Raw genomic sequence first — 56,577 nt, 5'->3', positions numbered from 1 at the left:
CGTTCGCGATCGAGAAGGAACGAGACGACATGGATCGCTTTGTCGCTGCGGTCAAGGGTCCGGGCATGCGTGGAGAAGGCATCCCCCTCGCGCAATTCCCCGAGGTACTGCAGGTGGTGCTCGGCGGTGAAGACGCCCATGCCGCGTTCTGCGATGTAACCGGTGGTGACAAGCGCGTCGTCGCATAGGGCGGAGGTGCTGTTTGCACCAAACTCGAGGTAATGCTTGATGTTCATGTGCCCATTCATGTCGATGTACTCGGGGGCAACTGTGCCCTTGAATATGGTGGGCAGGGCGTTGACCTGTTCAAAATCGGGAAGCTGGCGCACAGGGTGACTCCTTTGGTTAATTCGTGTTGAGACGGGTCTGATTGGTTATTGTACGGATGCGGACGGTGGCTTGCCCGGTAATGACTTTGCTGTCTCGGCAACTGGCGGTGAGCTTGAGATCGGCCAGCGATTCGTTCTCCGAAACCCGCCTGATGGCGGCGACTTCTCCTGACAGCTCCACCGTGTCGCCGATCGACAGTGGCGCGGTGAAGCGCGCCTCGATGCTTCGCAGGTTTTCAACCCCGCACCAGTCGGTCAGCCAAGCGACCAATAGTCCGGCGGTGAACTGGCCCATAGCAATGGGCGCCTTGAATCCGGCCTTGGCGGCGAATTCGACGTCGTGGTGCAGCGGATTGAAATCGCCTCCGGCCCCCGCGAATCTGACGATGTCGGTTAGAGTGACTGGGCCGATCGTCCTCGGGGCGGGACGCATGCCGATGGAAGCGGTGGCAAGGCGCCTCATGATTGGCCCCTTTCAATCAGGGTTTCTTGCTGGCGGCTCACCATGAGGCCGTTTTTGTCCCGGAACTTGGTTTCAAGGGTAATGACGCGCATGGAGCCTCCGCGCTTCCCCTCCTTGGTTTCGTCGCCGATGATGATGCGAATGCCGGTCAGGTTGTCGCCAACCAGCAATGGTCGTTCGTACTCCCATTTGACCGAACCGACCACGATGCGACTGAGCTCCAGGCCAAGGTGGGCCACTACGGCCCGCTGGTCCCGGTGGTGCCCGGCAACCACCACGTGGGTTCCGGTCGCTGGTTCGGAGGCGAAGCCGGCCTCCGCCGCGGCGTTTTGGTCCGTGTGAACCGGGTCCTGGGTGTAGGTCGCGCGCGCAAATTCGGCGACCTTGCCGCGTTCAACGGTGAACGTGATCTCGTCAACGATGGTTCCGATAAGTGTTCCCATACGATTCCTCCTCATTTGGTCTGACCTATAGTATAGTTTACAAAAAGTCTTAGTGGAGGGAGAAGTGATGGATTTCGAGGAAACAGCAGACGAATCGCGGTTCCGCGAGGAGGTTCGAGGCTGGTTGGCGGAACATCTGCCCAGTCTTCCCTGGCCGGAGCCGGCAGATCTCGAGGCTAAGGCTCCGTTCTGGAGGCAATGGCAACGGATGCTCCATGGCGGTGGCTATGCGGGCCTTGCCTGGCAGAAGGAATACGGCGGACAGGAGGCCGGTGAACGGATTCGCAATATCTTCACGGAGGAATGCGACAGGGCTGGGGCACCCGAGCGACTGAATACCATTGGTGAAGATTTTTCCGGGCCAACCATCGCATTCTTCGGAACCGAAGACCAAAAGCAACGCTACCTCCGCCCCATCCTGACCGGAGAGGAGATCTGGTGCCAGCTCTTCTCGGAACCCGAATCCGGGTCTGACCTCGCCTCGCTGCGCACCAAGGCCAGCAAAGTGGAAGGTGGATGGCGCATCCAGGGGCAAAAGATCTGGACCAGTCGCGCCCAGGTTGCGGCCCACGCCATTCTCTTGGCACGAACCGGCGGGGGCGAGCGGCACAAGGGCATCACCTATTTCCTGCTGCCCATGGACGCCCAGGGCGTGACCATTCGCCCGCTGGAGCACATGTTGGGCGAGGCGGAATTCAACGAGGTCTTCCTTGATGATGTATTCCTGCCGGATTCCGCAGTGGTGGGCGAGGTTGACGGAGGTTGGAAGGTCGCCATGGGCACCCTTGCCTTCGAACGCGTCGCCATCGCCACCGGCAGGGTCAACACCACCAAGGCAATCGAAGACATCATTGCCGAGGTGCGCACCATGGAGGATTCCGACGGTATCCCGCTGGGCGCTGATCCGCTGATCCAACACGAGATCGCGAACTTGTGGGGGCGGGTGCTCATCCACCGCGCCATTGGGCAGCGCGTTATTTCAGACGCCGTGGGCGGCGCCCCTCCCGGGCCCGTGACCTCCATTGGCAAACTGTACTTCTGCCCGCTGGTCGAGGACCTTGCCGACTTCCGGCTCTCACTGGATCCGCTGGCAGACCAGTTCGAGCTCGAAGACGATCCGGCCGAGGCCCGCAGCTGGCTGCGCCTGGCCAACCAGTCCCGCGGCACCGCCATCGCCGGCGGGTCCACCTTTATCCAACGCAACATTGTCGCCGAACGTATCCTCGGCATGCCAAGGAGCTGACCCACATGACTTACACCTGGCACCCCTCACGGGACTACCTTGAAAATTCCAATGTCGCACGCCTCATGCGCGAGTTCGGCGTGGCAACGGTCGATGAATTGCGGGCCCGTTCGGTCGCCGACATCGGTGCGTTCTGGGACGCCGTGGTCAAGGACCTGGGCATTGAATTCTCCGCCCCCTACGACTCCGTCGTGGACCTGAGCGCCGGTAACGCAGATCCGCGGTGGTTCCGCGGGGGGACCCTGAACGTCGTCGACGCATGCCTGAACCGCTGGGTGGCCCAAAGCCCCGAGACCACGGCCGTCATTCACGAAAACGAAGTCGGAGACGTCCGACACCTCAGCTACGCCCAATTGGGGGAACAGGTCGCCCGAGCCCGGGCAGGGTTGCGCGCCCAAGGAATCGGCAAGGGCGACGCGGTGGCCATCTTCCTGCCCATGACGCCTGAAGCAGTCATCTCCACCTACGCGGTGGCCAGCATCGGCGCCATGATCGTGCCACTGTTTTCCGGCTTCGCAGCCACCGCCATTGCCTCGCGGCTGCAGGACGCCTCGGCGAAGGCAGTCATCACCGCCGACGGCACTCTCCGCCGCAAAAAAGTCTCGGCCATGTTGCCGCAGCTCACCGAGGCGCTGACGCAGTGCCCCACCGTTGAGTCCGTGATCGTGGTTGAGAACCTGGGCTCCGGGGAGCCGCTGCCCGCCCGGATTGGCGAGGCCTCCGTCCTGTCCTGGGACGGGCTGCTGGAAAATACACCGGACCCGCTGGTCGAGCCGACCGCCGCCGACGATGTGCTGCTGCTGGCCTACACCTCGGGGACCACCGGCAAGCCCAAGGGTGCGGTGCACACCCATGCAGGGTTCCTGCTCAAGGTGGCCAGCGAAGTGGCCTACGGCTTTGACTTGTCCGCCGGCAAGACATTCTGCTGGATCACCGACATGGGCTGGATCATGGGCCCCCTCTCCATTCTGGGTACCCATGCCAACGGCGGCACGCTGTTGCTCTTCGAAGGCTCCCCGGATGTGCCGGATACCGACCGCCTCTGGTCGCTGGTCGAACGTCACCAGGTCGCCATGTTGGGCCTCTCTCCCACGCTGATCCGCACGCTGCGCGCCTCTGACCGTGGACTGCCCACCGCCGACCTGTCCAGTGTGCACACCCTCGGTTCCACCGGCGAGCCCTGGGACCCCGAATCCTACGAATGGTTGGCACGGGACGTCTTTGACGCAAGGGTCCCGATCATCAACTTCTCCGGTGGCACCGAGGTCGGCGGCTCCTTCCTCAGCCCCTACCCGGCAGAATCCATCAAGAGCTGCTCGCTGGGCGGACCCGCCCTGGGCATGGACGTTGACGTGGTCGATGACGACGCGGCACCCCTGCGTGGCAGTGTCGGTGAGCTGATCTGCCGCCAGCCGTGGCCCTCAATGACCCGCGGGGTGTGGCGCGACGATGCACGCTACCGCGAGGCCTACTGGTCCACCTTCCCTGGCCTTTGGCGCCACGGCGACTACGCCCTGGTGGACGAGGAGGGCAGCTGGTTCATCCTGGGGCGGTCCGATGATGTGATGAACGTTGCGGGCAAGCGGGTGGCCCCGGCGGAAATCGAGTCGGTGCTCTCAGCGGACCCCGACGTCGTCGAATGTGCGGTGGTCGGGATCCCGAACCCCACCAAGGGCGAAGCCGTCTGGGCGTTCTGGGTGGGCCGAGCAGATGAGCACGGTGACGACGAGGCTGTCTCGGCCCGGCTGCGCCAAGCGGTCGCCAGCGAAGTAGGCAAGCCGTTCGCCCCGGAGCGGGTGATTCGCGTCGAACAGCTTCCCAAGACCCGATCGGCCAAAATCCTGCGTCGCGCTGTGCGCGCAGCGGTGCTTGGCACCGACCCCGGGGATCTGTCAGGGGCGGAAAATCCCGAAGCGGTGGGCGAAATCCGCACGACGGTATCTGCCCTGGCCTAGCTGAATGGCACGCAAAGTCTTTAGCGAGCACGCACAAGCGCCTCGGAACCAGTAGTAAGGAGCAGTAGCTGTGGAATGGAAATTTTCTGAAGAACACCTTGCCTATGTCGATGCGTTGCGTGACTGGCTGGCCGATGTGGCTCCGCTGTCCGAGGTCCGGCAGTGGATGGCGGCCGGTGATACCACTGCGTTCGAGGAACAATTTGCCCGGGACTGGTCTGGGGTGGGCCTTGCCGAGGATATAGGTGGCCAGGGCGGCGGGCTCATTGAGCTTGCACTGACTGCGGAGGAGCTGGCTCGCGCCGCGGTTCCCTCATCGACGTGGTTGGCAACGGTGCTTGCGGTGCCGCTGCTCGGAGACCGCTTCGACCTTGTCGAGTCATCCCTCGGCGGAGCCACCGTGGCACTGCTGGCACCGGCTGAATGCATACCCACCCAGGCGCCGTCGCTGCACGTGGATTCCGCCGGCCGCATCAGCGGAACGGTGCCACGGGTCTTGGCGGCGGGAACCGCGACCCGTTTCGCGGTCATTGCCGGCGAGCCGGGCTTCCGCGAGGTGCGGCTGGTGGAAGCGGGTGCCGAAGGAGTGGAAATCACTCCTCGACGCCTGTTGGATCGCACCCGGGCCGTGGCTGATGTCAGGCTGGAGAATGTACCCTCGATGCCGGTGGACGTGGATACCGAAGTAGCGCTTGGCGCTGTCTCGGTGCGCGCGGCGATCCTGGTCGCAGCGGACTCATTGGGGGCCACGGACCGGATGCTGGAGCTCTGTGTTGACTACAGCAAGCAGCGCACCCAGTTTGGCGTGCAGATTGGCTCCTTCCAGGCGGTCAAGCATGCCGCGGCCACCATGATGGTCGCCGTGGAGGCAGCCCGCTCGGTGATCTACTATGCGGCGGCGGCGGTGGAGGCTGCACATCCCGAAGCGGAACTATATGCGGCTGCTGCCAAGGCCCAAGTGACCGGCGAAGCGGTCAAATCCGCCGACACCGCATTGACTGTCCATGGAGCCATTGGCTACACGTGGGAACACGACCTGCAGTTGTACTACAAACGCACCAAGCTCAATGAGCAACTTTTCGGTGCTCCCCGCGCATGGAACAGCCAGTTGGCACAGGCTTTGGAATTGATACCGGCACGCGAAAGACATTTGGTCTGACCTTTGCTATGATGGAACCAATCGATCGGAAGCGTCGCATTTCCCGCGAAGCAGGATGGCGACGTCGGGGCAACGTGCCCCTAGTTCGGTCACAACCACGTAGTGGTCCGCAGCAGGCATAAGCAGGAGGAAAACCATGAAGATAGTAGTTCTGGTCAAACAGGTGCCGGACACCGAGGAAGAGCGCAAGCTCGATCTGTCCACGGGCCTGCTGGACCGCGAAGCCAACGAAGCGGTCGCCGACGAGATCAACGAGCGCGCCCTGGAAGTTGCCCTACGCTACAAGGACGGCGACAAACGCTCCGAGATCGTGGTCCTGTCCATGGGTCCGGCAGATGCCACCAAGGCGTTGCGCAAGGCCCTGTCCATGGGTGCCGACTCGGCCATCCATATCGTGGACGATTCACTGGCCGGTGCCGACATCGCCACCACCGCCGCGGTGCTGGCCGCCGCCGCCGGCCAGACGGAGTTCGATGTGCTGGTGGCCGGCAACGAATCCACCGACGGCCGCGGGGGAGTAGTCCCCTCCATGATCGCCGAACACCTGGGTGTGCCGTTGCTTCCCTCGCTGGACAGTGTGGAAATTTCGGCCGACTCGGTCTCTGGCCAGGTTTCCGTGGAGGGTGCTTCGCTGACCCTGCGCTCGGAATACCCGGCGATCATCTCGGTGACCGAACGCGCAGCCGAGGCCCGCTTCCCCAATTTCAAGGGCATCATGACCGCCAAGCGCAAGCCGCTGGCAACGCTGTCCGTGGCGGATCTGGGGGTGGTGGTTGGTGCAGGGGCATCCTCCACCGTGCTTCAGACCGATGAACGTCCGGAACGCGCTGCCGGCAGGAAAATTGTTGACGACGGTTCTGCGGCCAGTGAGCTTGCCGAGTTCCTTGTTGCCGGCCGCTTGATCTGAGATTTGAGGAAACCGACATGGCACATGTATTGGCATTGATTGAAACCACCTCCGACGGTTCGCCGGCCGGAAGCGCCCCGGCACTGATTGCCGCCGCAGCAAAATTGGGCACCCCGATCGCCGTCGCGGTCATTGCCCCCGGCACGGGCGGGAACCTGGGCATCCAGCTGGGCGAACTCGGCGCCGCCGACGTCTACCTGGCCGAAAGCGCCGCGGTGGGACGCGACTTCGGGGCCCCGCAGCTCGCAGCGCTCACCGCCGCAGCCCAGGCCTACACACCTTCTGCGGTCATCGCCGCGAACTCGGTCGAAGGCCGTGACGCCGCCGCCCGCTTCGCCGTGCGCGCCAAGGCCGGGCTGCTGGTCGACGCCGTCGACGTCACCACCGATGACTCCGGCACCCCCGTGGCCGTGCATTCGGTCTTCGGCGGCGCCTACAACGTACGTGCCGGGGTTCGCGGCGGGCTGACCGTTATCACCCTGCGCCAAGGCGCACTCGACGAGCGGGCTGCTCCGGCTACCCCCGAGATCACCACCGTGGGCCTCGAGGTTTCAAGCACGCGGGCCGCGAGCATCACCGAGACCCGTGCCGCGGGCGGTGGATCGGGACGTCCCGCGCTGCGCGGGGCCGCCAGCGTCGTCTCCGGCGGGCGCGGGCTCGGCTCCAAGGAAAACTTCGTGCTGGTCGAACAGCTCGCCGACGCACTGGGTGCCGCCGTGGGCGCATCCCGCGCGGCGGTGGATGCCGGATACATCGAGCAGAGTTCACAGGTCGGCCAGACCGGTGTCAGCGTGTCCCCGCAGCTCTATGTCGCACTGGGTATCTCCGGGGCGATCCAGCACCGGGCGGGCATGCAGACGGCCAAGACCATTGTGGCGATCAACAAGGATGACGACGCCCCGATCTTCGACGTTGCCGACTTCGGCATCGTGGGAGACGTGTTCACCGTGGTCCCGCAGCTGATCGAGGCCCTCGAGGCCCGCTCCAACTAAACACCCATCCCGTGGGTTTGCGGGCCGTGGACCACCAGGATCCCTGCGGCCCGCAAACCCACCAGCCACCTCCGCAAAACGATCATCGCCACATTCCGGGAAAGGACGAGTGCGACATGTCGATCAGCACCCCCACGACACCAAAGACACAGAACAAGTGGGTCCGCCTGGCCGTGATCATCGGCATCGCCGTTCTGGCATTGCTCGCCGTGATCCTGCTGGCCCGATGGCTGCGAACGCTGAGCCCTGTCCAGGATTTCCTGACAACCTATCCGGGGCATGTCGAACTACCCGCACAGGCACCGACCGGGTTCCCCGCCTGGCTGGGCTGGCAGCATTTCCTGAACATGTTCTTCCTGGTGCTGATCATCCGCTCGGGTTGGCTGGTGCGCACCACCGCGCGGCCCAAGGAACACTGGACCCGGAACAACAAGGGGCTGCTCAAGACCAAGGGCAAGCCCGCCAAGATCAGCCTGAACCTCTGGTTCCACCTGAGCATGGACGCCCTGTGGGTGCTCAACGGCATTGTCTTCATGGTGCTGCTCTTTGCCAGTGGGCAGTGGATGCGCATCGTGCCCACCAGCTGGTCGGTTTTCCCCAACGCGCTTTCCTCCGCCCTGCAATACGCCTCGTTGAACTGGCCCACCGAAAATGGGTGGGTCAACTACAACTCCTTGCAGGTGCTGGCATACTTCACCATTGTTTTCATTGCAGCACCCCTGGCGCTGGCCACCGGTCTGCGGATGAGCGGGGCCTGGCCAAAGAATGCCGAGAAGCTGAACAAGGCCTATCCGATGGAGCTGGCCCGGGCCCTGCACTTCCCGGTCATGATCTTCTTTGTCGCTTTCGTTGTGGTGCATGTGGCCCTGGTGTTCACCACCGGGGCCCTGCGCAACCTCAACCACATGTATGCCACCCATGACGGGGCGGGGTGGACCGGATTCTGGATCTTCGCCGCCTCCCTGGCCGTCATCATCGCCGCCTGGCTGTTGGCCCGCCCGATCTTCCTGCGCCCCCTCGCCTCGCTGAGTGGCAAAGTCAGCAAGTAGAACCACCGAGCGCCGGCAATTGTCTCCCATCCAAGGGAGCCAGCGAACAACCGACCCGATCCACAGGCTCCGGAAGGACCGAGAATGTTTGAAACAACCGAGGACCAGCGCGCGCTGGTGGACATGGTGCGCGACTTCGCGACCACCGCACTGGAACCCAATGCCGCCAAATGGGATGAGGCCAAGCACTTCCCCATCGACGTGCTGGCCGAGGCCGGATCCCTGGGCATGGGCGGGGTCTACGCCCGCGAGGAATTCGGTGGCTCCGGACTGACCCGCAGCGACGCGGTGCTCGTCTTTGAAGAACTCGCCAAGGCCGACCCGACCATCGCCGCCTACATCTCCATCCACAACATGGTCGTGTGGATGATCGACGACTTCGGTTCGGATGAACTGCGGGCCCACTGGGTCCCAAAGCTGTCCTCCATGGAATCGCTGGGCAGTTACTGCCTGACGGAACCCGGGGTGGGCTCCGACGCCGCTGCGCTGACCACCCGCGCGGTGCGCGACGGGGAACATTACGTGCTCAACGGGGTCAAGCAATTCATTTCCGGGGCGGGTTCCTCCGACGCCTACATCGTCATGGCGCGCACCGCCGACACCGGCTCGCGCGGCATCTCGGCGATCCTGGTGCCCGCGGGCACCGAAGGCCTGTCCTTCGGGCCCAATGAAAAGAAGATGGGCTGGAACGCGCAGCCCACGCGCCAGGTCATCTTGGAAAACGTCCGGGTACCGGTGGGAAACCTGCTCGGCGCCGAAGGCGACGGTTTCGGGATCGCCATGAAGGGCCTCAACGGCGGGCGCATCAACATGGGTGCCTGCTCGCTGGGCGGTGGACAGAAGGCCTTGGACAAGTCGGTCGCCTACCTCAAGGAACGCGAAGCCTTCGGCGGTCCGCTGATCAACCAACAGGCCCTGCTCTTCCAACTTGCCGACATGGACACCGAATTGGAAGCCGCCCGCACCCTGCTACGGCGGGCCGCCGCCGCCCTGGACGCCGGGGCGCCGGACACCGTCAAGCTTTGCGCCATGGCCAAACGGCTGGCCACCGACGCCGGCTTCAACGTCGCCAACGCGTCCATCCAGCTGCACGGCGGCTACGGCTACCTGGCCGAATACGGGCTCGAAAAGATCGCCCGTGACCTGCGGGTGCACCAGATCCTCGAGGGCAGCAACGAAATCATGCGCCTGATCGTGGGCCGTTCCCTGGCGGAGGCGTAGGCAACATGGGAAACCACGCAATGGACACCAAAACCATGGAGAACCAAGCAGCGGAAAACCACGACGTACTGCTGCGCCGCGAGGGACACCTGGGGCACATCATCCTCAACCGGCCCAAGGCCCTCAACGCCCTGACCCACCCGATGGTCACCTCAATCGCTGATGCGCTCGACGCGTGGGAGCACGACGACACCGTCGCCACGGTGCTCATCACCGGGACCGGGGACCGGGGACTGTGCGCCGGCGGGGACATCGTGGCCATCCACCGCGACGCCGTCACCGGAGGCGGGGAAACAGCCGAATTCTGGGCCGACGAGTACCGACTCAACGCCCGCATCGCTTCCTACCCGAAACCCTATGTCGCGATCATGGATGGATTGGTGCTCGGCGGCGGGGTGGGAATCTCGGCCCACGGATCGGTGCGCATCGTCACCGAACGCACCAAGATCGGCATGCCGGAAACCGGAATCGGGTTCGTTCCCGATGTGGGCGGCACCCACCTGCTGTCCCGGGCACCGGGCGAGTTCGGCACCCACCTGGCACTGACCGCCGGCAGCATCTCCGGACCCGATGCCATCGCCTTGGGCCTGGCCGACCATTATGTGCACAGCCAGGAAATTCCGGAACTGATCGACGCCTTGGCCACCCTCAACGCGGAAACCGCGGTGGGTGCAGCAAGCAATGCGCTCTTTGCCCCGGCACCCCTTTTGGTCGAACGCCCCTGGGTCAGCACGGCCTACAAGCATGACACGGTGGAGGAAATCGTTGCCGCGCTGCGCGCGAACCCGTCCTCTGCGGCACAAGCCGCGGCAGATGCCATGGCGAGCAAATCACCCACCGCATTGAAGCTCACGCTCGCGTCGCTGCGTGCCGCCCGGCGCAGCCTCGGCTTGGTTGAAACTCTGCAGCGCGAATACCGGGTCTCGCTGCGCAGCCTTGCCGGACACGACCTGGCCGAGGGAATCAGGGCCCAGGTCATCGACAAGGACCGCAATCCGCAATGGTCTCCCGCAACCCTTTCCGAGGTGACGGATGCCGACATCGCCACCTACTTTGCGGGACTCGGACCGCGTGAACTGGGTTTCGCCACCGAACCGGCAGGAACCAGCCGATGAGCAACCACACCCCATCCATCACCGAACAAGGAGACCGAATCTTAATGGGCAAGAACATCGCATTCATCGGACTGGGCCACATGGGCGGCCCCATGGCGGCCAACCTCGTCAAGGCCGGGCACCACGTGGCCGGTTTCGACCTTTCACCTGAGGCACTTGATGCGGCCCGTAGTGCCGGCGTCGAGATCGCGGAATCCGCGGCCCAGGCCGCCGCCGGAGCCAACATCATCATCACCATGCTGCCTGCCGGCCGACACGTGATCGGTGCCTACGAGGGCCCGGACGGACTGCTTGCCACCGCCTCGCCAGGAACCCTGTTCCTGGAATGCTCCACCATCGCCGTCGATGATGCCCGAAAGGTCCACGAACTACTCGCGGCGGCCGGACACCGCGGACTGGATGCACCGGTCTCCGGCGGCACCGTCGGGGCCGAAAACGGCACCCTGACCTTCATGGTCGGCGGCGGCGCGACGGACTTTGCCGCCGCCGAACCCATCCTTGCGGCCATGGGCCAGCGCATTGTCCATTGTGGGGGACCCGGTGCCGGCCAGGTCGCCAAGGTCTGTAACAACATGATCCTGGGCGTGTCCATGATTGCCGTTTCCGAGGCCTTCGTACTGGGCGAGAAGCTTGGCCTGTCCAACGAGGCGCTCTTTGATGTCGCCTCGGCCGCCTCCGGACAGTGCTGGGCGCTGACCACCAACTGCCCCGTCCCAGGGCCGGTCCCGGGCAGCCCCGCCAACCGCGACTTCGCACCCGGTTTCGCCGGATCCTTGATGGCCAAGGACCTGGACCTGGCCGTCCAGGCCCTGGCCACTGCCGGGGTGGAGGCCAAGATGGGATCGGCCGCCGAGGAAATCTACCGCAATTTCGCTGCCGGCGACGGGGCGGGCCGGGACTTCTCCGGCATCATCAACGAGATCCGTGCCGCCGCGTCCGCGGAGGCGGCAGCATGAGCGACTACCAAAACATCTTGCTCAAGACCGAGGGTCGCGTCGGCATCATCACGCTGAACCGCCCCGAGGCGCTGAACGCGCTGAACGTGCAGCTGGGCACCGAGCTGCTGGCCGCTGCCCGCGCCTTCGACAACGATGAGGGGATCGGGGCGATCCTGGTCATCGGCTCCGAGCGCGCCTTTGCCGCCGGTGCCGACATCAAGGAAATGGCCTCACGCAATTATGCGCAGATGTACCTGGATGACTTCTTTTCCGGCTGGGACGACTTGGCCAGGGTTCGAACCCCCCTAGTCGCTGCAGTCTCCGGCCACGCCCTCGGCGGCGGTTGCGAGTTGGCGATGATCGCCGATGTGCTCATTGCCGCCGAGAACGCCAAGTTCGGCCAGCCGGAGATCAAGCTCGGGGTGATCCCCGGTATGGGTGGCACCCAGCGTCTGACCCGGGCCATCGGCAAGGCCAAGGCCATGGACATGGTGCTCACCGGACGCATCATGGGCGCGGCGGAAGCCGAGCGCGCCGGTCTGGTGGCCCGGGTGGTACCCGTCGCATCCCTGTTTGAGGAGGCGCTGGCCACGGCAACCGCCATTGCCTCGATGTCCAAGCCAATCGCGCTGCTCGCCAAGGAAGCTGTCAACGCGGCCTTTGAGACGACACTGGCCCAGGGCGTGCACCTGGAACGACGACTGAACCACTCCTGCTTTGCCACCGAGGACCAGAAAGAAGGGATGGGCGCCTTCATCGAAAAGCGCACCCCCGAATTCACTCACAGCTGATCCCCGGCCCAGCCGGGCCGTCCAACATCTTGAAAACGAGGAACCATGACCGAACTAAGCACCGACCCGCGGACGCACGGCCTGCTGGACGGATTTGACCAGCCGATGTGGATCGACGGGGAACAGACCGAATCCAGCACCGGGGAATGGCGCGATGTACGCAACCCGGCCATCCGCGAACAGGTCTTCGCCCGCGTTCCCTCCGCCGGGATTTCCGATGTGGACCGGTCCGTCGCCGCCGCTCGGCGCGCGCTGCCCGCATGGCGCTCGGTGCACTTCACCGAGCGTGCCCGCGCCCTTGCCAGGATTGCCGACGATATTGAGGCGCGCGCCGAGGACTTTGCAAAGCTCACCGCACTGGACACCGGCAACGCGCTGCGCACCCAGGCCCGCCCGGAGGTCACCACCCTGGTGGCGCTCTTCCGCTACTTCTCCGGCATCGCCGGCGAGGTCAAGGGCACCACGCTGCCCGCGGGGGACAACCAGCTGCAATACACCCGGCTCGAACCCCTCGGTGTCGTGGCTTGCATCCTGCCCTGGAACTCACCTTTGATGATTGCCGGGTTCAAGGTCCCCGCGGCCCTGGCGGCCGGAAACACCGTGATCCTCAAGGCCGCGGATGATGCGCCGCTGACCATCCTGCTGCTGGCCGAGATCTGCAACAGGCACCTGCCGGCCGGCGTGCTCAATGCGCTGACCGGGCGCGGCAGCGTGATCGGCCAGGCCCTGTCCGAACACCCCGGGGTGGACAAGGTCTCCTTCACCGGCTCCACCGACGTGGGCCGCGGGGTCGCCCGCACGGCCAGCGAACGCCTGGCCCACGTTTCGCTGGAACTTGGCGGAAAAAACCCTTCGATCGTCTTCCCCGACGCGGTGGACGATGAACTCATTGACGGGTTGCTGGCTGCCTCCAGGTTCACCCGCCAGGGACAGAGCTGCACCGCCGGGTCCAGGTTGTTCCTGCATGATGATATCTACGACGAGGTCCTTGACCGCCTCACGGTGAAGCTGGGCGCGCTGAAGGTCGGGGACCCGCTGGACGAGGCCACCGACATGGGGGCCATCATCAACGCCAGCCAGCACCGGCAGATCAGCGAGTACCTCCAGGAGGGCCGCTCCAACCCGGCACTCACTCTCGCACTGGGCGGCGAGGACCCCACTTCCGGGCCGCTTACCGAGGGCTATTACCACCAGCCGACGGTCTTCGGCGGAGCGCGCAACGACTTCCGTCTGGCCCAGGAGGAAATCTTCGGACCGGTTCTGGTGGCCATCCGCTGGAAGGAGATCGATGAGGTCGTGGCCATGGCCAACGATTCGCACTTCGGTCTGGCCGCCTACGTGTGGAGCCGAAACCTGGACAATGCCCTGAACACCGCACACCGGGTGGAGGCAGGCTGGGTCCAGGTCAACCAGGGCGGTGGGCAGGTCGTGGGCCAGTCCTACGGCGGCTACAAGCAGTCCGGCATCGGCCGCGAGGTGTCCCTCGAAGGCATGCTCGCCGGATTCACCCAGACCAAGCAAATCAACGTCAAGCTGCGGGGCTAGGACCATGGATAACGCCACAACCCTGGCCGGGCCACTGTCGGGGATCACGGTATTGGACCTGAGCCGGGCGTTGGCCGGGCCCTACGCCACCTCAATGCTCGCTGACATGGGCGCACACGTGATCAAGGTCGAAGGCATCAACGGCGGGGACTCCTCACGATCCTGGCCACCGTTCGAAAACCAGCACAGCCTGTATTTTGATTCGGTCAACCGCAACAAATCCTCGGTGGCCCTGGATTTCTATAGCGTTGAAGGCAAGGAACTGTTGCGCACGTTGGCCGCCCAGGCGGATGTGTTGATCGAGAATTTCCGCCCGGGGGTCTTGGCCACCATCGGATTGGATCCGCAGATTTTGCGGGCGACCAATCCCGGGCTGGTGGTGGCCTCTGTTAGCGGCTTCGGCACCGAGGGCCCGCTGGCCGCGACCGCCGGCTTGGACCAGGTCGCCCAGGGCATGTCGGGGCTGATGTCGGTGACGGGCGCCGACGCCCAGAACATGTACCGCTTCGGGGTGCCGATTATCGATATGTCTGCCGGCATGGTGATCGCCTTCGGCATCGCCTCGGCCCTGACCCAACGCGCCACCACCGGGGTCGGTATCGATGTGTCGACCTCGCTGCTGGAAACCGCGCTGTCGCTTTCGGCTTTCCAGGGACAGCGTTACCTGAGCAACGGGGAATTGCCGGTGCCGCAGGGCAACGACCACCCCGTCCTGGCCCCGTACGGGGTCTTTCGCACCCGGGATATCCAGATCATCATCGCCGTGGGCAACGACAAGCAATTCGGGCAGTTGGCCCAGGTAGTCGGGGACCCGGCGCTGGTGGGGGATCCGCAATACGCGACGGGGAGGGAACGATCCCTCAACCGCGAGGCCCTTGCCGCGCACCTCGAAACGCTGCTGGCCACCAAGCCTGGCCTTGACTGGCTCGATGACCTGCGCGCTGCCAAGATCCCCTGCGGACCGATCCACAACTTTGCCCAGGTCTTCGCCGACCCGCAGGTGAAGGCCGTCGACATGGTCCGGAACCTGCAGCGCAGCGACGGCTCCGAGTTGCCGCTGCTGCGCGGACCGCTGAGCATCAACGGATCACCGACCCCGGTCAGCAAGGCCCCGCCGGCACTGGGGGAGGACACCCGTAACGTGCTGGAGGGACTGGGCCTGGACACCGAACAAATCGACGGGCTGATTGCCGCCGGAATCGTCAACCAGGCAGCCATCCCCGTGGTCGAGGCGGCGGGACGATGAGTGCGACGGAGCAGGTGGAAACCACGGCATCCCTGCGCATCGAACGCCACGGACCGGTAGCGACGCTGTATATCGATAATCCGCGGCGGCGAAACGCCCTCTCCAAGGAGATGTGGGGGCAATTTGCGCCCCTGCTGGACGGATTGGCTGCCGACGACTCGGTGCGGGTGCTGGTGGTAAGGGGCGCGGGGGAGAACTTCTCCGCCGGTGCCGACATCAGCGACCTGAAGGCCATCCTGCATGACGCCGATACCGGGCGCCACGACGGGGGACACGTCAGCGCGGGGGAGAACGCGCTGGCAGCATTCCCCAAGCCCACCATCGCGGCGATCGACGGGCACTGCCTCGGCGGCGGCTGGCAGATTGCCGGGGCCTGCGACATTCGCATCGCCAGCGACCGGGCCAACTTCGGGATCACCCCGGCCAAGATCGGCATCGTCTACCCGACCAGCGGCATCCAACGACTGGTGCGGCTCGTTGGTTCGGGCGTGGCAAAGCAATTGCTGTTCAGCGGTGACTTCGTCGGTGCGGCCGAAGCCAAGGGGGTCGGGCTGGTGGGCAAGGTCTTGCCCGTCGAAGGGTTCTGGGACGAAGTCCAGGGGTATGCGCTGCATCTGGCCGGGCGCTCGGCACTGTCCATCCAGGCCATGAAGGCCATCGTTGATGCCATAGCGGAGGGTGGCAAGGAGCTTGCCGACGTGAGCGATTATTGGCAGGATCAGATGGCCTCGTCTGCCGACCCGCGGACGGGCATCGAGGCCTTCCTGGCCAAGGAGACGCCCGAGTTCACATGGAACGGCGAGGGGGCCAGCGGTAGGTACAAGCGATCCTAACCCTGTCCCGTTGCCGTGTTCAGGTCGGGTCTGCTGCTTGCTGGCGGTCCGAGAAAGCCGGCGAGGGTTTCCATGGTGGCTTGCGGGTCCCCGAGGTCGCATTCCCACAACACCAAGGATTCCCAGCCCAGGGCCTTGAGCGCCTCGGCGTTCTGCCCGTCGCGTTCGCGGGTGCGGTTGCGTTTGTCTTCCCAGAACCGGGCGTTGGTCGCCGGCGCGTGCCGGCCTGCGGGGCAATCGTGCAGGTGCCAGAAGCAGCCGGTGACGAAGACGACCTGCCGACGGGCCGGAAAGACAATGTCGGGGGTTCCCGGTAGCTTGCCGCCGGGCAGCCGGGCCTCGGGATTTTCTCGGTGCAACTTCACCAGGGCGCCGGACGGGATGCGGCCATGAAGCAGGTAGCGGTACCCGGCGGCATGCAGCAGCCGGCGCACGATGAGCTCGGGCTTGGTGTCCTTGGCCCGGATCTTCGACATGAGTTCTGATCGCTGCTGTTGGGACATGCTGTCCATGCTTCGATTCTGCACCCGCCGGGTTCGCATGGAAATGGGGCCTTCGCGAAGGAAGGATGGGCTGCTAATGTGGGGCACCCCAAAGCAGAAGGAGAGAACCGTGGGCAAGGTGGTCATGTACGGATCGGTGTCGGTGGACGGCTTCATCGCGGACGGGAACGACCAGCCCGGGCCGCTGTTCGACTGGTTGTCCGGCGGCGACGTTCCACTGGACGAGAGCGGCGCGCTGAAGGTGTCGCAGGTTTCCTTCGACTACACCCGGGCGTACTGGGACCAGATCGGGGCGACAATCGTCGGCCGCCACGTCTTTGACATGACCGACGGCTGGGACGGGAAGCCTCCGGGCGGGGTAGCCCACGTGGTAGTCGTGACGCACCGCCCGAGGCCCGAGGGGTGGGACCCCGAGGCTCCGTTTCACTTCGTCGACGGCGTCGAGGCAGCCGTGGCCAAGGCGCAGGAGCTCGCCGGTGAGCGCATCGTCGAGGTCTCCGCGGGCGACGTCGGCGGCCAGGTGCTTGCCGCGGGCCTGGTCGACGAGGTGCGCATGGATGTTGCACCCGTCGTGTTCGGGGCCGGCAGGCGCTACTTCGGGTCGGTCCACGCACAGCACCTGTTGGGGGATCCCGATGTGGTGATCCAGGGCAACCGGGTGCTTCACCTGCGCTTTTCGGTGCGCCGCTGACCGATCCGGGCGGGTACGCGAAGCAGACCACTGCGAACGCCGGCGCCAGATCGGACAACCGGCCGCGTTTCCGCACCGCTGCCCGGACCCTGTGCGCCGGCCGGCATCCAGCCAGCGATTACCCACCTCAACCGTGAATTGCCAGCAAGGGGCCCGGTTAAAGTTAAAAATTTGAGCACCGGCCGGACGATTCGGGGGAGGAATCGTGTATCCAACCGGTGCTCGCATCACTCGCACCTTCAAGAGGTAGTAACGACTCTAGGCGGCGACGCTATGGATTTGATGTGCCGGGCCATGGCGTTTGGTGTGAGAGGTCCGCGCGAGAGGTCAGCCCGCGACGCGCACCGTGATCCCGGTTCCCCACGGATCCTGGGTCGTCAGGGTGCCCTTGCCGAGCTCGTGCGGGATCTTGTGCGCAGTCAAACGGGAAGCGACGGCATCCAGTTCGGCGACATCGGCCACGTGGATGGAGACGGTGCGCAGACCCAGGGAGTCGGGGCGTTTGCCCGCCCCCGCCGAGGACCACGTGTTGACGGCAAGGTGGTGGTGGTAGCCGTTGGCCGCCAGGAAGATGGCCCCCTGCGACCGGGCAGTCACGGCAAATCCAAGTCCGTCCTCGTAGAACTCCTCGGCTTGCTGCAGGTCGCCGCCGCGCAGGTGCACGTGTCCCATGGACACGTCCTTGGCGCTGGCATTTGGCGTTCGGTTTCCCAGGTGCGTCGCGATGTAGGCGTTCGGGTCAAGGGCTGCCGACCCCATGGTCACGAGTCCGTCGTTCCACTCCCACGTGTCTTCAGGGGTATCGGCATAGAGTTCCACACCGTTCCCCTCGGGGTCGGCGAAATAGAATGCATGGCTGACCTTGTGGTCGCTGGAACCCTGGAACGAGTCCGGTTTCAGGGTCGCTGTGCGCAGCACGGCAGAGGCCAGCTCGGTCGCATCCGGGAACAGGAACGCGGAGTGGTAGAGCCCGGCCTGGGAATAGTCATCCGGCGCCGCATCGGGGGAACCGGCTGCGATCAGGCGGAAAAGTTCGGTGCCCTCGGTGCCCAGGATCACGTCATCCTCGTCGCTGCTGAGTGTGGTCAGGCCGACTCCCTCGGTGTAAAAGCGGTGAAGCCCCTCGAGATCCGACGTCACCAATTCGACGGGGCCCATCCGCAGACCGGGGCCCAGGGCGCTTGACGTGGGGCCTTGGACGGCCGCGGCGTTCGTGCCGCAGGCAGCGAGCGCGAAAGCGAGGACCGTAAGAACCACGGTGATCGCTCTTGGCTTGGGTCGCAGGCGGTCGGCACGGTGTGATGATTTTTTATCCACGGTCGGATTCCTGTTCGTTGCCGGAAAGAAATAAAGTTGACGAGTCAACTAAATTCTAGCCCATGGGATCCTCCCCCTGCGCGATCCGGGATCTACCGCCCGCACCCCGGTCTCGATCCGCTCGTGGGACGCACCGGCGATTTCCGCGAGACGGCCCCTTGGCTGCAGCGCCTTTGGTCGCCGGGTGCCCTCGCGATCCCCGGCCGGGGCGGCATTGGCTTGAAGCGGGGAAGATGCCGTTAAAGGTTTGAGCACCGGCCGGAAGATTCGGGGATTGAATCGGTTATCCAGCCGGTGCTCGCATCACTCGCACCTTCATGAGGTAGTAATGACTCTAGGGCCAGTGTCTATGGATTTGATGTGCCTATCCATGATGTTGGGTGTGAAGGCGGTGTTCATCGTGCCACCGGGCAATTGGCTTTTCACCCGCCCGGCGGCACACAGCTGGCCTGTATCAGCGCCGATGAATCGACTTGTAGCTCAGGTACGCGGCCAGCCCCTCGGGACCGTATTCGGTACCCAAGCCGGAGTCGTTCCGCCCGCCGAAGGGCGCGGCGTGGTTGGACGCAAAGAAGTTGATGCCAACGCTGCCGGTATCCATACGCTCGGCCGCTGCCTGCGCGGCATCGATGTCGGTGCCAAAGACGAGGCCGCCCAAACCGAACTCGGTGTTGTTCGCCAGCGAGAGGCCCTCATCGATCCCGTCGTAGCGCAGGATCGAGACCACCGGTCCGAAGATCTCCTCCCGGGAAATCCGCATGCCGGGCAACACGTCAGCAAACACCGTCGGGGCAATGAAGTAACCGGCATCCAGGTCGCCGCCCAGCTGCGCCTTGTGCCCGCCTGTGGTGGCGCGGGCACCCTCGGCCCGGCCCGACTCGATGTACTCGAGCACCGTCCGGTACTGGCTGGCAGTGGCCGAGGGGCCAAAGACCGTGGCGGGATCCAGCGGATCGCCCTGGGGAGCTGCGGCAATTGTGTTCGTCACCAGCTCCACGACCTCGTCGTAGCGCTCGGAAGGAGCCAGGATGCGCGTGGAGATGTAGCAGGTCTGCCCGGTGTTGCGCATGCAGGAGCGAATCAGGTTGTTCCCCATGGCGTCCAGGTCCGCGTCGGGCAGCACCAGCGCGCTGGACTTGCCGCCGAGTTCCAAGGTCACCGGTCGCAGCAGTTCCCCGCAGGCGGCGGCGATCTTGCGTCCCACGGGCGTGGATCCGGTGAACGCGACCTTGTTGACCTGGGGATGCCGCACCAGCGCATCGCCCAGGCGGCCGGATCCGGTGACCAGGTTTGCCACACCGGCCGGAACGCCGGCGGCGGCCAGCGCATCCATGATGATCCTGAATGACAACGGAGTGGGGGAGGCCGGCTTCATCACCATGGTGCACCCGGCCAGCAGCGCGGGAGCCAGCTTGATGACCATGAGGTTGATCGGGAAGTTCCACGGGGCAATCAACCCGCACACACCCACCGGATCCCGGCGCACCAGTGACTCGCCGGCACCATTGGGGAAGGGACGGATGTCCTCGGATTCGAGCAGCGGGGCCAGCGAGGCGAAATAGCGGAAGATGGATGCGGCGTTGGCCGCCGCGCCCTGGGTCTCGGAGACCGGGGAGCCGTTTTCCAGGGTGTTGGTCAGTGACAGTTCGGTGGTGCGGGCCTCGACCTGATCGGCGATGCGCAGCAACACCGCGGCGCGTTCGGACGGGGCCAGCCGCGGCCACGGACCCGTGTCGAAGGCCGCCCGTGCCGAGCGAACCGCCTTCTCGAGGTCTTCGGTGGTGCCGTCGGCGACCGAACCCCACACCGACCCGGTGGCCGGGTCAGTGACGTCGTTGTGGCCACCGCCGGTGGAGGGAATCCATTCGCCGTCGATGAAGTGGGTGTCGACATAGCGGTAGGGAAGGGAAAGCGCCTCACGAGCGGCCACTGCGCCGAGTTGCTCCCGGGTGCTCATCGGAGCACCGCCGTCTGCAGCAGGGCACGGGAGCGTTCCAGGTCCGTGGAGGCCATGTCCAGGGCAGCCTCGGTGATCAGCTCGGGGATGATCTCGGTTTCCAACCGGTCGGTATAGGCGGCGGGGTGCTGCGAGAACCAGCCGGCGGCCAGCGCGATGCCGGCGTGGTCGAAGCGCCAGAGCCGGTCGGCGTCGCGCATCAGCGCGTCCTCCAAGGAGTGGGCCACCGGGCGGGTGTCGTGCCCGTCGATGATGGCGCAGACCGCCTCGATGAATTCGGGCTCGTACCCCAGCGGAGGCAGCACACGGCGGGCCACATCGCAGCCCAGGCGTTCGTGTTCATAGCGGATGCCTGCCTTGCGCCAGTCGCCGCGGAAGCCCTCGGAGATGATCTTGGTTTCATCCACGTGTGCCCATCCGGTGTCGTGCAGCAGCGTTGCCACGAGCACCAGCTCGCGGTTCGCTTCCGGGTAGGCGTCACACAGGCGGCGGGCGAAGGCCAGCGAGATCGGCAGGTGGATGTCGTTGCCGCGCGCCCGGGTTTCCGGGACCACCGCGGCCCAGAGCGGCAGCAGGTCCGCTTCGAGGCCCGGGGTCAGGCAAATCGGTGTGGTGTCCACATTCCCGGGGGCGGGGATGGGACGTTGCGGGTAGGCCGCGGCAAAGGCGGCGCCTGGATCGGTGTCGGTGAGGGTGTTCATGGCGCGTGCGGCTCCTTGCGTCAGGGAGAGGATGTGGGGGAAGGCGGCTAGGCAATGAGGGTCTTGAGCATGGTGGCCGGATCGGCGGCCGCCACCGGGTCGATGGATTTGCCGGCGGCCAGGGCCTGCTTGACCGCCATGAAATCCAGCGGGGCGTTCACGGCGTCGGCAGCAATGATGCGCCCATTGCGGTAGTAAAGCACCGTGAACTTCCCCTTGTCGGGATCCTTGCGGATGACCGTGGAATCGAAGCCGGTGGACAGCCCGGCGATCTGCAGCTTCATGTCCGCCTGGTTGGACCAGAACCACGGGATGCCGGCGTATTCCTCGCTGCGTCCCATGAGCGAATAGGCGGCGACCTTGGCATGCTCGATGGCGTTGTTCACGCTCTCGAGGCGGATGCGCTCGCCCTTCGGCGCGCCTGGAACGGGGTTGGGCATGTTGGCCACGTCGCCGACGACGATGGTGGTGCCGTCGGAGGCGAGCGCCCCGGCGTCCACGACGATGCCGTTGTTGACTTCCAGCCCCAGGGCCTCGCCGAGCTCGGTGTTGGGGATGACCCCGATGCCGACCAGCACGATCTGCGCCGTGATCCCGGACCCGTCCGCCAGGCGCACGCCGTCCACGGTGCCGTGGCCGTCATCGAGGATCTGCTCGATGCGGGCGCCGATGCGGATGTCCAGGCCGCGCTTGCGGTGTTCGGTCAGGAAGTACTCGCTGGTTTCCTCGCCAACCGCCCGGCCCACCAGCCGTGGTCCGTATTCAAGCACCGTGACGCGCTTGCCCATGGAGGCCAGCGAGCTGGCGGCCTCCAGGCCGATAAAGCCGCCGCCGACCACGACCACGTCGGTGGTCGCAGGGGCCAGTTCCTTCAGCCGCAGCGCGTCGTCGGCGTTGCGCAGGTACACCACCCCGTCCAGTTCGGCGCCGGGTGCCTCGAGGTGGCGCGGTCGGGCTCCGACCGTCAGGGCCAGCCGGGCGTAGGGGTAGGTGCTGCCCGAGGCACCGTGGGCGATCCCGCTGCCGTCGGTGTTTGAGTCCACGGACTCGATCCGCTCGCCCTTGATGAGGGTGATGTTGTGTTCGATCCAGTAGTCGTTGGTGCGGAAGATCAAGGACTCGGAACCGACCTTGTCCTGCAGGAATTCCTTGGACAGGGCGGGGCGCTGGTAGGGGCGGTGGTCCTCGTCGCCCAGCAGCGTGATGTGTTCGGTGTAGCCCAGGGCACGCAGGGAAATAGCCAGTTGCACCCCGGACTGGGAGGCTCCGACGATCAACAATCCGGTGGCGGTCCCCGACTCCGGCGCGTCGGCGCCGGCAAGTGAGGGAACGGTGAGCGTTTCCATGTCCTAGACCTGCGTTTCGGGTGTGGTTACGTGAAGGTCCTGGCCCTCGGTCATGCGGAGCTGGCAGGAGAGCCGGGAATTGTCCTCGCGGTCCACGGCGGTGCCGTAGAGCATCTCGTCCTCCATCTCGCCCATGGGCTCCAGAGTCGGCAGGTCGGATTCGGCGACGAAGACGTGGCAGGTGGCGCAGGAGAGTGAGCCGCCGCATTCGGCGACGATGGCGGTGACGCCGTTGCGGACCGCGGTCTCCATGACCGAGTCCCCGGTGTTGGCGTTGATGGTGGTGGTGGCACCGGCTGCATCGGTGAAGTGGACTGTAGGCATGGCGATCGTTCTACCTTTCTAGATGAACTGGCGGCCACCGTCGACGACGAGCGTCTGACCGGTGATGAAGGAGGAGTCGGGGCCGGCCAGGAAGAGCGCGGCCCCCACGATGTCTTCGGGTTGGCTGGCCCGCTTGAGCGCGCCGCGGTCGACCCCGTAGCTTTCGGCGTTCTCCATCAGCCCAAAGCTTGCCTCGGTGAGGGTGAAGCCCGGGGCGATGGTGTTGACGGTGATCTCGCGCCGGCCCAGCTCCTTGGCCATGACCCGGCTCAGGGCGATGACCCCGCCCTTGGAGGCGACGTAGTGGGCCCACTGCTCGGACCCGGAGTAGACGGTGGCCGAGGCCATGTTGATGATGCGCGAGCCGGCGCCCAGGTGCGGGCTCAGGGCCCGGGCCATCATCCAGGGACCCTTGAGGTTCACCGCCATGACCCGGTCCCACTCGTCGAAGTCGATATCCTCGAAGGGCGAGCGGGTGACCGTGGCGTAGATGGCGGCGTTGTTGATGAGCACCTGGACCTGCCCGCCGGCGAAGCCCGCTACCCGGGCCGCAAGCGCGTCGGTGGAGGCGGGGCTGGTGACATCGACGCTGAAGGCCTCGGCGCGGCCGCCGGCGGCCCGGACCATTTCTGCGGTCTCGGCGGTGCCGGCCGGATCGATGTCCGCCGCGGCGACCGCATAGCCGCGCCGGGCGAATCCGAGGGCGAAGGCCCTGCCGAGGCCTCCTGCGGCGCCGGTGACCAAGACCGTGCCCGGCGGGGTGTGTGCTTCGGTGCTCATGTTCTGTACCGGGGGCCTTTCACTGGGGCGAATGCTGTGGAGTGGCGAATTAGGGGGAGGTGGTGGGCGGGGCCTTGGGTTGCCATGCCCACCACCGGACGTCCGGAACCGCTATGGGGGAGAGCGGTCCTAGACGTGCGAGTGGGAGTGCGCCCCGGGGCCGGTGACCACGGGAGCCTCCTCGAGGATCTCGACGGTGCCCTTGGTACCGTCCACGCGCAGCATCTGGCCGGTGCGGATGGTGGTGGAGGCGCTGCCGGTCCCGGTGACGGCCGGCAATCCGTATTCGCGGCAGACGATGGCCGCGTGGCTCATCATCCCGCCGATGTCCGTAACCGTGGCCTTGATCTTGCCGAAGATCGGGCCCCAGCTCGGAGCGGTGATCGGGGCGACCAGGATCTCGCCGGCCTGCACCTCCGAGAGGTCGTCGGCATGCATGACCACGCGGGCCATACCCTCCACCAGACCGGGGGATGCGGCCATGCCCTTGAGCACGCCCGACTCGGAATCCTCGTCCCCGCCCAGCCACTGCTGGACCTGTTCGGTGGTGATGCCCCAGAGCATCCGGGTGAACGGTTCGGTGATGGCCGAAGGCGGGGTGTTCAGGGCCGGGGCCGGGCGGGCGGTCTTCAACGCGTCGACGATGCCGCGGCGGCGCTCGATCTCCTGCGGCCACACCACGTTGCCGATCGGGTCGCCGGCGCCGATTCCCCACGAGGTGACCAGGTCGAAGAGCACGTCGCGGACTTCGTTGCGCCCGAGGTAGAGCATGTCCTCGGGTTCGTTCCAGAGGCCCTGGGCGTGGAGCATGCGGGACAGTTCGCGGACCTTGCGCCAGAACACGCCCATGGTCCAGTGCTCGATGTAGAAGTTGTGGTTTTCCACGTAGGGGTAGGCGGTGGCGGCCAGGGTGCGCTTGGCGTCGAAGGCCTCGCGGATTTCGGGATCCAGCAGGTCCCGGTACTCGGAGACGATGCGGTCCTTCTCGGCGATCAGCTTCTCGGTGGGGCGCATGATGTTCGCCCCGCCCTGCAGGCGGTGGATGTAGTCCGCGATAAAGCCCAGGGGGATCTCCTGGTGTTCGATCCAGTACTTGTCGTGCCCGTAGAAGCCGTTGCCGATGGTGAAGTTGAACCACGGGTCCTTGGCTTCCTCCCAGCGTGCCAGCCAGCGCTCGCCGGCGGGGGACGCCGCGATCGCGGCAAGGGTGGCGGCGGGATCGTCGGTGTTGGAGAACGCGCCGGCAAGGTCCAGTTCCACGGCAAGGGCGGCAAGTTCCTTGAGCTCGTCGTCGGGCCTGAACAGTTCCATGTCCACGCCCTGGACCATGGTGGCGATCGACTGGTCGGGGATGTTCGGGAAGACTTCCTTGCAGAAGTTGAAGAAGTCCAGGTAGGCAATGTAGCCCAGGTTCAGGAATTCGAAGTGGTACTGCCAGTTCTGGTAGCAGAGCTGGATCAGCCGGTCGTAGTTCTCCAGCAGCACCTCCGAGCCGTCCTTGGCCTTGCCGGAGAGGATGTCCGCCATCGGCACCATGTCGGGCAGGGCCTCAAATGTGAGGGTTTCCATTTCGGCGATGGTGCCCTTGACCTTCACGTGCCACTGTTCCAGGAGGGTATCCCAGTTGGCGAAGTAGTGGCCGATGCGTGCCTCGAATTCCGGGACACGGGCGGCGATCTGCTCGCTGGGCACCGGCAGCGGGGACATGTAGAGGTAGCCCAGGTGGATGCGGAAGTCGATACCGTTGGCGTTGGGGATCATCAGGTGGCGGGCGTTGTACTGGCCCAGGCACTTGACGGCGAATTCCCCGCCAATGGTTTCAAAGGGCTTGAAGACGGTGGGCCAGTGCTGCGAATCGCAGAACCAGAACTTCTCGTCTTCCTCCGCCTTCAGCGCGTCCTGGAACACCAGGTAGTACGGGTAGAGCTCCTCCCAACCCTCGGCGCCCGGAGGGACCTGGAGATCGGAAGGCTTGGGAAAGGATTTCATGCTCATGGTGGTGGATGCCTTTCAAAAGATGCTGCTGCGGAGTTGGGGAAAAGCGACAAACGATGGAGGTCGGAGCAACGCGGCTAGGACGCGGAGTTCAACAACGAGGAGGTGATCGAGGAGAAGTTGAAGCCCGAGCCCAGCCCGAGCGAGGAGGCGTAGCCGCTGCCGGTCGGCTTCACGGTGGCCTTGGAAGAATGCACGGTCTCCGGGCGGGATTGGAGCAGCAGCAGGTTTTCGCCTTCGGGCAGATCCGCATCCAGCGCCCACTCGATGTCCTGCGGGCAGCCGTAATGCTTCTCGGCGCGCTTGGCCAGCTGGGCCACCAGGGCGAGGTCCGCGTCGGACAGGCAGCGCACCGCGCGGCGCTCGTCGCTGACCTCGACCTCCACCAGGGAGTTGGTGGCAGGATCCGGGATGAGCTCGGCGTGCTTGGCCCCGATGTGTTCGGTGATGACGGCCAGGGTGACCTTGTCCAGCTGGATGTTGTCGGGGGTGACTGTTCCCGAGACGACCATCTCGCCGACCCCGTAGGAGGCATCGATGGTGATCTTGGAGCGGTCTCCGTTGGTGGGATCCAGGGTCATGGCCACGCCGGAAGCAGCGGAGTTGACCATCTTCTGAACGACCACCGCCATGGACAGGCCCTCGTCGGGAATGTTGTTCTTCAGCCGGTAAAGGATGGCCCGGGAAGTGTAGAGCGAGGCCCAGCAGGCGCGGATGTGTTCGGTGACCGAGGCGTAGCCGTTGAGCCAGAGGTAGGTGTCCTGCTGCCCGGCGAAAGAGGCGTCGGGCAGGTCCTCCGCGGTGGCCGAGGAACGCACCGCCAGGGGCACCTCCCGGGCGAAGTTCGCCTGCAACGAGGCGTAAGCGTCCTTGGTGAATTCGCGCAGGGCGGAGGGCACCGGGCGCTGGGTGATCATCTTGCGGATCGTGGCGCTGGCGGCGTCCACTGCTTTGACGTCCTCTGGGTCGAGGCCAGCCAGTATGGTGTTGATTTCAGCAGTGATGCCGCCTTCCATGAAGGCGTCGAACGCCGCGGTGGTGACGACGAATCCGGGCGGAACCGGCATTCCGGCGGCGGTCATGGTCACCAGCGAGGCGCCCTTGCCGCCGAGGTTTTCCAGCTTCGGTTCGGAGCCGCCGTTGAAGAACTCGATGAAGTCGTTGTTACTCATGCCTGGGCTTCCTTCCAGCTCACGTTGACGTATTCGGGGACGCGGAAAGACAGGTTCTTGCGGAACTCGATGCCTTCTCCGTCGATGAGCTCCAGGCTCGGGATCCTGGAAGTCAGTTCCTCCAGGGCGATCTTGGCCTGCAGCTTGGCGAGCATGTTGCCCAGGCAGTAGTGGATGCCGAAGCCGAAGGAGAGGTGCTCGCGGGCGTTGGGCCGGGCGATGTCGAAGGCCTCGGGATCCTGGAAACGGTTCTCGTCGCGGTTGGCCGCACCCATCAGCAACAACAGCTCGGCTCCCTCGGGGATCTTGACCCCGGCGACCTCGGTGTCCTTCAGGGCCTTGCGGCGCCAACCGACGATGGATCCGGAGTAGCGCAGCACCTCGTCGATAGCCGCGGAGATGGCCTTGGGGTTATGCACCACCTGTTCCCAGGCCTCGCGGTGGGACAGCAGCACACGCACGCAATTGGAGATCAGCGTGGTGGTGGTTTCGTGGCCGGCGAAAAGCAGCGAGTAGAGCAGCGAGGCGATCTCATGGTCGGTGATTTCCGCGCCCTCGGACTGGGCCTTGACCAGGTCGGCGGTGAGGTTGTCCCCACCGTGCTCGTGGGCGTGGGCCACGAGGCGCAGGCACTCGGCCCAATACTCGACGAGGTTGTGGGCGTGCGGGATCTGTTCCTCGTCGCTGAGGTCTCCCCAAGTCATGGCGGCCCGGGAATCGCTCCAGCGCTTGTAGGTGTCGACCTGGGAGGTATCGGCGCCGATGAGGGTGAGGATCGTGATGGTCGGGATGGCATAGGCCAGGTCCTTGACGATGTCACCGGTGCCGGATTCGCGGGCCGACATGACCTCGATCGAATCGATGACATTGGCGCGGATGGAGGGTTCCAGGGCCTTGAAACGGCGCGGGGTGAAGGCCTTTTGCGCGATCGCCCGGATGCGGGTGTGCTCCGGCGGACGGCGGGCCGAGAGCCCGGAGTAGGTGGTGAATCCGCCGTCGTTCATGATCTTGGTGGCCTGCGGGCCGCGCTTGCGCACGGGGGCCTGGGCGTTTTCCGAGGAGAAGGTTTCCCAGTCTTCGAAGACGGCCTTGACGTCGTCGTAGCGGGTGACCACGTAGAGACCGACGCGTTCGTCGAACATCACGGGTTGTTCGTTGCGGAGGTTCGTGTAGGAGGGAAACGGGTTTTCCATGGTGAACGGTTCATAGCCGTGGTGGTCGGCCGGTGCCGCGGCACCGTGACCCATGGGGCACACCCCCGCTGCGACGTTGTTGCTGGACATGGAACTGACTCCTTGAGGAAGGAAGATCGGGGTTGCGCCGCCCGATTGTGGGCTGCGAAACTTTCATTGCCTCAAGTGTTACCCACGACACACGCAAAGCGTGTGGATAGTTTCCCACTCAGTGGAAGACAGTTCAGTGCTGGGGGTCGATGGGCGGCAGCGGGGCGCCTCCGGTGACGCTGCCCAAGAGGGTTTCCAGCGGGATGTGTGCCGTTGCGGCCTCGATGCGCTGGGATACACCCCTGAGCACGGGCAGGTGCCTGGTCATGGTGCCGGCATTGGATGATGAGACCACCAGACCGATCGAGCAACCCAGGCGACCGGTGTGGAAAACGGGCACGGCAATCGAGCACGAGCCCAGGATGACCTCCTCCTGGGTCGTGGCGTAGCCCCGTTCCCGCACCTGGGCCAGCTCGGCACGCAGGCGGGTCGGATTGATGTGGGTGTGCCCGGTGACCGTGGCCAGCGGGCGCCCGAGATAGGCATCGGTGACCCAATCCTCGGAGTACGCGAGGATCACCTTGCCCACCGCGGTGGCATGGAGCGGCAACCGTCCGCCGACCCGCGAGGCGCGCGGCACCCGCTTGGAGCCGTAGACCCGGTCGATGTACAGGGCCATGTTGCCGTCCCGCACGGCGAGCTGGCTGGTCTCCCCGGTCAGGGAGAAGAGGTCCTGGACGAAGGGGCGGGCGGTGTCGCGCAGTTGGCGCCCCGCATTCTGGGCAATGGCCCACAGTCGCAGCCCCAGTTGGATCCCGCCGTTGGGCCCGCGGCTCAGCATGCCCCAATCGACCAACTCGCCCACCAGACGATGGGTGGTGCTCAGCGGCACGCCCGAGGCTTCGGCGATTTCGGTCAGGCTCAGTGCCCGCCGCGAGGTTTCAAAGACTTCCATGATGGCAAGGACCTTGGAAGTCACGGTGCTTCCGGGCACGCGGTTTCCACCGGCCATCGTTGGGCCCCCTTCCTTCAGCTGCACGTATCCGCCGTGCATCCTTGAGTGTAGGCGAGCACCGGCCGAGGATGCCGAACGGATATGGGAATGGGGGAGTGTCTTCAGGCGCCCGGGCGCAGTTCCCGGCTTCGGGGCCAAAGGTTCGCCTGTTCCAGCGCGATCAACCCACGGGCCATGACGGTGGCTTCGGGAGTGAAGAGCTTTCCAAGCACCCGTGAGGAGCAGAGGCGCAGGGCCTGTCCGCGATGCAGCCCAAACCAGTCCATGACGGTGTCGAGACCATGTGGGGTCAGCCGCCAAAGCTTGTCGGCGTCCTTGACGATTTCGTCGTCGGGGTTCAGCGCATGGGTGCGGGAGTCGTGCCCGTCGATGATCGTCGCGACTTGTTCGATCACCAGTGAATCCACGCCGAGGGACTCGAGGATCTCCGAGGACAGACGGGCACCTTCCTTCTCGTGCTGCAGGACCAGTTCCGGACGCCCCCCGCCGGGGGCGATGGCGGCGAGCACAAGGCCTGGTTCGACTTGGGACCAGCCAATGTCATGCAACATCATGGCCGGCAGCACCACTCCCGGTTCTGCCTGTGGGCGTGCATCGAGCAACGAGGCGGCAAGGGACAGGGATAGGAGGGTATGGGCATCGTTGTCCCGCACGGCCAGCAGGGACCGGGCCCGTCCCCAGATTTCACCCAGAAGCGGATGGGTCTCGAAAAGGTCGGGCATCGGCGGTGGGATGTGCTTGGAGGTGTCCAGGCCGAAGTGGTTGGCCTGTGGATGCACTTTGATCATGGGCACATACTTGCACCTGCACCCGTTTTTCCCAAGGGTTGTTTTCGCGTCGGTGGATATCACTGATTAATGCCGGACGTGGGAATTATGGAGTGCCCGGACTCGGCATGTTCATCCTGGTCTTCGATCCGACAAACAGGGAACGGGGCTTTCCCAGGCGGCTGCGACCGTCTCCAATGGGACTACGGGGTACGTCTCCCGGGGCGTCGGTCTGCGCGGACGGAGCCAACGGACGGCCAACTCATCCGCGTTCCGAAGGAACTGTTCGAGCGACTCCGGCACGCGGCGCAGCCGGACCGCTGTCGGTGAGCGTCCATAGTCCACATGACCGTTAAAGAGGTGAGCACCGGCCGGAAGATTATGGGGGGATTCTTCCGACCGGTGCTCTCATCACTCGCACCTTCAAGTGGCAACTACGACTCTAGGCAATCATTCTGGATATTCCATGGGCAACGGCATCGCGTTTCATGTGACTGCAGTTGTGCGCGCTTACTGGGCGTGCGAGAAATGCATGCTGCCGCGTCGGCCGACGAGAACCGCGGACAGGACAATGCCCAGGACGGCGAAGACGCTGGTCATCCACCAGGTCGAAGACCAGCCGCCGGTGCTCATGGCCAGCCAGGCCACGATCATCGGGCCGGTGAAGTTGCCGACGTTGTAGATCTGCTGCATCAAGCCCATGGCGGCCGGGGCCGAACCGCCCTCCGGGGCCAGGTCAACCGCCATCCGGGTCATGGTTGCCGGGATCATGGCCCCGGAGAGCGAGAAGAACCCGACGCAAGCGACCTGCCAGGCCAGTCCGCCGGGAACCGGCGACCAGTCAACGGCAAAGGTCAGCAGGCCGGCCGCGGCCATCAACACGAAGGAGAGGAACAGCAGGGCGCGGGCCGGGGCGCCACGCTGGAGCAGCATTCCGGTGATGATGGCGCCGACCCCGTTGAGCCCGCCGACAACGGCCGACAACACCCCGGCGTGCGTGCCGCTCAATCCGCTGTCCCCGTAGAGCGTAGGCAGGAATCCCACCACGGCCATCCACTGGACGGTGTAGCAGCCGAAAACAACTCCTGCGAGCCACACCTTGGGCGAACGGGCGGTGATGCCGATGCGTCCGGCGGCCGCCTTGGCACCCCCGGCCCCCGCGGGTTGGTCCTTCGGAACCATGCGCAGCACCAGCGGGATCGGCACCAGGCTGACGGCGGCCATGACCCACCACCACGCCTGCCACGTGCCGACCTGCAGGAAGTAGGCGCTGGCGATCAATCCCACGAAGGTCGCGGTGCCCTGGTAGGCACTCCAGCAGCCGACGGCCAGGTTGACGCGGCGAAACGGTGCATGGCGGCGGATCAAGCCCGGTCCCACCACGGTGGCCACAATGAAGCCGATGCCCTCGATGGCTCGCGAAGCCAGCAGGGTGTTCGCGCCGATGGACAGGGCACCAAAGATCGACCCGGCACTCAGGAAAAGCAATCCCAGCAGCAGGGTCCGGCGCTCGCCGATGACCTCGGCCAACAGGGACACCGCCAGGCCGCCGACCATGCCGGCCACCTGCACGATGCCCAGCAGCACCCCGGCGGCAAGCAGGGACAGGCCCATGTCTTCCTGGATCCTTGGAAGTGCCGCGGGCAGTTTCCAGATATGCAGGGCGGCGGAGATGCCGGCAACCACCACCACGATCCAGGCGGCATTGCCGCTGGCGGTGCGTTGGAGACTCGGTTGGGTCAAGGTCAATGGAACAGGTCCTTCGTTGGGCAGTTGATCGGATTCTTCCACGTCAATGTCCGGAACACGAAGATATGTCGTGGCGAGCCAGCGGGCGGACAGCGATCCGGAATACGAGTAGGCACGGAACCCTGTCGGATTCCTTCAAGACCGCGGACCTGCATGAGGGGTTCAATGGAACGACAAGCAACCGTCCAGACCTTTGAAAGGTGAGAGACCATGCCCATGGAACCAACAACCACGGCAGCAACCGGCAAGCACACGACCAACGGGGTGCCGCACGGCTACACGGCGCTGACGCCGTTCATCGTCGTCGAGCCGGCGCAGGCAGCCATCGAGTTCTACCGCGAGGTCTTCGGCGCCACCGTGCTCTCGGTGATGCCAGGTGCCCCGAAGGAGGACGGCAGCCCCACCGTCTCGCATGCCGAGCTCGACTTCGGCAACGGAATCCTGCAGCTCTCGGACCCGCAGCCGGGGTACGGGCTGGTTGCGGCCGACGCCCAGCACACCAACAATTCCCTTGCGGTCTACGTGCAGGACGTGGACGCCGTCTTCGCACGTGCGCTGGAACGCGGCGCCACCGCCGTTGAGCAGCCCGCCGACTTCGTCTCCGGGGACCGCTTCGCCACCTTCGTGGATGCGTTCGGGCGGCGCTGGAACGTCATGACCCGCGTGGAAGACCTGTCCCGGGAGGAATCCGAGCGCCGGGTCACGGCCTGGCTGGAGACCTTCAACGCCACGGGCACCGCGTAGCGGGACCGCGGCGCGGCTCAGCTGCCGGCGGACCCGGCCTGGACCTGCCGGATGTACTCGCCCGGGCTCATCCCGGTGACGCCGGCGAAATCCCGGGTGAAATGCGCCTGGTCCGCATAGCCCAGCGCGTGGGCCAGGCGAGCCAGGTTCGGGCCGGTGCCCCGGCCCATGAGCGCCGCGGCCTCCTGGAGCCGGCGGCGCTGCAACAACCACTTCGGCGAGACGCCCATGCGGGCGTGCACCAGCCGCTGCAACGCCCGCTCGCCGATCTGCCAGCGCTCGCTCAGCTGTGCCACGCGCCCGATGCCCGGGGTGGACTCGATGTCGGCGCAGATCCGGTTCAGCAGCAGTCCTTCGTCGTCCATGCCCTCCGGGAGCCGTTCCACCAGCCAGTCCTCGAAGATTTCGATGGCGCGGCGCTGCCGGTGCCCGGTGGTTCCCTCCGCGAAAAGGGCCTGGTGGATGGCGCCGGCGCGATCCAGCCCGCAGTCCAGGGCCGGGATCGAGCCGTCCACCAGCTCCGGAAGGGGAATGTTGCACAGCAGGGCACCGGTGCCCGGACGCAACAGCACCCCGAATGCGCGGCCCGAGCCGGACAGCCGCTTGAGCGAGAGCCGCGTGAGAGGCCCATAGAGCGTGCCGACGCCGTCCTCGATGGCCAGGTTGCAGCCCGGGTAGGAAAGGATGCGCTGTTCGTGGGTGGCTCCGGCAGGGATCTGCCAGGTGGGAAGCCAATAGTGGACCACCAGCTCGCGCAGCGCATCGGACGGTTCGAGGCGGGTCACGTGCGCCGTTCCTTCACCTGTCGGCTGCAGCGGTCCGCGCGGGGTGTCCATGGAAGCCATTATGTCGCTCCGGCACGGCGAAAGCCGTGGTTCGGCGCAGGAAAATCGGGGGACAGGGCGCCGGGGAGCCCTGCTGGCCCCCCGATGCACCAGACTGGAACCATGAAGAACCTGCGTACCCAACACACGCTGCACATCCAACTCCATGGCTCGGAACCGGCCATCTGGCGGCGCCTCGAGGTCGACGGATCCATGACGTTGGAGCGTTTCCACGAGGTCCTGCAGGGTGCGCTGGGCTGGACCAACTCCCACCTGCACCTGTACATGGACCGCAATCCCTTCATCCGCGGCCAGGTTGCGGCGGGCGAGCAGCCGACCACCTGGCTGATGGCCAGCAGCATCGAGGACGGGCTGGAGGGCGAGGACGAAACCGGCTCCACCCTGACCCAAGCGCTGGCCCGCTCCGGAGGCACGCTCTGGTACGAGTACGACCTGGGCGACAGCTGGATGCACCTGATCACCGAGGAATCCTCCCGGCCGCTGGACCCCGCGGTTCCCGAGGCCCGCGTGCTCGACGGCGCCCTGCGCGTCCCGCTGGAAGACTGCGGGGGACTGGGCAGCTGGTACGAGATGCTCAAGCTGTCCCGGGTCCCCTCGGCGAACCCCGACCGAAGCTACATCGTGGATTGGTTCAGGGCCCACGCCGGCTATTTCACGCCCGTGGATCCGGAGGCCTTCGACGCGGGAGCCGCGAACCTGCGGGTGCGCCTGCTGCTCGGCGGGATTCCGGAAGCCACCGCGACCGGCAAGTGGCTTTCCACCCTCCCGGTGCATGCCCGCATGGTGTTGGCCGAATTCCTCCACACCCTGGGAATCGACGTGTTCGCACACCCGGCGACGGCGGAAATGCCCGAGGAGGCACCGCGGGCCATGGCCTCGATCCTGTGGTGGATCAACGCCTGCGAGGGCGCGGGCCTGCCGCTGACCGCGGCCGGCTACCTGGCCCCATCCGTGCTGCCGGAGGTGATCGCGGGGATCGGCTGGGAGCACGAGGACTTCGTGCAATTCGGCGGCAAGACCGAGGTGCACCTGCACGGCATCCATGATTTCCGCTTGATGCTCATGGACGTCGGCCTGCTCAAGGCCCAGGGCAAGAAGCTGGTGGCCACGCCCGCCGCGCTGCGCGTGGCCCGGGACCCGGCCAAGCTGTGGGCGCACCTGGCCAAACGTGCCCGGGATTCGGTGCGGGACAAGGTCACCTACGACGCGACGATGCTGGCCCTGCTGGCTGCCGCCGGGGAGGGCGACGCGGAATCCAAGGCCATCGCGGCGCGCACCAACGAGGGCATGCGGCTGCTGGAATACGTCCACCACGACGGGCGCACGATCGAGGACGACGACTTCAACAGGCTCGGGGACAGGTACGACGCCATCACCAAGGCGTTCCGCATGGCGGTGCTGGAAAACGGCAATAGGGGCCGCGCGCCCGGGCTCGAACGGGCCTTCGCCCTGGCCGTGCTGCGCTCCTGAGGTAATTGAACCCCGGCATGACAAGGCCCCGGCGCCTCCCGAAATCGGGAGGCGCCGGGGCCTTGGGTGCGGTGTGCCGCGGCGCTACTGCAGGTGGGCGCCGGAGGCGCTTTCCACCTTGTGCGCGGTGCGGCCCAAAAGGTGCGTGGGCACCTTGTAGGTTTCCTTGGCGGTCAGCGCGGAGACCGAGGCGATCAGCGCGATCGCCAGGGTGAAGAAGCTGATGACCACCCAGCCGCCGGGCTGCAAGCCGCCCAGTGCCGCAACGATGGACGGGGCGAAGCCCGCCATCAGGAAGCCGAGCTGGGTGCCGATGGCCAGGCCGGAGAAGCGGACCTGGGAGGAGAACATCTCCGCGTAGAAGGAGGGCCAGACGGCGTTGGCCGCGGCGTAGGCGCAGGAGAAGACCAGCACCGAGAGTGCGAACTGCAACAGGGTGTTGCTGGTTTCCATCGAGCGCAGGTAGAACGGCATGAAGGCCGCCGAGGACAGCGCGCCGTAGATGAACACCGGCTTGCGGCCGATCCGATCGGCCAGCTTCCCGAAGAACGGCTGGGTGAACAGCGCCCCGACGTTGCCGGCGACCACCAGCCACAGGGTGACCGACTCGTCCATGTGCCCGATTTGCTTGCCATAGGAAATGGCCAGGGTGCCGTAGACGGTGGAGACCGCGGCGATGAAGGCGCAGAAGACCACGCGCAGCACATCGCGCCAGTGGAAGCGGATCAGCACGCCCAGCGGCAGCTTGGCGATCTCGTTGTTCTTCTTGGCCTCTTCGAACTCCGGGGTCTCGTGCAGCGAGCGGCGGATGAAGAAGGTGACGATGACGACCACGGCCGAAAGCCAGAACGGGATGCGCCAGCCGATGCCGAACTTGAACTCGTCGGGCATGGCCACCACGGGAATGAAGATCAGCGCGGCGAGGATCTGGCCGCCCTGGGTGCCGGTCAGCGTCCAGGAAGTGAAGAAGGAGCGGCGGTCATCCGGTGCGTGTTCCAGGGTCAGGGAGGAGGCTCCCGCCTGCTCGCCGGCGGCGGAGAGGCCCTGCAGCAGGCGCGCCAGCACCAGCAGTGCCGGGGCCCACCAGCCGATCTGGTCGAAGGTGGGCAGGCAGCCGATGGCGAAGGTGGCGGCTCCCATCAGCACCAGGGTGAACATCAAGACCTTCTGCCGGCCGATCCGGTCGCCGAAGTGTCCCAGGATGACCGCGCCGATGGGGCGGGCCACGTAGGCGAAGCCGAAGGTCGCCAGCGACATCACCGCGGCATTGGCGCCGGCGTCGGGGAAGAACACGTGCGGGAAGATCAGTGCGGCGGCGGAGCCGAAGATGAAGAAGTCGTAGTATTCCACGGCACTGCCCATGAAGCTGGCCAGGGCGGCCTTGACCGGCGTCCTGCCCCCGGTGCCGGGCGCGGATTGCGCCGGTGTGTTCTCGGTGTTTGGCATCGGATACTCCTAGGTAAGACTGGGGCTGTGGGGGAGGCGAACGGCCTATTGTGCGTATTGCGTACAGTTGTACGAATTGCGTACAACCACTAGGGTAGAGCTAAATCACATTCAAGACAATCCGCACGCGAAAAATCTCAAGGACTGGAACACTCATGAGCACCAGCACGCAGTCGTACCTTGTAGGCCTGATCGGGGACGGGGTCCTGCCATCGTTGACCCCGCCGATGCATGAGGCCGAGGCGGACGCGCACGGATTGCGCTACCTCTACCGGCCCATCGACCTCACCGAGATCGGCAAAGAGGGCGCGGACGTCGGGGAGCTGCTGCGCGCCGGGGCGATGCTGGGATTCAACGCCTTCAACATCACACACCCCTGCAAGCAGTTGGTGCTCGAGCACCTCGACGAGATCAGCGACGAGGCCCGCGCCATCGGCGCAGTGAACACCGTCGTCATCAAGGACGGCAAGTTCCACGGGTTCAACACCGACGCCTCCGGTTTCGCCTGGGCCCTGGCCAACGGCCTGCCCGGCGCCGAGCTTGATTCGGTGCTGCAGCTGGGCGTCGGCGGTGCCGGTTCCGCGGTGGCCTACGCGCTGCTGGACTCCGGGGTGAAGGAGCTGCTGCTGGTGGACCCCGAGGCCACCCGCGCCGCCGAACGCGCCGCGACCCTGTCCATGCAATTCCCGGACCGCACCATCCTGGCCTGCACCCCTGACACCGTCCCGGAGCTGCTGCCGCGCGTGGACGGCGTGCTCAACGCCAGCCCCATCGGCATGCACCACCACCCCGGCCTGCCCCTCGACGTCGCCGGGCTCACGCCCGGGCACTGGGTCGCCGACGTGGTCTACCGACCCGTGGACACCGAGCTGATCCGTGCAGCCCAGGCCCTTGGCTGCCGCACCCTCGACGGCGGGCACATGGCCGTGGGCCAGGCCGTCGACGCCTTCAACATCATCACCGGGATCGCCCCGGACACCGCCCGGATGCGCAAGCATCTGCTCGACATGCTGGAAGCTGGTCTCTAATGCGCACCTCCATCGCCACCGTCTGCATCTCCGGCACCCTCGAGCAGAAGATGCTCGCCTGCGCCAAGGCCGGCTTCGACGGCATCGAGATCTTCGAACAAGACCTCACCGTCTCGCCCATGTCCCCCGAAGAGGTGCGCGCCCTGGCCGAGCGGCTCGGGCTCACCCTGGACCTCTTCCAGCCCTTCCGCGACTTCGAAGGGGTCGATACGGCAACGCTGGCCGCAAACCTGGCCCGCGCCGAGGCCAAGTTCCGGCTCATGAACCGCCTGGGCATCGACACCATCCTGCTGTGCGCCAACGTCGGCACCGCCACCATCAACGACGACGAACTGTTCGCCACCCAGATCCGCGCCCTGGCCGAACTCGCCGCCGGCTACGGCGTGAAGATCGCCTACGAGGCCCTGGCCTGGGGCAAATACGTGAACACCTACCTGCACTCCTGGCGCATCGTGGAACTGGTGGACCACCCCAACGTCGGGCTCTGCCTGGATTCCTTCCACATCCTCTCGCGCGGGGACGACCCGGCGGGCATCGCGGACATCCCGGCCGAGAAGATCTTCTTCGTCCAGCTGGCCGACGCCCCGGTGCTGTCCATGGATGTGCTGTCCTGGTCGCGGCACTACCGGGTGTTCCCCGGCGAGGGCGGCTTCGAGCTCGACGCGTTCATGGGGCACCTGGTCCGCTCCGGCTACGACGGGATCGTCTCGCTGGAGATCTTCAACGACGTCTTCCGCCAGTCCAACGTGGAGCGCACCGCCGTGGACGGGATGCGCTCGCTGATCTGGCTGCAAGACCGGGCCATCGCGCTGCTGGGTGCCGGCGCGGCCGGCTACCCGCTGGGGATCGCCGCGCTGCCCGGGGCCCAGGCGCCCTCCGGCTTCGACTACGCCGAGATCCGCACCGAGGACCCCGAGGCCGTGGCCGGGATGCTGGCCCAGCTGGGCTTCACCTTCCGCGGCCAGCACCGCCGCAAGCCGGTCACCCTCTGGAGCGCCGGGGATGCCCGGATCATCATCAACACCCAGCGCAGCCGCGGGATCACCGCGGAGGTCTCCGGCTTCGGCATCCAGGTCCCCGACGCCGCCCTGGGCACCCGGCGGGCCACCGCGCTGAAGGCCCCGGCCGTCCCGCGCCACCACACCAGCGACGAGCAGCCGCTGCACGGCTTCACCGCCCCGGACGCGACCGAGGTTTTCTTCGGGACCACCTCCTCCGAGCCGGCCTGGGCCCCGGAATTCGGCAACGGCAGCAAGCCCGCGGACACCGGACTGGTGACGGGCATCGACCACGTCAATCTCGCCCAGCCCTGGCAGGCCTTCGACGAATCGGTCCTCTTCTACACCTCCACGCTGAACCTCCAGGCCCGCCCGGGCACCGAGGTTCCCAGCCCCATGGGCCTGGTCCGCTCCCAGGTGCTGCGCACCGACGACGGCGCCGTGCGCCTGGCACTGAACATCGTGCCGCACGGGTTGGAGAACACCACCGACCGCGCCCTGGGCTATCCCGAGCACATCGCGGTGCACACCGATGACATCGTCGCCTTGGCCCGCCGCGCGGTGGGGGCCGGCATGGAGTTCCTGGCCGTGCCGAACAACTATTATGAGGACCTGGCGGCACGCTTCGGGCTGGACGCGGCCACGCTGGGGCAGTTGCAGGAACTGAACCTGCTCTACGACCGCGACGAGCACGGCGAATTCCTGCATTTCTACACCGAAACCGTGGGCACCATGTTCCTCGAGGTCGTGCAGCGCCGCGGCGGCTACGACGGCTACGGGGCACCGAACGCCCCGGTGCGGCTTGCCGCGCAGTTCGAGCGCAACCGCCTGATGACGTACTAGGGAAGAACAAGGGGAATGGTGGACCATGGCCGAGCAGCCTGACTACTACGTGAAGTCGGCGGAAAAGACGCTGGCGGTGCTGCTGGCGTTCGACGCCGGCCACCAGGCGCTGACCGTCACCCAGGTGGCCGAGGCCATCTCGGTCTCGCGCGCCGCGGCCCGCCGCTTCCTGCTGACCCTGGTGGATTTGGGGTATCTGGAAACCGACGGCAACGCCTACCGGCAAACCCCGCGGGTGCTGGACATCGGCGCCTCCTACCTCTCCGGGCTGACCCTGCCGCAGGTGGCACGCCCGCACCTGCAGCAGCTGGCCGTCGAGCTGTCCGAGACCACGGCCCTGTGCGTGCTCGACGACCAGGACATCCTCTACGTCGAGCGCATCAGCAATCCCCGCCTGCATTCGATGAACGTGTCCATCGGCAACCGGCTGCCGGCCTGGGCCACCTCCATGGGCAGGGTGCTGGTCGCCGAGCTGCCAGAGGCGGCGCGCGAGGAGTTCCTCTCCAAGGCCAGGCTCACCCACTACACCGCCAAGACCGTGGCGAGCATCGACGAGCTGCGCGCGGAACTCGACACCGTGCGCGCCCAGGGCTGGTCCCTGGTCGCGCAGGAACTTGACGAGGGGCTGCGCGGGCTGGCGGTCCCCGTGTACCGCGGCAAGCAACTGCTCGGCGCGCTGAACGTCTCGGTGCAGCCCGGGCGCATCGGCTCCGCCTCGATCACCGAGGAGATGTTGCCGCTGATGCGCCGGACCGCCCAGGACATCGCCGACGACTTCGGCGGACGCACCGCGGCCAGGAACTAGCGGCGCCGGCCTCGCCTCCGACCTGGTTCCGCCGGACGGCGGCGAGGCCCGAAGTCGCTACCGCGGTGCCGGCGCCTCCGCGGCCGTGCCGGCCAGGCGCAGCCAGGTGTCAACCACGGTGTCAGGGTTCAGCGACACCGAATCGATGCCCTCGTCCACCAGCCACTGCGCGAAGTCCGCGTGGTCGCTGGGCCCCTGTCCGCAGATGCCCACGTACTTGCCGCGCGCCTTGGCAGCGGCAATGGCCATGCCGAGGATCTTCTTGACCGCCGGGTTCCGTTCGTCGAAGCTCTCGGCGATCACCGCGGAATCGCGGTCCAGGCCCAGCACCAGCTGGGTCATGTCGTTGGAGCCGATGGAGAATCCGTCGAAGTGGTCAAGGAACTCGTCGGCCAGCAGCGCGTTGGACGGCAGCTCGCACATCATGATGACTTCCAGCCCGTTCTCGCCGCGGCGCAACCCGTTCTCCGCGAGCAGGTCGATGACCCCGCGGCCCTCGGCCACGGTGCGCACGAAGGGAATCATCAGCTTGACGTTGCTCAGGCCCATCTCGTTGCGGACAAAGGACAGGGCCTCGCATTCCAGGTCGAAGCAGTCCCGGAAGGACGGATGCAGGTAGCGGGAGGCACCGCGGAAGCCGAGCATCGGGTTTTCCTCGTGCGGCTCGTAGGCCGGTCCGCCCAGCAGGTTGGCGTACTCGTTGGACTTGAAGTCGGACATGCGCACGATCACCGGCTTGGGGGCGAAGGCCGCCGCGATGGTTGCCACGCCCTCGGCCAGGCGCTTGACGTAGTAGTCGCGCGGGGAGTCGTAGGCGGCAATCCGCTCGTGGATGGCCGAGGCCACCTCCGCCGGCTGGTCTTCCAGGTTGAGCAGGGCCTTGGGGTGGATGCCGATCTGCCGGTTGATGATGAATTCCAGCCGCGCCAGGCCCACCCCGTCGTTGGGGAGCTGCGCAAAGGTGAAGGCCTGTTCCGGGGTGCCGACGTTCATCATGACCTTGACCGGGGCCTGCGGGAGCGTGTCGATCTCGGTTTCCGCGAGGCTGAAGTCAAGCAGCCCCTCGTAGATGAAGCCCGCCTCGCCCTCGGCGCAGGAGACCGTCACCTCCATGCCGTCGGCCAGGGCCTCGGTGACGTTCCCGGTGCCCACCACCGCGGGGATCCCCAGCTCGCGGGCGATGATCGCCGCGTGGCAGGTGCGCCCGCCGCGGTTGGTGACGATGGCCGAGGCCCGCTTCATGATCGGTTCCCAGTCCGGGTCCGTCATGTCGGCGACCAGCACGTCGCCGGTGGTGAAGGCCGCCATCTGGTCGACGGAGGTGAGGATGCGGACCCGGCCCGCGCCGATGCGCTGTCCGATGGCCCGGCCCTCGGCGAGCACGCGGCCCGACTCGTTCAGGCGGAAGCGGCTGAGCCGGCCGGCGGCGCGGCGGGACTGCACGGTCTCCGGGCGGGCCTGCAGGACATAGATTTCCCCGTCGATCCCGTCCTTGCCCCACTCGATGTCCATGGGACGGCCGTAGTGCTCCTCGATGGCCAGGGCGTGGCGGGCGAGCGTCTGAACGTCCGCGTCGGTGATGCTGAAACGGTTGCGCAGCGAGGCTTCCACCGGCACAAAGTCGATGGTGCGGCCTACCTCCTCGCTGGCGGTGTAGGTCATCTGCAGCGCCTTCTCGCCCAGCCCGCGCTTGAGGATTGCGGGGCGCCCGGCCCGCAGGGCCGGCTTGTACACGTAGAACTCGTCGGGGTTCACGGCCCCCTGCACCACCGCTTCGCCCAGCCCGTAGGAGGACGTCACGAAGACGGCGTCCTGGAACCCGGATTCGGTGTCCATGGTGAACATGACGCCCGAGGCCCCCACATCCGAGCGCACCATGCGCTGGATCCCGGCGGAAAGGGCGACCTCGGCGTGCTCGAACTTGTGGTGCACGCGGTAGGCGATGGCGCGGTCGTTGTACAGGGAGGCGAAGACGTCCTTGATGGCCAGCAGGATGTTTTCGATGCCCCGGATGTTCAAGAAGGTTTCCTGCTGCCCGGCAAACGAGGCATCCGGAAGGTCCTCGGCGGTGGCGCTGGAACGCACGGCCCAGGAAAGCTCCGCCGACCCGCCGTGCTTGTCCACCAGTTCCCGGTAGGCGGTGCGGATCTGTGCCTCGAATTCCGGCAGGAACGGCGTCCGGCGCATCATCTCGCGGATCTCCTGGCCGGCGGCGGCCAAGGCTGTGACGTCGTCGGTGTCCAGTCCTTCCATCCGCGCCACGATCCTGCGGTCGAGGCCGGATTCGGCCAGGAAGGCACGGTAGGCCTCGGCCGTGGTGGCGAACCCGTCGGGAACCTGGACCCCGGCCGTTCTCAGGTTCTGCACCATCTCGCCGAGCGACGCGTTCTTGCCGCCCACCCGGTCCAGGTCTTTGAGTCCAAGTTCCGAGAACCAGAGGATGTCTGTTGTCATGGTCATTGCTCCTTTGCAATTGCTGACATGCGGTGCTGCTGCCTCCGGTGCGCGGCCGATGGCCGGGCAGGGGGGACGTTCCTGTCCACTGTGACAGGTTCCTGCGGTTTCTTACTAGGTGATGTGCACCATATTGACTTGGCGGGATTCCTTGCCTAGTGCTTCAGGCGCATTTTCTGCAGGATGGTCGCGGACATCTCTTCCACGGACACGCTGGCCGAATTCAGGTAGGGAATCCCGTGGGCAAGGTACAGCAGTTCGGCACTGCGCAGCTCGTAGCCGCATTGCTGAAGCGAGGCATACGAGGAACCCCGGCGGCGTTCGGTGCGGATCTGGCTCAGCCGCTGGGGAGTTGAGGTGAGCCCGAAACATTTCTGCGCAAACGGCCGCAGCGGCTCCGGAAGCCCGTCCCTTTCAAAGTCCTCCTCGATCAGCGGGAAGTTCGCCGCGAAGATCCCGTGCTGCAGCGCCAGGTACATGGTGGTGGGTGTCTTCCCGCAGCGCGACGGAGCCACCAGGATGACCTGGGCCTTCTCCAGGGCCCGCAGGCTCTGCCCGTCGTCATGCTCCATGGCATATTCCACGGCCGTCATCCGGGCCTGGTAGCGGACCGCGTTTCCCAGGCCGTGCGCCTGGCCCGGCTTGCCGCTGGCTGCGGTGCCCAGCGCCCCCTCCAGCTGCCCGATGTGGGTCCCGATCAGGTCCACGACCGTTGCCCGGCATTCGGCCAACGTCGCCCGGATGTCCCCGCCCACCACCGTGGAAAACACGATCGGCGGCAGGCCCCGGGCGGCGATCGCGTCGATGGCGTTCACCACCGACCGCGCCTGCTCGACGGTCGTGATGAAAGGTACGGTGGTGCGATTGAAATTGCTTTCGGGGAACTGGGTGAGCAGGGTGTTGCCCAGTGTTTCGGCGGTGATTCCAGTGCTGTCCGAGAGGAAATAGACGGGGCGGGACACCGGTTCATCGCCGCCGGGATTGTCGATCTTGCCCAAGATGCATCTCCTTTTTCCCCATCATTGCAGATGGCCGGGAACCAGGTGCGTCCGCCGGAACGCCAAGACCCCGGAAAAACCCTTGGAGGGATCGGGGGAGGCGAGGAAATGCGGGGTTTTCGGGCCGTCTGCCGCCGACCGGTCCACGTGGCTGCCCTGTCCGGGCGTGCGGGCGAACCGGAGGAAAATCCACGGCAAACGACGGGTCAAACCGTGTGGAGGAAGACTAGAATTGCGTCAGTTTCCTTCGAATCGAGGCGTTCGCCATGCGCGGGCATTCAACTTCCACCCCTCGTCCCGCCGCACGCGCGGCACTCACCGGAGCCTTGGCGCTCGCGCTGGCGGTGAGCCTCTCGCCATTTTCGCCGCCCGCGGCAACGCCCGGCCCGGCCGCCACGACCGCCGGCGTGCAACGCGCCGCGGTGAACATCGCCGCGCTGACCCCGTCCCAGACATTGGCCACGCTGAGTCTTGACCAACGCGTCGGGCAGGTGCTGATGATGGGGGTGCCCGCCACCGGCGCCAGCTCCACCGACCTGTACATCCTCACGCACAACAAGATCGGCAATGTGTTCCTCAAGGGCCGCAGCTACTCCGGGGTCACCGCCACCAAGTCCGTGGTCACCAAGATCAACGCCACCGTGTCCCTGGCAACCACCGGCGGGCAGAAACGCTTCATCGCCACCGACCAGGAGGGCGGATACGTCCAGGTGCTCAAGGGACCCGGCTTTTCCACCATGCCCACCGCTCTGCACCAGGGAACCTGGGCTCCCTCGACGCTGAAGGCCGCGGCCACCACCTGGGGCAAGCAGCTGCATGCCGCGGGCCTGAACGTGAACCTGGCCCCGGTCGCCGACACCGTCCCGTCCGCGGCCTTCGCCCCCTACAACCTGCCCATCGGGTATTGGTACCGCGAATACGGGTACACCTCCTGGCACGTCGCCGACGAGGTCGCGGCCTTCGTGTCCGGGATGCGCGCCGGCGGTGTGGCCCCGGTGGCCAAGCACTTCCCGGGCCTGGGCCGGGTCACCAAGAACACCGACACCTCCACCAACGTGAAGGACACCATCACCACCCGCTACAGCGTCTACCGTCGGCCGTTCATCCGGGCGATGGCCTACGGCACGCGCTGGATCATGGTTTCCAACGCCATCTACACGCAGATCGACCCGTACCACGTGGGGCCGTTCTCCCCGACGATCATGAAGACCATGCTGCGCCACGACCTGGGCTTCACCGGCATCGTGGTCTCCGATGACATGTGCAACGCCAAGCAGCTCTCGCCCTGGAGCTACGCGACCCGCGCGAAGAACTTCTTCAACGCCGGCGGCACCATGATGCTGTGCGTGAATGCCGCCGCCATCCCGACCATCCACCAGGCGCTGGTCTCCGCGGCCAAGGCCAGCCCGAGCTTCCGGGCCAAGATCGACGCCGCCGCCCTGGAGGTGTTGCAGACCCGCGTCGGGCAGTAGCAGCAAAGGCGATTCGGCCGGCTATGGCTGCCCGAAATCGATGCGCATCACGAAGCGGCGCGGGGTCGGGTGGCCGACCTCCCTGAAGCCGGCGTCGGCAAAGATCGAGCGGCTACCCACATACAGCTCGCCCCACATCGGGGCCTTGCCCGCGGGCAACAGCAACGGGTAGCCCTCCAGGGCGCGGGCCCCGCGGGACCGGGCGAAGTCCACGGCCGCCGCAGCCAGGGCGCGGCTGACCCCGCGGCGCCGGAACCCCGTGCGGGTGACAAAGCAGACCGCCGTCCACACGCCCGCATCCTCCCGGTCCTCCTCGTCGCGGCCGCCAAAGGCCACGCGCGAGGTGCGCAGCCGCGGGTAGGCGGTGCGCGGCTCGACGGCGCACCAGCCCACCGGTTCGTCCCCGAGGTAGGCGACCAACCCGCTGGTGGTCTGCGCATCCGGAATCCCGCACCGGGTCTGGGTGCGCAAGTCGTGTGCGCGCTCCTGCACGGAGAGTGCGTCGAAGCTCTTGCCGGGATTCTGGAACCACTGGCACTGGCAATCCCACGCGGTGCCCCTGGAGCCGAAGACCTTCTCCAGGTCCGCGCTGCCGGCCTGGTTGGCCGGCACGATGCGCAGGTCCGCGGTCTTGGTGGATTCCCGGTTTGTTTCCATGTCCTTTTCGCTCCCGCCCTGGCGGCATGTGCCGGGCGAGGTTCGTCCGGCACCCTGGATACGAGACTGCCAGCGCAGTATCCGGCGGTCAAGGGTAAACGAGGCCCAGCGGCCCGGGGAGCCGGCGTCGCGGCGCTGCAAGACAAGGAAAGGGGACCCCGGAGCATGCTCCGGGGTCCCCTGGCTGGCCGTGCGGCCGGCGCTACTTGGCCTTCTTGGCAGCGCCCTTCTCGGTGCGGGTGTCCTTGTTGGACAGCTCCCCGGCGCTGTTTTCCAGGTGCGAGCGCATGAACCACTGGAACTGCTCCAGTTCGCCGGTCTGGCCGATGAGGATATCCTCGGTGATCGGGTCCAGCTTGCCGACCTCCTCGATGGTCTTGCGCATGGAGGTGATGACCCCGGTGTAGACCAGGTCCAGGGCTGCAAGGTGCTCGGTGGTGCTGGCCCGGCCGATCTCGTAGTCGTCCCAGGCGCGTGCCGCGACCAGGGCGCCGGGCAGGCCGTTGGGGGAAACACCCATGGTGGCCATGCGTTCGGCCAGGGCGTCGATCATGGCCCGGACCAGATCGATCTGCGGGTCAAGCATTTCGTGGACGCCGATGAAGTCGCGACCCACCACGTTCCAGTGTGCGTGCTTGAGGGTCAGCTGCAGGTCGTTGAATGCGTGGATCCGCATCTGCAGCGCATTGGCGACCTTGTGCCCGTTGGCCAGGCTCATGCCCGGGACCGTGAATCCTGCGTTGGTTTTTGCTGCCATAACTGCCTCCTCGATGATCGGCTGCCGCGCAGCCTTCCGTGGATATCCATGTGATGTAGCGGTGACAGCAACGTATCACGCACCGGGAAGGAAACGCCCGGGGATTTCGCGAATGGCAAACAACGGCGGGTTGATTCCTGCGTCGGGGTCGTTCATTCCGCCGGGAGCGTCGAGCGCGGGGTAACGATCCGCGGCAGCACCAGCAGCAGGAAGAGCGCGGCCGCCATCAGGATCCCGCCCACAAGCAGGCCCATCTGCCAACCATGCAGCACCTGGACGACGAACCAGACGCACCCGGCCACCAGCACCCCCACCCCCAAGACCACGAGCCGGGAAATGATGTGGCCCAGGTGGACGGTGGTGGCCTTGAGCTGCTGGCCGAAGAAGTGCCGGTGCACGGCCACGGGGGTGACCAACAGCAGGATCACCAGGGCCGAGGCCACCAGCAACACCAGGTAGAACCGTTCATCGGGTACCTCCAGGGTGTCGAAGCGGGACTGGAAGGGCAGGACCACCAGGAAAGCGGCGAGGATCTGCGCGCCGGTCTGCATCACGCGCATCTCCTGCAGCAGCTCGTTCCACTTGCGGTGCAGCTCCTCGTCGCTGTCCTCGGTCTTCGAAGCCGGTGTGCTGTGCTTGGCCATGTCTGTTCCTCTTGTCGGGAATGGTGTGTGGGAAAACCCTATGCGACACCGGGGCGCCGTGCCCGGCAACACGGCCCATGAATTGCACCGACAAGTGGCGCGGGTGGAGCTCCGGTGCACGCTGGCCCTAGGGTGGGGAAGGTGAACAGCATTGGCCAGGACACCGAATACACCCCGGCACCGGGCACGCATGACGGATTCGTCCACGTGCGCGGCGCCAACGAGAACAACCTGCGCGACGTCGAGGTGCGCATTCCGCGCGATGCCATCGTCGCCTTCACCGGGGTCTCCGGGTCCGGGAAGTCCTCGCTGGCCTTCGGCACGATCTTCGCCGAGGCGCAGCGACGGTTCCTGGAATCCGTGGCGCCCTATGCGCGCCGGCTCATCGCCCAGGGCCATACGCCGAAGGTCGAGTTCATTTCCGGCCTGCCTCCGGCCGTGGCGCTGCAGCAGCGCCGCGGCACCGCCAGCTCCCGCTCCACCGTGGGCACGCTGACCACGTTGTCGAACTCGGTGCGGATGCTCTTCTCCCGTGCCGGGGACTATCCGGCCGGGGCGCCGCGCCTGGATTCGGATTCCTTCTCTCCGAACACCGCGGTGGGCGCCTGCCCGCAATGCCACGGGCTGGGCGTCGCCCACACCGTCACCGAGGATTCGCTGGTCCCCGACCCGACCTTGAGCATCCGCGAGGGCGCGATTGCCGCGTGGCCCGGTGCCTGGCAAGGCAAGAACCTGCGCGACATCACCTCGCACCTGGGCCACGACGTGGATGTGCCCTTCCGCCAGCTGCCGAAGAAGGTGCGCGACTGGCTCCTGTTCACCGACGAACAACCCGTGGTCCAGGTGACGCCCGAGCGCGACAGGGTCGCCAAACCCTACCAGGGCCGCTTCTGGAGCGCGCGGCGCTACGTGCTGCACACCGTGGCCGACTCCAAGTCCGAAACGATGCGGGCCAAGGCGCTGCGCTTCATGCGCTCCGGGCCCTGCCCCCAATGCCATGGCACCGGCTTCCGCCCCGAAGCGCTGGCGGTCACGGTGGCGTCCCTGGACATTGCCGGCTTCAACGCCACCGCGCTGACCGACCTGGCCGCGGTGCTGCGGCCGCTGGCCGATCCCCGGAAGGAGGCCTCGGGGGACCTTGCCGCCGGGGTCGCCGCCTCGATCGCCGCCGACCTGCTGGGACGCATCGAGGTGCTGGTGAATCTGGGCCTGGGCTACCTGAGCCTTGACCGCGGAACCCCGACGCTCTCTCCCGGGGAGATGCAGCGCCTGCGCATCGCCACGCAGCTGCGCTCGGGCCTCTTCGGGGTCATCTATGTACTCGACGAGCCCTCGGCCGGCCTGCATCCGGCCGATGCGCGGCCGCTGCTTGAGGTGCTCGAGGCGCTGAAGGCGTCCGGGAACTCCGTCTTCGTGGTGGAACACAACATGGAGGTGGTGGCCCGGGCGGACTGGATCGTCGATGTGGGCCCGGGCGCCGGTGCCGGCGGCGGCAAGGTGCTCTACAGCGGCCCGGTGGCCGGACTCCGCCGCGTGGACGAATCGGTGACCCGGCGGTTCCTGGAGCCCCGCGCGGACGCCGCGGTGGCACGGGCGCCGCGGGTTGCCGAGCACTGGCTGGAGCTGGACGGGATTTCCCTGCACAACCTGGCGGACCTGGATGCGCGCTTCCCGCTGGGCGTGCTCAGCGCCGTCACCGGGGTGTCCGGATCGGGCAAGTCCTCCCTGGTCAGCCGGGCGCTGGCGCACGGGCTGGCGGACAGGTTGGGCGGCAGCCGGCGCAACGGATCCGCCGAAACCCCCGAGCCCGCGGCCCCGGGGCCGGAGGCGGAAACGGACTTCGCCACGGTGCTCGAGGTGCGCGGGGCGCAGCGGATCGAGCGGATCGTGGCCATGGACCAAAAGCCCATCGGCCGCACCCCGCGCTCGAACCTTGCCACCTACACCGGCCTGTTCGACGCGGTGCGCAAGGCCTTCGCCGACACGCCGCTGGCCAAGCGGCGCGGCTACGGCGCCGGGCGCTTCTCCTTCAACGTCGCCGGCGGCCGCTGCGAAACCTGCCTGGGCGAGGGCTACCTGGAGGTGGAGCTGCTCTTCCTGCCCGGAAGCTACGGGCCGTGCCCGGAATGCCACGGCTCGCGCTACAACCCCGAGACCCTCGAGGCCACCTATGCGGGCAAGAACATCGCCGAGGTCCTGGCCCTGAGCGTCGATGATGCCGCGGCGTTCCTGGCCGGGATCCCGGCCGCCGCACGGTCCCTTGAGACGTTGCGCGACGTGGGATTGGGCTACCTGGCCCTGGGGCAGCCGGCGCCCGAGCTCTCCGGCGGCGAGGCCCAGCGCATCAAGCTGGCCACCGAGCTGCAGCGTGCCCGGCGCGGGCACACGCTCTACCTGTTGGACGAGCCCACCACCGGCCTGCACCCGGCGGACGTGCAATTGCTGCTGGGCCAGCTGCACCGGCTGGTGGAGGCGGGCAACACCGTGATCGTGGTGGAGCACCACATGGACGTGGTGGCCGCCGCCGACTGGGTCATCGACCTGGGCCCGGCCGGGGGAGACGCCGGAGGGAAGATCGTGGCCACCGGGACCCCCCGGGAGCTGGCGCTCCACCCGGAGTCCAGGACCGCGCCCTACCTGGCCCGGCGCCTGGGGATGGCGGGGTCGAACGCGCCGTAACCGGCGAGCGCGGCACCTCGCGCTCGCCGGTTGGCCGGACGGCTCAGGCCGTAAAGCCCAGGTCCCGGCGGCGGCTCTGGCGCATCAGGTGGCGGATGCGCCCGACGGCGCTGGGCGTGAGCACCTCATCGATGTGCTCTTGCAGCAACCGCGACTGCTTCTCCCGGTGGGCCGGCCGCGCCCCCTGGCGCATTTGCCGGGCGGCGTCGGCGGCCAAGGCGTCCTGCGCATAGGCGATGAAGGCCTGCGGTCGCGCGGCGCGGATCATGTCGAAGGCCTCGATGGGCCGGTATCCGCGATCCAGCAGGATCGCGAAGCCCATGGACGGCCCGCGGTTGATCCCCATGTGGCAGTGGGCCAGCAGCTTTCCGCCCTCGCGCGCCGCGAGCCGGGCGAAGCGCACCCCCGCGTCGAAGATTTCCGGCGGGACCACGTGCCCGTCGGCGTCGTCGGTCCCCAGCCAACGGTAATTGACCTGCACGTGTTTCCAGATCTCTGCGTCGTTGGCCTCACTGCGCAGATCCACCACGTGGGTGATCCCCGCATCAAGGATCTCGGCCATTTGCTGCACCATGACGTCGTCGTCGACGTCCAGGTCCCCGCCGACGGCAAGGTCTGCGGTCACCCACCCCAAGTTGGCGCGCATGCTACTTGCCGGTGGCCTTGCGCTGGCGTGCGGTGAAGACCGACTCGGCGCGGACCTCGTCCCAGTCCGCGCCGAGGCGGGTGGCGCCGCGGGCCTTGCTGGTCATCTGGCTGTAGGCGTCCATGGCTTCGGCGGCGGTTTCCCGGGTGTAGGTCAGTGAGCGCTCGGGGGCGATGCCCAGGCTGGTGCCGATCTCGACGGCGTCCTGGTCGCAGCCCATGTAGGAAATGATCCAGTGGTCGACCTCCTGCTGGGTTTGGACCAGGTCCCGGATGGCCCGGCGGGTGTATCGGGTGGAAGCGTTCTCGTGTCCGTCGGTGGCGATGTTCAGGTGCACGATGCCCGGGCGCCGGTTGGCGGGCATGGCGGCAATGCGCTTGCGGGTGTTGGTGATGGTCGTGGCGATCGAATCGAACAGGGCCGTGGAGCCGCGGGGTTCCAGGGTGAAGGTGGGCACGTCCTCCAGCGGCAGGTCCACGTAGACGTCCTCATACTCGTTGTCGAATTGGTGCAGGGACGCGGTGGCGCTGCCTGCTTCGGCCTTCTGCTTGGCGACGTAGGCGTTCAGTCCGCCCTCGATGTCGTGCTTGATGTCGTGCATGGATCCGGAACGGTCGAGCAGGAAGACCAGCATGGCGGTGTCTTTGTCTGACATGATCAGTGCCTTTCGGATGTGGCGCGTCGTTTAGTTGGTGCGCCGGGGTTTGAAGGTCATCGGTTCGGTGGGCGCGGGGCGCCCGGTTTCCGAGTCGTAGCGGGCCCGCTCGATGGAGGATCTTGACACCTTTCCGCCGGCGTCCGTGTAGCTGGACAGCTGCGAGGTGCGGGCCAGCCGCGGGGGGACCGCGTTGGGCGAGAGTCCGGCGCGGACGGCCACCGAACGGATCGATGCGCCTTCGAGGGCGGCCTTGGCCATCTCCTCGTTCAGTGCGGCATCGATCAGTTCGCGGACCTCGCCCAGTCGTTCGACTGCTGCCAGCGGGTCGGACGGGACGTCCCCCAGCAGCTGGCGGGCTTCGTCGATCGGGGTGCGCTTCTTCTTGTTCATAAACTCATTATGTGCAGTTTCTGAGCATGTGTCAATAGTGAGAAGTGGATTATTTTGCGCAGACGTGTCTCCGGCGGGCCGAAGGTCCCATGGAGGGCCGCCCAAAGAATGGCAGAATCGATTGCGTGGACAGCGAATCAGGACCGAGAACCCAAGCCCCATCTGCCGAAATCCAGTTTCGAGTGGAGAGCTGGGCACTATGGCTGGGACTGGGCTGCACCGTGGCGGGCATCGTGGCGGGACTCATCGGATTCGTCGGCTACCGCCCCGATCTGGCCGGCTTCCGCTCGGTGGGCGTCTTCGCCGCGGTTCTCGCTGCACTGGCCGCCACCGCCGGCGCCATCCTGGGATACCAGCGCTTCCTGCTGCAGACCCAGGTGTGGCTGCTCGAGTTTCCCCGCTACCGCCGGATCATCAACGCCGTTGCGCTCGTGCTCATCCATGCCGCCATCTGCGCCATGGCAGCGATCATCATCTTCCGGGTGTTCCAGGACGCCTTCCTGGGGCTGACCGTGGACAGGTTCGCCGGAAGCCTGATGGTGGGCATTTTTGCCGGGATCGCCGGGTACGCGGCGCTGGTCTCAGCGGCCAGGCTCAACGCCCTGAACCTCTCCGGACTGCTGGCCGTCTTCCTGGTGACGGGCGTTTTCATCAGCATGCTGGCGGCCGAGAACCCCTATTGGTGGAGGTCGATGTTTTCCTCGCTGGGAACCCGGACCTCGGGGCTCACCTCGTTCTGGACCTTCAATGTCACCCTGGTGATCTCCGGACTGGTGCTCAGCACCCTGACCGCGTTCATCGTGCGCAACGTCAGGCAGCTGGCCCTCATCCACGACGAATTCGCCCGTGCCCAGGGCAAGCCGCGGCCCAGGTTCATCCGGCCGCGGCCCGCGGTGGTGCGCACCTGCCTGCTGGGCCTGGGTGCCTGTGTCATCGGCATCGGGCTGGTTCCGGTCAACGTCGCGGCCCCGGTGCACTCGGTCATCGTGCGGATCGCGGCGGGCTTCATCGTGGTGCTGCTCCTGGGGGCGGCCTTCTGGCTCCCGGGGTTCCCCTGGGTCTTCCACCTGCTGTCCTTCGCCTGCTTCCTGGGGCTGGTGGGCGCGGCGCTGCTCTGGCAGCCGCTGGCCTACTACAACCTCACGGCGTTCGAGCTGGCGGTGGTGGGCATCGTCTTTGGCTGGCTGGTGGTCTTCATCCGGACCGCCGCCGCGGCGCTCGCCGTCAAGGAGAAGGCACTGGCCGACGTGGTGGCGGTCAGCGGCTGAGGAATCAGGCCGGGACCTGTTCGAAGTGTGCGACGAACATGTCCGGGCGCACCAGCACCACCGAGCCGTTGGGCAGCCGGCGCTTGGGGGCGGGCGCGAATTCATGCAGCGGCACCCCGAACTCGGAAGCCAGTTCCTCCCCGCGGTCCCGTCCTGCGGGACCATAGATGTGCACCTGCCAGCAGGCGTCGTTGAGCACCTCGAAGTTGTCCGGTGCGGCCCCGGAGCGGTTGGGCACCCAGGGCAGGCGGCGGCCCAGCACCTTGCCGCGGCGCCTGGTGCGGGCAAAGCCGGTGGCCAGGGTGGCGCGGTCCTTGGACCGGTCGTCCATCCAGTAGTGGATGCGGATCTGCGAGAGGTATCCGAAGAAGCGGCGCCCGGCGGAGATCCGCCCCACCAGGCGCACCGCCGCCGGCCAGAAGATCGGCAGCGCACGGGTGCGCACCGTGCGGGCCAGCAACGAGCTGGAGGTTGCGGCGCTGAAGAGCTTGTCGGTGGTGGACACCAGTCGCAGCGCCACGGGACGGCGCTCGGCCTCGTAGCGCTGGAGGTAGGTCTCGGGCATGCGGCCGGAGAACACGTCGGCCAGCTTGCACACCAGGTTGTGTGCGTCCTGCAGGCCGGTGTTCATGCCCTGGGCCCCGACGGGGGAGTGGATGTGGGCTGCGTCCCCGACCAGGAAGACCCGGTCTTCGCTGAAGTGCTCGGCGACCCGGTGGTGCACCCGGTAGGTGGCAAACCATGCGGCATCGCGGTACCGCACGCCGAATTCCCGGCGCAGGCTGGCGCGCGCCCGCTCCTCGTCCACATCGGGTTTTTCCCGGCCGGAATCCTTGGGCTCGTGCAGGATGCCCAGCAGCCGGCGGCGTTCCGCGCCGTTCTCGTCGTTGCCCATGGGGAATCCGAGCATGAAGTTCTCGTCGGAGAAGCGCAGGTTGATGCCCGAACCCATACCGGTGACCCCCTGGGCGTCGAGCACGTAGAAGACCTCGTCGTCGGTGGTGCCCTCGAAGGCGATGCCGAAGGACTCGCGCAGCGGGGACGAGGCGCCGTCCGCGGCGATCACGTAGCGTGCGGAAATATGCACCGGGCCTTCCGGGCCGGTGCACTTGATGAGCATCCGGTCCCCGGTGTCCTCGAAGGATTCGTAGCCGTGCTCCCACATGACCTCGTGGCCGCCGTCCTTGAGGTGCTCGGCGAGCAGTTCCTCGTTGGCGCTTTGCTCCAGCATGGTCAGGCCCGCGTAGTGCGTCTGGGCGTAGCCGAGCCGGTTGAGCTTGATGCTCTTGAAGCTGCGGGCGCCGATGCCGGGGCGCAATTCACCGGTGGGGATGGCGCGGGCCTTGACCTTCTCGGCCAGGCCGAGCTGGCGGTAGATCTCCATGCTGCGCGCCTGCAGCGCCAGCGCCCTCGATTCCTTGGTCGGGCCGGATTTCAGGTCCACGACCTTCGCATCGATCCCGAATTTTTGCAGCCAGGCCCCCGCCATCAGGCCCGTGGGCCCGGCGCCGACAACCAGAACGTCAGTGTGTAGCAGTGAGGTCTCCATGGTTCCCACGCTACGCCCCCGGCCCCGGCAACGCACCGGTGGAGCACCGCGTGGCGGGGCCGTCAGCCCTCGACGCCGGTGCCCCGGTACTCCTTCATGCGTGCCAGCGCCTCCAGGGCACCGGCGCGCGACGGCCCCAGTTCCACGATCGGCTCGCCCGGGGACAGCGGTGCGAAGCGGGCCACATAGGCGCCGCGCGGATCGAACTTCTTGGCCTGCAGCTGCGGGTTGAAGATCCGGAAGAACGGGGATGCGTCGGCACCGCACCCGGCAACCCACTGCCAGTTCGCCGGGTTCGAGGCGGCATCGGCGTCCACGAGGGTGTCCCAAAACCATTCCTCGCCCGAGCGCCAGTGGATGCCCAGGTTCTTGACCAGGAAGCTGGCGGTGACCATGCGGACCCGGTTGTGCATCCACCCGGTCTCCCACAGCTGCCTCATGCCCGCGTCCACCAGGCCAAAGCCCGTCGAACCCGCGCACCAGGCCGCGAAGTGGTCCTCCGCTTCCTCGTTCGCGTCCCCGGCGCCGGGCCGGGCCCAGTCGAACGCGTCGAACTCCGCGCGCAGGTTCGCCGTGGCCAGCTCCGGGTGGTGGTAGAGCAGGTTCCAGCAGAAGTCGCGCCACGCCACTTGCCGCATCATGGCCCGCGCCCCCGCCGCCCGGTCGGGGTGCCGGGCCAGGGTGGAACCCAGCGCCTCCCAGACCTCGACCGGGCTGAGGTGCCCCCAGCGCAGGGCTGCCGAGAGCCGTGCGGTGCCGTCGGTGTCGGGCCTGTCGCGGGTCTGCGCGTAGTGACCGGCGATGTCCTCCAGCACCGTGCCGAGGCGGTCGCGGGCCGCCGCCTCGCCGGGAACCCAGGTGGCAGCCAGCCCGTGCGACCAGTCCGGATGGACCGGCAGCAGGTCCCACGCGGCAAGCTCCTCCGCGGGCAGGGAGATCGCCGGGGCGTGTTGTGCGGCGGGCCGCGGCAGTGCCCGGCGCAGCGGCAGGGCCTGCAGCGCGTTGAAGAAGGGCGTGAACACCTTGAAGTTCGTGCCTCCTTGCGTCGCCACGGTCCACGGCTCGTGCAGCAGGGTGCCGGCATGGCTGTGCACCTCGATTCCCGCCGCGGCCGCCAAAGCCTTCGCCGCGGTGTCCACCGCGCGTTCGGGTCCGCCGTAGCGGCGGTTGAAGTGCAGCGCGGTGAAGGAACCGGTGGCCAGCAGCCCCGGGAGGATGTTCGTCGCGGCCCCGCGGTAGAGCAGCAGCGGCACGCCGAGCCCCGCCAGAGAATCGCGCAGTTCGTTCAGTCCGTGGTGCAGCCACCACCTGGCCGCGCCGCCCAGCGGCCGGATCCCGGGGGACTGCTCGTCGAGGATGAACAGGGCAACGGCCGGGCCGGCGGCCATCGCGGCGGACAGCGCCGGGTTGTCGGCGACGCGCAAGTCGTCGCGAAACCACATCAGGGAGGTGGGTGCGTTCATGGTCCGGTCCTTCGGGATCAGTGGGGGCGGGGTGGGCCTAGCGGCCCAGGACATGCCAAACCAGCAGCATGGTGACGAAGAACCCGGTGGCGTAGTTCAGCCACAGGAAGCGCCGCCATCCGGCGTTGGCCGCGACGGAATCCTCGTCCCGCAGCCGCGCGTAGGGCAGCACGTTGGCCAGGTAGGGCAGCGCCAGCAACGCGGCCAGCGGACCGGGCCAGTGGGTGGCCAGCAGCAGCGCGCCGGCTCCGAGGTAGGCGGCCGCGGCGAAGCGGACCGTCCACCTGGCCCCGAGCACCGTGCCGATGGAGCCCAGGGACGCGGCGCGGTCCGGCAGGATGTCCTGCACCGCGCCAAAGGCGTGCGAGGCCATGCCCCAGAGGAAGAAGGCCAGCAGGATCGCCACCAGGGCGAAGTCGAAGTGCGCCCCGGCCAGCACCAGGCCATAGAGCGCGGGGGAGACGAAGTGCGTGCTGGAGGTCAAGGAGTCAAGGAAGGGCCGCTCCTTGAAGCGCAGTCCCGGGGCACTGTAGGCGATGACCGCCGCCATCGAGAGCAGCAGCACCAGGTTCGCCCGCCAGGAACCAACGATTCCCAGCACCGCCAGGAACGGCACGCAGGCCACCGCGCAGGCCACCAGGATCCCGCGGTGCCGGCTGCGGTCCACCACCGCACCCTCCGCCCCGCCCTTGCGCGGGTTCAACAGGTCCGACTCGTGGTCGAAGACGTCGTTGATCCCGTACATGGCCAGGTTGTAGGGGATGAGGAAGAAGATCGTTCCCACCACCGCGATCCAGTCGATCCGCCCGGCGGCCAGCAGGTAGGCGGCGGCAAAGGGGTAGGCGGTGTTGACCCAGGACACGGGCCTGGAGGTCGCCAGCAGTTCGCGCAGCATGCTCAGCCCTCCTTTCCGGAGTCGTCCGGGGAGGGATGCTTCGGCGTGGCACCGGCGGGAGAACCCCCGGCCAGCCACCACAGGGCCGGGACCACCAGC

Annotated in this window: 52 protein-coding genes (2 of these 52 only partly in view); 22 read left to right on the top strand and 30 right to left on the bottom strand. The window is 66.6% G+C overall.

Annotated elements, in window-relative coordinates; genetic code table 11:
- The 3 genes in view from BLJ79_RS08380 to BLJ79_RS08370 are tightly spaced (at most 16 nt apart) and all read right to left on the bottom strand, a layout consistent with a single transcriptional unit that may run on beyond the window.
- On the bottom strand, positions 1-329 hold the 5' portion of the coding sequence (locus BLJ79_RS08380; protein WP_071214244.1) for a thioesterase family protein. 172 nt of this gene lie to the left of the window's left edge; only the first 329 of its 501 coding nucleotides appear in the window; its start codon is at positions 327-329; its stop codon lies off the left edge, out of view.
- 16 nt (positions 330-345) lie between these two features.
- Positions 346-792, bottom strand: coding sequence for a MaoC family dehydratase (locus BLJ79_RS08375; protein WP_071214243.1), 447 nt, complete (start codon positions 790-792; stop codon positions 346-348).
- Positions 789-1,235 (bottom strand): FAS1-like dehydratase domain-containing protein, encoded by a 447-nt coding sequence (locus BLJ79_RS08370; protein ID WP_175475422.1) that lies wholly within the window; start codon positions 1,233-1,235, stop codon positions 789-791. Before BLJ79_RS08370 ends, BLJ79_RS08375 begins: the two co-directional genes overlap by 4 nt.
- Positions 1,236-1,302: 67 nt before the next feature.
- Here BLJ79_RS08370 and BLJ79_RS08365 point away from each other — a divergent pair, with 67 nt between their 5' ends.
- The 13 genes from BLJ79_RS08365 to BLJ79_RS08305 all read left to right on the top strand — a co-directional run bounded on the left by BLJ79_RS08365 (position 1,303) and on the right by BLJ79_RS08305 (position 16,229).
- Positions 1,303-2,478, top strand: coding sequence for an acyl-CoA dehydrogenase family protein (locus BLJ79_RS08365; protein ID WP_071214241.1), 1,176 nt, complete (start codon positions 1,303-1,305; stop codon positions 2,476-2,478).
- Between the two features lie 5 nt (positions 2,479-2,483).
- Positions 2,484-4,433 (top strand): AMP-binding protein, encoded by a 1,950-nt coding sequence (locus tag BLJ79_RS08360; RefSeq protein ID WP_071214240.1) that lies wholly within the window; start codon positions 2,484-2,486, stop codon positions 4,431-4,433.
- A 70-nt stretch (positions 4,434-4,503) separates the two neighbouring features.
- The gene (locus BLJ79_RS08355; protein ID WP_071214239.1) at positions 4,504-5,592 is read left to right on the top strand and encodes an acyl-CoA dehydrogenase family protein; all 1,089 of its coding nucleotides are present in this window, start codon (positions 4,504-4,506) and stop codon (positions 5,590-5,592) included.
- Positions 5,593-5,728: 136 nt separating this feature from the next.
- Positions 5,729-6,499, top strand: a complete 771-nt coding sequence (locus BLJ79_RS08350) for an electron transfer flavoprotein subunit beta/FixA family protein (RefSeq protein ID WP_071214238.1) — start codon at positions 5,729-5,731, stop codon at positions 6,497-6,499.
- Between the two features lie 17 nt (positions 6,500-6,516).
- Positions 6,517-7,491: an electron transfer flavoprotein subunit alpha/FixB family protein gene (locus tag BLJ79_RS08345; RefSeq protein ID WP_071214237.1), complete on the top strand. Its 975-nt coding sequence runs from the start codon at positions 6,517-6,519 to the stop codon at positions 7,489-7,491.
- A gap of 122 nt (positions 7,492-7,613) precedes the next feature.
- Positions 7,614-8,540, top strand: coding sequence for a cytochrome b/b6 domain-containing protein (locus BLJ79_RS08340; protein ID WP_502686096.1), 927 nt, complete (start codon positions 7,614-7,616; stop codon positions 8,538-8,540).
- Between the two features lie 84 nt (positions 8,541-8,624).
- Positions 8,625-9,761 (top strand): acyl-CoA dehydrogenase family protein, encoded by a 1,137-nt coding sequence (locus BLJ79_RS08335; RefSeq protein WP_071214236.1) that lies wholly within the window; start codon positions 8,625-8,627, stop codon positions 9,759-9,761.
- A 20-nt stretch (positions 9,762-9,781) separates the two neighbouring features.
- A complete protein-coding gene (locus BLJ79_RS08330) occupies positions 9,782-10,876 on the top strand; it encodes an enoyl-CoA hydratase/isomerase family protein (RefSeq protein ID WP_286135311.1) in 1,095 nt (364 codons plus the stop codon).
- A 44-nt stretch (positions 10,877-10,920) separates the two neighbouring features.
- Entirely contained in the window at positions 10,921-11,832 is a 912-nt protein-coding gene (mmsB, locus tag BLJ79_RS08325) for a 3-hydroxyisobutyrate dehydrogenase (protein ID WP_071214235.1), read from the top strand.
- Positions 11,829-12,605 (top strand): enoyl-CoA hydratase, encoded by a 777-nt coding sequence (locus tag BLJ79_RS08320; RefSeq protein ID WP_071214234.1) that lies wholly within the window; start codon positions 11,829-11,831, stop codon positions 12,603-12,605. The genes mmsB and BLJ79_RS08320 overlap by 4 nt, the downstream gene beginning before the upstream one ends.
- Before the next feature lie 45 nt (positions 12,606-12,650).
- Entirely contained in the window at positions 12,651-14,150 is a 1,500-nt protein-coding gene (locus tag BLJ79_RS08315) for an aldehyde dehydrogenase family protein (protein ID WP_071214233.1), read from the top strand.
- 4 nt (positions 14,151-14,154) lie between these two features.
- On the top strand, positions 14,155-15,396 hold the full coding sequence (locus BLJ79_RS08310) for a CaiB/BaiF CoA transferase family protein (RefSeq protein WP_071214232.1): 1,242 nt from the start codon (positions 14,155-14,157) through the stop codon (positions 15,394-15,396).
- Positions 15,393-16,229, top strand: coding sequence for an enoyl-CoA hydratase/isomerase family protein (locus tag BLJ79_RS08305; protein WP_071214231.1), 837 nt, complete (start codon positions 15,393-15,395; stop codon positions 16,227-16,229). The genes BLJ79_RS08310 and BLJ79_RS08305 overlap by 4 nt, the downstream gene beginning before the upstream one ends.
- Here the strand turns inward: BLJ79_RS08305 and BLJ79_RS08300 are convergent.
- Positions 16,226-16,741: a very short patch repair endonuclease gene (locus tag BLJ79_RS08300; protein WP_071214230.1), complete on the bottom strand. Its 516-nt coding sequence runs from the start codon at positions 16,739-16,741 to the stop codon at positions 16,226-16,228. The two genes, BLJ79_RS08305 and BLJ79_RS08300, sit on opposite strands and share 4 nt — an antisense overlap.
- 100 nt (positions 16,742-16,841) lie before the next feature.
- Between BLJ79_RS08300 and BLJ79_RS08295 the strand changes: the two genes are divergently transcribed.
- Complete coding sequence (locus BLJ79_RS08295) at positions 16,842-17,423, top strand: dihydrofolate reductase family protein (RefSeq protein WP_071214518.1); 582 nt, start codon at positions 16,842-16,844, stop codon at positions 17,421-17,423.
- A 327-nt stretch (positions 17,424-17,750) separates the two neighbouring features.
- On the opposite strand, the gene BLJ79_RS08290 is transcribed toward BLJ79_RS08295, so the two are convergent.
- The 12 genes from BLJ79_RS08290 to BLJ79_RS08235 all read right to left on the bottom strand — a co-directional run bounded on the left by BLJ79_RS08290 (position 17,751) and on the right by BLJ79_RS08235 (position 31,769).
- Positions 17,751-18,740, bottom strand: coding sequence for a VOC family protein (locus BLJ79_RS08290; protein ID WP_139194779.1), 990 nt, complete (start codon positions 18,738-18,740; stop codon positions 17,751-17,753).
- Positions 18,741-19,194: 454 nt separating this feature from the next.
- A complete protein-coding gene (locus tag BLJ79_RS08285) occupies positions 19,195-20,697 on the bottom strand; it encodes an aldehyde dehydrogenase family protein (RefSeq protein WP_071214228.1) in 1,503 nt (500 codons plus the stop codon).
- A complete protein-coding gene (locus tag BLJ79_RS08280; RefSeq protein WP_071214227.1) occupies positions 20,694-21,398 on the bottom strand; it encodes an HD domain-containing protein in 705 nt (234 codons plus the stop codon). Before BLJ79_RS08280 ends, BLJ79_RS08285 begins: the two co-directional genes overlap by 4 nt.
- A gap of 47 nt (positions 21,399-21,445) precedes the next feature.
- Entirely contained in the window at positions 21,446-22,744 is a 1,299-nt protein-coding gene (locus BLJ79_RS08275) for an NAD(P)/FAD-dependent oxidoreductase (protein WP_071214226.1), read from the bottom strand.
- A gap of 3 nt (positions 22,745-22,747) precedes the next feature.
- Complete coding sequence (locus BLJ79_RS08270; protein ID WP_071214225.1) at positions 22,748-23,068, bottom strand: 2Fe-2S iron-sulfur cluster-binding protein; 321 nt, start codon at positions 23,066-23,068, stop codon at positions 22,748-22,750.
- Positions 23,069-23,086: 18 nt separating this feature from the next.
- Positions 23,087-23,848 (bottom strand): SDR family NAD(P)-dependent oxidoreductase, encoded by a 762-nt coding sequence (locus BLJ79_RS08265; RefSeq protein WP_071214224.1) that lies wholly within the window; start codon positions 23,846-23,848, stop codon positions 23,087-23,089.
- Between the two features lie 129 nt (positions 23,849-23,977).
- A complete protein-coding gene (locus BLJ79_RS08260; protein ID WP_071214223.1) occupies positions 23,978-25,843 on the bottom strand; it encodes a PEP-utilizing enzyme in 1,866 nt (621 codons plus the stop codon).
- A gap of 77 nt (positions 25,844-25,920) precedes the next feature.
- Positions 25,921-27,015 carry a PEP/pyruvate-binding domain-containing protein gene (locus BLJ79_RS08255; RefSeq protein WP_071214222.1) on the bottom strand — a complete coding sequence of 365 codons (1,095 nt, stop codon included), beginning with the start codon at positions 27,013-27,015 and terminating at the stop codon, positions 25,921-25,923.
- Positions 27,012-28,298 (bottom strand): cytochrome P450, encoded by a 1,287-nt coding sequence (locus tag BLJ79_RS08250; RefSeq protein ID WP_071214221.1) that lies wholly within the window; start codon positions 28,296-28,298, stop codon positions 27,012-27,014. Before BLJ79_RS08250 ends, BLJ79_RS08255 begins: the two co-directional genes overlap by 4 nt.
- Positions 28,299-28,431: 133 nt before the next feature.
- Positions 28,432-29,250 (bottom strand): IclR family transcriptional regulator, encoded by an 819-nt coding sequence (locus BLJ79_RS08245; RefSeq protein ID WP_071214220.1) that lies wholly within the window; start codon positions 29,248-29,250, stop codon positions 28,432-28,434.
- Positions 29,251-29,354: 104 nt separating this feature from the next.
- Positions 29,355-30,041 carry an HD domain-containing protein gene (locus tag BLJ79_RS08240; protein ID WP_083411113.1) on the bottom strand — a complete coding sequence of 229 codons (687 nt, stop codon included), beginning with the start codon at positions 30,039-30,041 and terminating at the stop codon, positions 29,355-29,357.
- Positions 30,042-30,530: 489 nt separating this feature from the next.
- Entirely contained in the window at positions 30,531-31,769 is a 1,239-nt protein-coding gene (locus BLJ79_RS08235) for an MFS transporter (protein ID WP_071214219.1), read from the bottom strand.
- A gap of 210 nt (positions 31,770-31,979) precedes the next feature.
- Here BLJ79_RS08235 and BLJ79_RS08230 point away from each other — a divergent pair, with 210 nt between their 5' ends.
- A complete protein-coding gene (locus BLJ79_RS08230; protein ID WP_083411111.1) occupies positions 31,980-32,513 on the top strand; it encodes a VOC family protein in 534 nt (177 codons plus the stop codon).
- Between the two features lie 17 nt (positions 32,514-32,530).
- On the opposite strand, the gene BLJ79_RS08225 is transcribed toward BLJ79_RS08230, so the two are convergent.
- On the bottom strand, positions 32,531-33,298 hold the full coding sequence (locus tag BLJ79_RS08225) for an AraC family transcriptional regulator (protein WP_071214218.1): 768 nt from the start codon (positions 33,296-33,298) through the stop codon (positions 32,531-32,533).
- Between the two features lie 162 nt (positions 33,299-33,460).
- Between BLJ79_RS08225 and BLJ79_RS08220 the strand changes: the two genes are divergently transcribed.
- Complete coding sequence (locus tag BLJ79_RS08220) at positions 33,461-34,828, top strand: plasmid pRiA4b ORF-3 family protein (RefSeq protein ID WP_071214217.1); 1,368 nt, start codon at positions 33,461-33,463, stop codon at positions 34,826-34,828.
- A gap of 84 nt (positions 34,829-34,912) precedes the next feature.
- Here BLJ79_RS08220 and BLJ79_RS08215 read toward each other — a convergent pair whose 3' ends face one another.
- A complete protein-coding gene (locus BLJ79_RS08215; RefSeq protein WP_071214216.1) occupies positions 34,913-36,274 on the bottom strand; it encodes an MFS transporter in 1,362 nt (453 codons plus the stop codon).
- 155 nt (positions 36,275-36,429) lie between these two features.
- Between BLJ79_RS08215 and BLJ79_RS08210 the strand changes: the two genes are divergently transcribed.
- Genes BLJ79_RS08210 through BLJ79_RS08200 form a run of 3 tightly spaced genes read left to right on the top strand, consistent with a single transcriptional unit; the run spans position 36,430 to position 39,948 of the window.
- Positions 36,430-37,302 (top strand): shikimate dehydrogenase, encoded by an 873-nt coding sequence (locus tag BLJ79_RS08210; protein WP_071214215.1) that lies wholly within the window; start codon positions 36,430-36,432, stop codon positions 37,300-37,302.
- Positions 37,302-39,143 (top strand): bifunctional sugar phosphate isomerase/epimerase/4-hydroxyphenylpyruvate dioxygenase family protein, encoded by a 1,842-nt coding sequence (locus tag BLJ79_RS08205; RefSeq protein WP_071214214.1) that lies wholly within the window; start codon positions 37,302-37,304, stop codon positions 39,141-39,143. Before BLJ79_RS08210 ends, BLJ79_RS08205 begins: the two co-directional genes overlap by 1 nt.
- Positions 39,144-39,168: 25 nt before the next feature.
- Positions 39,169-39,948, top strand: a complete 780-nt coding sequence (locus BLJ79_RS08200) for an IclR family transcriptional regulator domain-containing protein (protein WP_071214213.1) — start codon at positions 39,169-39,171, stop codon at positions 39,946-39,948.
- A 57-nt stretch (positions 39,949-40,005) separates the two neighbouring features.
- Here BLJ79_RS08200 and ppsA read toward each other — a convergent pair whose 3' ends face one another.
- Both ppsA and BLJ79_RS08190 read right to left on the bottom strand, forming a co-directional pair.
- The gene (ppsA, locus tag BLJ79_RS08195; RefSeq protein ID WP_071214515.1) at positions 40,006-42,402 is read right to left on the bottom strand and encodes a phosphoenolpyruvate synthase; all 2,397 of its coding nucleotides are present in this window, start codon (positions 42,400-42,402) and stop codon (positions 40,006-40,008) included.
- 155 nt (positions 42,403-42,557) lie between these two features.
- The gene (locus BLJ79_RS08190) at positions 42,558-43,400 is read right to left on the bottom strand and encodes a pyruvate, water dikinase regulatory protein (RefSeq protein ID WP_286135310.1); all 843 of its coding nucleotides are present in this window, start codon (positions 43,398-43,400) and stop codon (positions 42,558-42,560) included.
- Between the two features lie 266 nt (positions 43,401-43,666).
- Between BLJ79_RS08190 and BLJ79_RS08185 the strand changes: the two genes are divergently transcribed.
- Entirely contained in the window at positions 43,667-44,872 is a 1,206-nt protein-coding gene (locus BLJ79_RS08185) for a glycoside hydrolase family 3 N-terminal domain-containing protein (protein ID WP_083411108.1), read from the top strand.
- Positions 44,873-44,893: 21 nt separating this feature from the next.
- Here the strand turns inward: BLJ79_RS08185 and BLJ79_RS08180 are convergent, their stop codons facing one another.
- The 3 genes from BLJ79_RS08180 to BLJ79_RS08170 form a co-directional block, all read right to left on the bottom strand.
- Positions 44,894-45,529 carry a GNAT family N-acetyltransferase gene (locus BLJ79_RS08180; RefSeq protein ID WP_071214212.1) on the bottom strand — a complete coding sequence of 212 codons (636 nt, stop codon included), beginning with the start codon at positions 45,527-45,529 and terminating at the stop codon, positions 44,894-44,896.
- Positions 45,530-45,731: 202 nt separating this feature from the next.
- Positions 45,732-46,286, bottom strand: a complete 555-nt coding sequence (locus tag BLJ79_RS08175) for a Dps family protein (protein WP_071214211.1) — start codon at positions 46,284-46,286, stop codon at positions 45,732-45,734.
- A 152-nt stretch (positions 46,287-46,438) separates the two neighbouring features.
- Entirely contained in the window at positions 46,439-46,930 is a 492-nt protein-coding gene (locus BLJ79_RS08170; protein WP_071214210.1) for a DUF6328 family protein, read from the bottom strand.
- Positions 46,931-47,071: 141 nt separating this feature from the next.
- Between BLJ79_RS08170 and BLJ79_RS08165 the strand changes: the two genes are divergently transcribed.
- Positions 47,072-49,609 carry an excinuclease ABC subunit UvrA gene (locus tag BLJ79_RS08165; protein WP_071214512.1) on the top strand — a complete coding sequence of 846 codons (2,538 nt, stop codon included), beginning with the start codon at positions 47,072-47,074 and terminating at the stop codon, positions 49,607-49,609.
- A 43-nt stretch (positions 49,610-49,652) separates the two neighbouring features.
- On the opposite strand, the gene BLJ79_RS08160 is transcribed toward BLJ79_RS08165, so the two are convergent.
- The 3 genes from BLJ79_RS08160 to BLJ79_RS08150 are packed head-to-tail and all read right to left on the bottom strand — an operon-like array spanning position 49,653 to position 51,303.
- Positions 49,653-50,234, bottom strand: a complete 582-nt coding sequence (locus BLJ79_RS08160) for a protein-tyrosine phosphatase family protein (RefSeq protein ID WP_217641841.1) — start codon at positions 50,232-50,234, stop codon at positions 49,653-49,655.
- 22 nt (positions 50,235-50,256) lie between these two features.
- On the bottom strand, positions 50,257-50,910 hold the full coding sequence (locus BLJ79_RS08155) for a vWA domain-containing protein (protein ID WP_071214208.1): 654 nt from the start codon (positions 50,908-50,910) through the stop codon (positions 50,257-50,259).
- Between the two features lie 30 nt (positions 50,911-50,940).
- A complete protein-coding gene (locus BLJ79_RS08150; RefSeq protein ID WP_071214207.1) occupies positions 50,941-51,303 on the bottom strand; it encodes a hypothetical protein in 363 nt (120 codons plus the stop codon).
- Positions 51,304-51,428: 125 nt separating this feature from the next.
- Here BLJ79_RS08150 and BLJ79_RS08145 point away from each other — a divergent pair, with 125 nt between their 5' ends.
- Positions 51,429-52,571: a hypothetical protein gene (locus tag BLJ79_RS08145; RefSeq protein ID WP_139194778.1), complete on the top strand. Its 1,143-nt coding sequence runs from the start codon at positions 51,429-51,431 to the stop codon at positions 52,569-52,571.
- A gap of 4 nt (positions 52,572-52,575) precedes the next feature.
- On the opposite strand, the gene BLJ79_RS08140 is transcribed toward BLJ79_RS08145, so the two are convergent.
- The 4 genes from BLJ79_RS08140 to BLJ79_RS08125 form a co-directional block, all read right to left on the bottom strand.
- Complete coding sequence (locus BLJ79_RS08140; protein ID WP_071214205.1) at positions 52,576-54,120, bottom strand: FAD-dependent monooxygenase; 1,545 nt, start codon at positions 54,118-54,120, stop codon at positions 52,576-52,578.
- A 62-nt stretch (positions 54,121-54,182) separates the two neighbouring features.
- The gene (locus BLJ79_RS08135) at positions 54,183-55,583 is read right to left on the bottom strand and encodes a cryptochrome/photolyase family protein (RefSeq protein WP_071214204.1); all 1,401 of its coding nucleotides are present in this window, start codon (positions 55,581-55,583) and stop codon (positions 54,183-54,185) included.
- Positions 55,584-55,620: 37 nt separating this feature from the next.
- Complete coding sequence (locus tag BLJ79_RS08130) at positions 55,621-56,478, bottom strand: prenyltransferase (RefSeq protein WP_071214203.1); 858 nt, start codon at positions 56,476-56,478, stop codon at positions 55,621-55,623.
- Between the two features lie 2 nt (positions 56,479-56,480).
- Positions 56,481-56,577, bottom strand: the 3' end of a protein-coding gene (locus BLJ79_RS08125; RefSeq protein ID WP_071214202.1) for a lycopene cyclase domain-containing protein. The gene runs 260 nt beyond the window's last position; only the last 97 of its 357 coding nucleotides appear in the window; the start codon falls outside the window, past its right edge — the gene reads right to left on this strand; its stop codon occupies positions 56,481-56,483.

The sequence above is a fragment of the Arthrobacter sp. UCD-GKA genome (assembly GCF_001863355.1).
In the GTDB taxonomy this organism is placed as follows: domain Bacteria; phylum Actinomycetota; class Actinomycetes; order Actinomycetales; family Micrococcaceae; genus Paeniglutamicibacter.
Note: the sequence above shows the minus strand (reverse complement) of the source record. Positions and strands in the feature narration are given on the sequence as shown.

What these genes read in the sequence shown, in the direction of transcription:
- BLJ79_RS08375 (WP_071214243.1), bottom strand. Translation starts at nt 792, where the DNA reads ATGAGGCGCCTTGCCACCGCTTCCATCGGCATGCGTCCCGCCCCGAGG.
- BLJ79_RS08370 (WP_175475422.1), bottom strand. Translation starts at nt 1,235, where the DNA reads ATGGGAACACTTATCGGAACCATCGTTGACGAGATCACGTTCACCGTT.
- BLJ79_RS08365 (WP_071214241.1), top strand. Translation starts at nt 1,303, where the DNA reads ATGGATTTCGAGGAAACAGCAGACGAATCGCGGTTCCGCGAGGAGGTT.
- BLJ79_RS08360 (WP_071214240.1), top strand. Translation starts at nt 2,484, where the DNA reads ATGACTTACACCTGGCACCCCTCACGGGACTACCTTGAAAATTCCAAT.
- BLJ79_RS08350 (WP_071214238.1), top strand. Translation starts at nt 5,729, where the DNA reads ATGAAGATAGTAGTTCTGGTCAAACAGGTGCCGGACACCGAGGAAGAG.
- BLJ79_RS08345 (WP_071214237.1), top strand. Translation starts at nt 6,517, where the DNA reads ATGGCACATGTATTGGCATTGATTGAAACCACCTCCGACGGTTCGCCG.
- BLJ79_RS08335 (WP_071214236.1), top strand. Translation starts at nt 8,625, where the DNA reads ATGTTTGAAACAACCGAGGACCAGCGCGCGCTGGTGGACATGGTGCGC.
- BLJ79_RS08330 (WP_286135311.1), top strand. Translation starts at nt 9,782, where the DNA reads ATGGACACCAAAACCATGGAGAACCAAGCAGCGGAAAACCACGACGTA.
- mmsB (WP_071214235.1), top strand. Translation starts at nt 10,921, where the DNA reads ATGGGCAAGAACATCGCATTCATCGGACTGGGCCACATGGGCGGCCCC.
- BLJ79_RS08320 (WP_071214234.1), top strand. Translation starts at nt 11,829, where the DNA reads ATGAGCGACTACCAAAACATCTTGCTCAAGACCGAGGGTCGCGTCGGC.
- BLJ79_RS08315 (WP_071214233.1), top strand. Translation starts at nt 12,651, where the DNA reads ATGACCGAACTAAGCACCGACCCGCGGACGCACGGCCTGCTGGACGGA.
- BLJ79_RS08310 (WP_071214232.1), top strand. Translation starts at nt 14,155, where the DNA reads ATGGATAACGCCACAACCCTGGCCGGGCCACTGTCGGGGATCACGGTA.
- BLJ79_RS08305 (WP_071214231.1), top strand. Translation starts at nt 15,393, where the DNA reads ATGAGTGCGACGGAGCAGGTGGAAACCACGGCATCCCTGCGCATCGAA.
- BLJ79_RS08300 (WP_071214230.1), bottom strand. Translation starts at nt 16,741, where the DNA reads ATGGACAGCATGTCCCAACAGCAGCGATCAGAACTCATGTCGAAGATC.
- BLJ79_RS08285 (WP_071214228.1), bottom strand. Translation starts at nt 20,697, where the DNA reads ATGAGCACCCGGGAGCAACTCGGCGCAGTGGCCGCTCGTGAGGCGCTT.
- BLJ79_RS08280 (WP_071214227.1), bottom strand. Translation starts at nt 21,398, where the DNA reads ATGAACACCCTCACCGACACCGATCCAGGCGCCGCCTTTGCCGCGGCC.
- BLJ79_RS08275 (WP_071214226.1), bottom strand. Translation starts at nt 22,744, where the DNA reads ATGGAAACGCTCACCGTTCCCTCACTTGCCGGCGCCGACGCGCCGGAG.
- BLJ79_RS08270 (WP_071214225.1), bottom strand. Translation starts at nt 23,068, where the DNA reads ATGCCTACAGTCCACTTCACCGATGCAGCCGGTGCCACCACCACCATC.
- BLJ79_RS08265 (WP_071214224.1), bottom strand. Translation starts at nt 23,848, where the DNA reads ATGAGCACCGAAGCACACACCCCGCCGGGCACGGTCTTGGTCACCGGC.
- BLJ79_RS08260 (WP_071214223.1), bottom strand. Translation starts at nt 25,843, where the DNA reads ATGAGCATGAAATCCTTTCCCAAGCCTTCCGATCTCCAGGTCCCTCCG.
- BLJ79_RS08255 (WP_071214222.1), bottom strand. Translation starts at nt 27,015, where the DNA reads ATGAGTAACAACGACTTCATCGAGTTCTTCAACGGCGGCTCCGAACCG.
- BLJ79_RS08250 (WP_071214221.1), bottom strand. Translation starts at nt 28,298, where the DNA reads ATGTCCAGCAACAACGTCGCAGCGGGGGTGTGCCCCATGGGTCACGGT.
- BLJ79_RS08245 (WP_071214220.1), bottom strand. Translation starts at nt 29,250, where the DNA reads ATGGCCGGTGGAAACCGCGTGCCCGGAAGCACCGTGACTTCCAAGGTC.
- BLJ79_RS08240 (WP_083411113.1), bottom strand. Translation starts at nt 30,041, where the DNA reads ATGATCAAAGTGCATCCACAGGCCAACCACTTCGGCCTGGACACCTCC.
- BLJ79_RS08230 (WP_083411111.1), top strand. Translation starts at nt 31,980, where the DNA reads ATGCCCATGGAACCAACAACCACGGCAGCAACCGGCAAGCACACGACC.
- BLJ79_RS08220 (WP_071214217.1), top strand. Translation starts at nt 33,461, where the DNA reads ATGAAGAACCTGCGTACCCAACACACGCTGCACATCCAACTCCATGGC.
- BLJ79_RS08215 (WP_071214216.1), bottom strand. Translation starts at nt 36,274, where the DNA reads ATGCCAAACACCGAGAACACACCGGCGCAATCCGCGCCCGGCACCGGG.
- BLJ79_RS08210 (WP_071214215.1), top strand. Translation starts at nt 36,430, where the DNA reads ATGAGCACCAGCACGCAGTCGTACCTTGTAGGCCTGATCGGGGACGGG.
- BLJ79_RS08205 (WP_071214214.1), top strand. Translation starts at nt 37,302, where the DNA reads ATGCGCACCTCCATCGCCACCGTCTGCATCTCCGGCACCCTCGAGCAG.
- BLJ79_RS08200 (WP_071214213.1), top strand. Translation starts at nt 39,169, where the DNA reads ATGGCCGAGCAGCCTGACTACTACGTGAAGTCGGCGGAAAAGACGCTG.
- ppsA (WP_071214515.1), bottom strand. Translation starts at nt 42,402, where the DNA reads ATGACAACAGACATCCTCTGGTTCTCGGAACTTGGACTCAAAGACCTG.
- BLJ79_RS08185 (WP_083411108.1), top strand. Translation starts at nt 43,667, where the DNA reads ATGCGCGGGCATTCAACTTCCACCCCTCGTCCCGCCGCACGCGCGGCA.
- BLJ79_RS08180 (WP_071214212.1), bottom strand. Translation starts at nt 45,529, where the DNA reads ATGGAAACAAACCGGGAATCCACCAAGACCGCGGACCTGCGCATCGTG.
- BLJ79_RS08175 (WP_071214211.1), bottom strand. Translation starts at nt 46,286, where the DNA reads ATGGCAGCAAAAACCAACGCAGGATTCACGGTCCCGGGCATGAGCCTG.
- BLJ79_RS08170 (WP_071214210.1), bottom strand. Translation starts at nt 46,930, where the DNA reads ATGGCCAAGCACAGCACACCGGCTTCGAAGACCGAGGACAGCGACGAG.
- BLJ79_RS08155 (WP_071214208.1), bottom strand. Translation starts at nt 50,910, where the DNA reads ATGTCAGACAAAGACACCGCCATGCTGGTCTTCCTGCTCGACCGTTCC.
- BLJ79_RS08150 (WP_071214207.1), bottom strand. Translation starts at nt 51,303, where the DNA reads ATGAACAAGAAGAAGCGCACCCCGATCGACGAAGCCCGCCAGCTGCTG.
- BLJ79_RS08140 (WP_071214205.1), bottom strand. Translation starts at nt 54,120, where the DNA reads ATGGAGACCTCACTGCTACACACTGACGTTCTGGTTGTCGGCGCCGGG.
- BLJ79_RS08135 (WP_071214204.1), bottom strand. Translation starts at nt 55,583, where the DNA reads ATGAACGCACCCACCTCCCTGATGTGGTTTCGCGACGACTTGCGCGTC.
- BLJ79_RS08130 (WP_071214203.1), bottom strand. Translation starts at nt 56,478, where the DNA reads ATGCTGCGCGAACTGCTGGCGACCTCCAGGCCCGTGTCCTGGGTCAAC.